Here is a 57,671-nt window from a genome sequence, read left to right as displayed (position 1 = left end):
TCTCCGTGGTGCGCCTGCTCGAATCCAGCTTCGGCCCCTACGTGAACTACGAGTTCACCGCGCAGATGGAAGAAGACCTCGACCGCATCGCACGCGGCGAAGAATCCCGCGTCGAATGGCTGGGCGAGTTCTACTTCGGCGGCGGCTCCAAGCGCGGCCTGAAGCCCATCGTCGACAACCTCGGCGAGATTGACGCCCGCAGCATCAATTCCATCCCGATTGCGGACGGTATTGTGCTGCGCGTGGGCAAGTTCGGCCCCTACCTGGAAGCCGAAGGTACCCTCGACACCGAGACCGGCGAACTGACCGAACCGATTCGCGCGAACGTACCCGCCGACCTGGCACCGGACGAACTGACCGAAGCGAAGGCACGTGAACTGCTCGAACAGGGCAAGTCCGACGGCCGCGTGCTCGGTGTGGACCCGGTCTCCGGCAACCAGATTGTGGCACGCGACGGCCGCTACGGCCCCTACGTCACCGAAGTCATCGAAGAGATGACCGAGGAGCAGATCCAGGCGTACCTGGACGCGCAGCCGACCGAATACTACAAGAACGGCAAGCCCAAGCCGAAGAAGAAGCCGAAGCCCGCTAAGCCGCGCACCGCGTCCCTGTTCAAGTCCATGGACCTGGCGACCGTGACCCTGGAGCAGGCACTGCAGCTGATGAGCCTGCCGCGCGTGCTCGGTACCGACGCTGAGGGCGTGGAGATCACCGTGCAGAACGGCCGCTTTGGCCCGTACCTGAAGAAGGGCACGGACTCCCGCTCGATTGGTAGCGAGGACGAGATCTTCACGATTACGCTGGAGCAGGCGCTGGAGATTTACTCCCAGCCGAAGCAGCGCGGTCGTGCGGCGGCTAAGCCCCCGCTGGCTGAGCTGGGCGTGGACCCGGTCAGTGAGAAGAAGATCGTGGTGAAGGACGGCCGCTTTGGCCCGTACATCACCGACGGTATTACGAACATTACGGTTCCGCGTGCTGAGTCGGTCGAGTCGCTGACCCACGAGCGTGCGGTGCAGCTGCTCGCTGACAAGCGCGCGAAGGGCCCGGTCAAGCGTAAGACCGCCGCGAAGAAGACCACCACGGCTAAGAAGACTACTGCTAAGAAGACGACCGCAAAGTCTACTACCGCGAAGAAGACGACCACTCGTAAGACTGCGGCGAAGAAGACTGCTGAGTAGCTCTTCTACCTGAAGGCGCAGGATGCGTCCCGAAACCCCCGCGTGGGGGAGGGGCGCCTCCTGCGCCTTTCGCATGCCCGAGGAAGGTTTTTATACCCGTGCTGTGCTGATGTTGGGCATCCGCCCGGATTGTTTGCGGAGTGAGCCGCGCCTCTGACAGACTGGAAGAGGCGCCGCACCTGCGGTACCGCACACAGACAATATCCCGCCGCGGGGCGGGGGAGGGGAGCGCATCGTGCGCCTGGGAGTTATGGATGTCGGGTCGAATACGGTCCACCTGCTACTGATTGACGGCAGCCCTGGAGCACGCCCCGAACCGTACGCGTCGCACAAGATTCCGCTGCAGCTCGTGCAGTACCTCGACGCTGAGGGCAATATTTCGCAGAAGGGTGCGGACGCGCTGACCCGCTTCGTGACTAGCGCCCGTGATTTCGCGATCGAGAATGAGGCGGAGGACCTGCTGGCGTTCTCCACGAGCGCTATCCGTGAGGCGGGTAATGGTGCGGCGGTGCTGCATCAGGTGCGTGAGCAGACCGGTGTGAGCCTGAACGGTATTTCGGGTGATCAGGAGGCGGCGATTACGTACTTTGCGGTGCGCCGCTGGCAGGGCTGGGGTGCGGGCCGCATCCTTGATTTTGATATTGGTGGCGGCTCGTTTGAGTTTTCGACGGGTACGAATGCGTTGCCGGATGCGGCGATGAGCGTGCCGTTGGGCGCGGGCCGTTTGACGCGTGAGTTTTTTGATGAGCAGCCGCCAAAGCCGAAGCAGGTGAAGCGTCTGCGTAAGTATGTGCGTGAGCAGATCGCCCCGGTGGCGGAGAATTTGCTGCGTTATGGTGCGCCGGATATGACGGTGGGTACGTCGAAGACGTTCCGTTCGTTGGCGCGTATTTGTGGTGCGGCGCCGTATTCGGCGGGCCCGCATGTGAAGCGTGAGATGCATCTGCAGGATTTGCGTTTGTGGACTCGTCGCATGGAGGCGATGACGGTGTCTGAGCGTGCTGATTTGCCGGGTGTTTCGAAGGCGCGTGCGGAGCAGATGCTGGCGGGTGCTATCGCTGCGGAGGCGGCGATGGAGGCGTTTGGGGTTGAGACGATGCGTGTGTGCCCGTGGGCGCTGCGTGAGGGCCTGATCCTGAAGCGTATTGAGCACCTGGCGGAGGGTACGGGTACTCCGGTCAACCCGAAGACCCTCCTGGGTGAGTAGAACATGATGATGAACCCCGCAGGCTGGTGTGTAATGGGCACCGGCTTGCGGGGTTCAAGTTGTACTTTATTGTTTCGTGATAATCTGAACGCAGACAGTTACACAACGATGTAAAACGCGGCTGTCTAGGAAGTTTATCCACCAACAAAGTTGTCGGAAAGGAAGTGCAGATGGGCGCTGAAGAGGAATCTAGGAAGATTCAGAAAATTATTGATAATATAAATCGTGAATGGGGCGAAGAGCATGAAGAAAAGCGGAAAAAGATATTAGCAGATAACATTCTTGTGAATCCTCTTTTGTTGATTTTGATTGTGTCAATTATCTATCTGTCGCCTTTTTTTGTTTTTATGACGCCAGCTTTGTTTTCGCCGAGTGAGGCTCGGAAAGTACCCTGGGAAATTGTGTCATCCGTATTTAATGCCCCTTACTATTTTTTTGACCTACGCGTTAGTGTCATTGTGTCCATTGCTAGTATCCTTTTAAGTTTGTATGTAAGTGTTGGAAAATATGCTGACGAATCTAGGGAGATATTTGTAGCGGCACGCCGAGCTGCGTATAGAAAATTTGCAAAGTTTGTTGGTTATATTATTTTCTCGGTGTTTGTTGTTAATTTTTGGCATGGTTTACTTGCGGGATATTTTCAAGGTGGGCTATCTGTGTCAATTCCGTTTAGGGCACTAGTAGAATCTCCTGACTGGGGTAGAAATATTGTCCCTGAAAATATGGATTTATCTCGGTATGGCGAGATGCCTCTATGGATACTTATATTTTTTGCTTGGTTTACTATATCATCAGCGTTGATGTTGACGTATAACGAGGAAGATATTTTGGTTCGAAATGTTTCAAAGATTCGTAAGTATAATCGAATTTCAAATTTAGGGGATGAAAGTATCTTATTTTCATACTATTTGGCCAAGAAATCTTTTGAATCTCCTGAAAGTGACCCCTTTAAGAAGGGGCTAAAAAACGTTTTTATTGGGAATTCTCAGAGGAGTTCGTCGCTTCTCTCCTCGCGTTACATTTACTCGGGATTTAAATTCAACCTGAAGATGAGTGATATTTTATGGAATATTTCTATCATTAAACTTGTCTATACTCTACTCTTTCTGGTTGTCTTGACTGATTTTGTTGGCTTAATTTTTTGGGGTGAAGGTTATCCGATTGGAATAAGTTGGATTCCAATTGCCTTTGTCTTAGTTGGTGAGGTGGCGCTTCTTTTTTCGAATATTAATTACTTGTATAAAGAGATATACACTTCTAGGAAGAAAAGTATGTCACTGCGTGAGAAGGCGCATGAATATTTTAGCTACAATGGAGAAAATATTTTTATTGGGTTGATTATGCGAATCCTAATGGCAATCCCGGTAACTTTATTTTCTGTGTATCTAATATGTCAGGTGTTTACCTCAGGCGGTGATTGGTCTTCTAAAAAGACTGAAGCTCTTGTGATTGGATCGCTTGATTTACTGTCTGCGGTTTTGGTCTATTATGTTGTTTGTAAAATCAAGCGTATCCTTAGGTCGCTCATTGAAGATGGAAGTAGAAAATGTGTAAAGAAGGAATTTGCTGAGTTTATTAATGGCTCTAAGGGGGAATTTCTAAAGGAGCCAAATTACTTACTTATTCCGTATTTTTATTACATGATGTTGGATATTGAAAAAGTGTACTCTAATTACAAATCTAAAATGGGTAATAGAGAGTAGTGTTTGCCGATATATTCTTAAATCCTATTTATAAAATTCTGGTTAGTCTATATAAATGTAGAGAACTCATGCAAGATGATGATTCTTTGGTATAAAGCAACTACCTGGGATTGGGTTATTTGATAGATGTGTGTTTCCCTAGATTTTCACTCTAGGGAAACACACATCTATCAATTCGAGATTATATCCGTTGATATCTCTCAAACTATGCTCTACTTCTTAGAGTCGAACACCCGCGTCCACGCCCAGAGGGTCAGCACCGCCGTACCCCCCCCGCAGAATTTGTGCCATGGTTTAGTGTCTTCTGCCATGGTTTTTAACTACGACCAAAGACGCTAACCTATGGCACAACTTTCAGCGCAGCACGGTAAAACAAGAACGGCCCCGGATGCACGCGCATCCGGGGCTGACCCCTCGTTTCTTAGGGGGATTTTATCGCCATTTTGATACAATTTCAGAGGGTGTAATTAGTGCACAGAAGGGTTGGAGTATATTAATATATGGCAGAATTTTTCACAATAAAACGTAGTGGCGCAACAAGAGAAATAATTTTACGAGAGACTATTGGAGGCATCGATGGCTTTTCTAGGCTATAACAAAGACGAAAAGTTAGAATTTAATTACAAGAGGGCCTGCGGGCTGTGGCTAATTGTGGTGGCGGCAGTTATAGTAATAGCCACCATGGCCGGAGGAAAACAAATAATAAACATGCAGGTATTCAGTATCGGCTACGTCGTCAGCTTTTTCTCAATCAACATGAATAAAAAGGTGCTGAATAGACTAGCCGATGGCCCTTCGAGCGAATTTCAAAAGAAAGTATCTTCACGTGCCGTTATTCTATTGTTTGTCTTAATGGTTTTGCTGGGCGGCCCATTCTTCGCAACTGAAAATTGGAGATTGATTTGGCTAGGGGCACTGATGGCAACCGCACTGCATTTCTTCCCTTATTATTTTGTGCATGGAAAGTCAATGATATACCTGGGTCTTATCTGCGCCATTAATGTTTTCGTAGGATATGTTTGTGCTGACGTTCCACTAGAGGTAATTGCATATATTGATGCGGCAATTAAGCTCATGTTCGGAATTTATCTACTATTTCTTTCAAAGCCATCAAAGCAAATATAAGGCGCAGCTTGTCGATATGCTAAAAGCGGCCCCAAACACTTCCGTATCCGGGGCCGCCTGCTAGGAAAGGAACAATCACCGATGATGAACCAACTACTGTTAGCGCAGGTGCTAGCTGAGGGATTCAGTTGGGATTATCTCTGGCATTGGACTCATGACCAGGATCTCGGCAAGGTGCTGATTTCTGCAATTGCACCGATTGCAACGGCAATCATTGCTGCTTTAAGTCTTATACTGAGTGCCCGCAGGGAGACTAAGCAGATGGAACTCTCTAAACAAGGGATGCCACCTGAGTTAACTCGTTATAAGGCCTGGCTCGAAGTATCAGAGAGTTATAAAGAGCTTGTCAAGTTTGGAAATGTAGATGCGCTTTCTGTAGCTTCTGAAGAATATAGGGAGATTGAAGCATCTCGAAAAGCTGCTCTTGAACGAGCTGTGTGGGAGCGAAAAGTTCTTAGCGTCTGTTCGGATACAAATGCCCAGAAAAAGATACTTAATCTTCCTGAGCGGTTTATTGTTGGCGAGTATCTGAGTCTCCCCGGATATTTCCCTAAATTTCAATCAGCGCGCGGTGTGGTAGTGGAGCTCATTCTACAGGGAATATTTTTCCTTCAGCTCTTGTCTAGTGTTTTTGTGCCCGTATATCGCGATGTGAATTCTAGTTATGTATCTGGAAGTTTTAATCTATTGACCATTATTAAAGTTATATTGGCTTTGTTTTTAATTGGTTTATTGGTCTATATCCCCAGCTCGCTTCGAAATTATGTTTGCTCTGAGAATCTTGCTGAGTATTCGTATCTTAAGGTTCTCCAGGGTTATCTGTCCAAGAAGGAGCTTAAAAACCTTTTAACGATGGTAAATACCTATGGTAGAAATGCTGGAAGAGTGAGAGTTTCAATATGGGATAGAGATTATAGTGAATATGTATGCCTCCCTGATTATTGGAATATTAAATATGTCTCATTATTGATAAAGTCGCTGATAGCTGCTTCTCCGTATTGGGTGTTGTGTTTATTTTCTAAATTTATTCATGGAGAATGGGGTTATTACGGGAAATATAAGCCAGAGATATTTGGGGTTGATGCGAAGGATGATTTGAAACAGGGGGCTATATAAGAATTTTTAAAACTGTTTTTAGTATCGAAGAGAAAATAAGGTTATCAAGATAGTTTCCTTATCGGGGGGCTGCGGGAGTGTCTTTAAATCGTGCAAAATTTGTGCCGTAGGTTAGCGTCTTCTGCCATGGTTTTTAACTACGACCAAAGACTCTAACCTATGGCACAAATCCGTAACCCATGACCGAATCCCCCTCCGTGTCAGGTAGATGAGAGCCGGTTATGGGTTATGACTTAGTCCTTTCGTCGATAGGTTAGTGTCTTCACTGCGGGTTAAAGACCCACGGCGAAGGCACTAACCTATCGAAAACCTCGGTCTAAAAAACAGAGCGGCCCCGGATGCACACACGCATCCGGGGCCGCCCCTATTTCTGAAAGCTACTTCTTAGTGCCGAACGCCCTCATCCACGCCCAGCGGGTCAGCACCGCCGTGCCCACCGCAACCGCCATCGGCAGCCACGCACTCGCACCCTGACCCGTAAAACCAATCAACAGAGTCAGCGCAGACAGCGGCGCATTCATCGACACGCCCAAAAACGCCGCCGTACCCGTCAACGCCGCCGCATACAACACCATCGACGCACCACCCGGCACCCCGCCCAAACCCGGGAACGCCCACAGTACCAGCGCCGCAACGCTAAACGCGGCCGCCGCACCCAACGCCAAGCCCGGCGTCAACGTACCGCCATACGAACCGAAACGCAGACTCAACACCACCACGGCAGCCTTTGCAACAGCCAACGCCAACACATACACTGCCGCCGCCGCAGTCAAGTCGTCCGCCGCCGCATCCAACGACACATTAAACGTGTGCTGAGTCAGCAAACGACCATTACCCAGAATCTCCGGAAGCCACAGCGAAACCACCGCGACCAGCGCAAACGCCACCGGAATACGCCACAGAAGAGAACGGTCCTTCGCCTTCAACTTCTCCGCACGCTGCGACAACGCCCTAAAACCCAACGCCAACGGAGTCAACACCATACCCGTCAGCGCAGCCACCGTCAGCATCGTCGCATCCAACGGAAGCTGCGGCACCGGGTACGTCGGCTCATTGACAATCACCAGATTCGCCGTGACCGTCGCCGTCCACACCGTCACCGCACCCACATACAGCGACCGCAGGCTCAGACCAACAGCCATCGCCTCCACAAGATACACCACGCCACCAATCGGCACCTGATACACCGCCGCCAAACCAGACGCCGCACCCGCCGCCACCAGCAGACTACGCTCACGAACACCCAACAGCGGGGCACCATCAGCGCCCACAAAACCAAGACGCTCCAGCAGATTCGAGGTACGGCCAGCCGCCAAAGCACCCAGCTCACGAGGCGCGACTTCCTTACCCACAGGAGAGCCCGCACCCACCGCAACAATCTGAATCACCGAATGGGCGATCTGCCGCCACAGCGACGGGGTACGGTCCTCCTCGGTAGCACCGGCAATCTGCGACTTCACGTCGACCACACGCCGCCCACCGGACTGCAGGTAGTACCAGACCAGCGCCACAAACGGGCCCAGCGCCGCCAAAACCAGGGCACGACGCGCAGGATCGGCGCCGTCAGTCACCATCGGGTGATGCCCCTCAGACTGACCGAAAGTTAGCTCCTGCATAAAGTCCAGAACATAATGCAGAGCAATCGCACCCAAGCCGCTGAACACACCCGTGACCAGCGCGGCAAGGGTCAGCCCCAGCAGGAGGCGAAACGAAAAAGAACGGAAACCCGCAGGATTCTGCGGGCTATTCGGGGAAGAACCAGTATGAGAAGACATAGAAAAAGAGATTTGCGTGTTGCGTGCTGTGTGGTTTGAAGGCTTCATGCCCGGCACAAACTGCCGCGGGTGAAGCTGTTTTCATTCTACGCCCGCAGAATTACGCCCTCCCCGGCATGCCAGAACGTGAGAATCGGAGCCCCGCGCATTGGGTCGCGGAGCCTGAGGTGAAGCCGCCGCCCAGAAAACGCGGAAGAAACACGAGCCAGGTCACATGCCCGTAGCCGCACCCGCTATGCTGGAAGGGTACGCCTCTACGCGCCCGCCGCGCACCGAACAGTAGCCCCCGGAACACACGGGCGGCACGCCTGCCGGCACCCGGCGCAGGCACCCCATTAGGAAGGATCAACGATGACCGCAACTATTGCTTTTCTCGGCACCGGCTCCATGAACGGCTCTATCGCCGCAGGTCTGCTCGCTGCAGGCCACGACCCCGCCCACATCCGCGCTACCGTGCGTAGCGAAGAATCTCGCGCCGCCCTCGCCCAGCGCCTCGGCGACAAGGTAGAAATCATCACCACCGGCGGCGAAGCTGACGGCAACCACAAGGCAACCGCCCACGCAGACGTCGTGCTGCTCGGCGTGAAGCCCTACGGCATCGTTGAGCTTGCCCGCGATATCGCACCTGCCCTCGCGCCGAATGCTGTTGTGGTGTCCGTTGCTGCTGGCGTGACCCTCGAAACCCTCGCCGAGTGCCTTCCCGCAGGTCAGCCCATTGTTCGCTGTATGCCGAACACCCCCTCTTCCGTGGGCAAGGGCGTGCTCGCCATCTCCACCACCGACACCGTGAAGGACGAGCAGAAGAAGCTCGTCGAAGAGGTCTTGGGCACCGTCGGTCTGGTTGTTGAGGTCCGCGAAGATCAGATGGACGCGGTCACCGCCGTCTCCGGTTCCGGCCCGGCATACGCGTTCCTGCTTGCGGAGGCGATGGCAGCCGCAGGTGAGAAGCTCGGCCTGGACGCAGACACCGCCCTCAAGCTTGCCAGCGCAACCGTTGCCGGTGCGGGCTTCCTGCTCGACACCAACCCGGATGCACCCGCCCTGCGCCGCGCCGTGACCAGCCCGAACGGCACCACCGAGCGTGCACTGAACACCTTCGTGGACGGTGGCCTCTTCCAGCTGACCGAGGACGCGATGCGCGCCTGTGCGGCACGTTCGGCGGAAATGAGCCAGCTGTACACCGCTGACGAGGACTAACCAGCGGAGACTAATACCGTCCGGTAGTATCCCCCTGACTAGCTGAAACTATAGAAAAACAGCCTCCTCCCGGCAGAACGGGAAGAGGCTGTTTTTCTATGTCTAATCGCGGGCTTCTCAAGGCAGCGAGGAAAAATGCGCTTAGGGCCGCGCCGCAAAACGCTCAATCAGGTCCACCTGACCGGACACGATCAGAATGTCGCGCGAGTGAATGCGGGTGGTTGCATCCGCGTAGGTGAAGTCCTCACCGGGGGACTTAATACCGACCACGGACACGCCGTACTTGGAGCGGATATCCGACTCGGCGAGGGTAAAGCCGTGGGTTTCCTTCGGCGGGCGCATCTTCGCAATCGCGAAGTCGTCATCAAACTCAATGTAGTCCAGCAGTCGACCCGAGACGAGGTGCGCGGCGCGGCGGCCTGCGTCCGCCTCCGGGTAGACCACGTGGTGCGCGCCAATACGCTCCAGAATCTTGCCGTGTGCGGGGGTAATAGCCTTCGCCCAAATACGCTCCACACCAATGTCCACGAGGTTCGCGGTAATCAGCACGGATGCCTCCACGGAGGTGCCCACACCCACCACGGCGGAGCCGAAATCGTCCGCGCCCAACTGGTGCAGGGTGTCGATATCGGTCGCGTCGGCGGAGACCACGTGCGTCAGCACGCCGGACCACTTCTGCACCAGCTCGGGGTCCTTCTCGATGGCGAGAACCTCTTTATTCTGCAGGCGCAGCTGGGCCGCCACCGCGGAGCCGAAGCGTCCCAGACCAATCACGAGGACGGGGGCGTTATGTGCACTAGCCAATGGTGGGCCTTTCTTCGGGGAACTTGTAGAGGCGGCGGCGTGAACGCAGCGCCAGGCCGGTCGCGGCGGTTGTGGTGCCCACACGGCCAATGAGCATCAGGCCGCTGAGCACGTAGATACCCGCCGGCGGCAGGCTGGAGGAGAGACCATTCGAGAGGCCGCAGGTCGCGAAGGCGGAGATGACCTCGAAAATGACTTCCTTGAGGTCCGCGCCGCTAATAATCAGAATCGACGCGGCGCCGACACCTACCACGGTAGCACCCATAACAATCACGGAGATAGCAATACGCAGGGAGGACTCGGGGATGGTGCGGTTGAACGCGACAACCTTCTGATCGCCTCGCGCCTCAGCAAGGATAGACAGGGCAATCACGGCGATGGTCGTGACCTTCACGCCACCCGCGGTCGAGCCGGAGCCACCGCCAATGAACATGAGCATGTCCGTCAGGAGCGTGGAGACGGGGGTAATGCTGCTCATATCGACCAGATTGAAGCCGCCCGAACGCATCATTACAGAAGCAAAAATGGCGTTCAGAACCTTGTCGCCTGCGGAGTAGTCGCCGATGGTGGCGGGGTTGTTCCACTCGAAGAGACCCCAGAAGAACGCGCCAAAAGCAAAGAAAAACAGGGTTGTCACGGTGGTCAGCTTCGCGGTGAGCGACCAGTGGCGGGGGCGGAAAGGATGATGCTGAATCGCAATGAAAACAGGGAAACCGAGCGAGCCCAAGAACACGGCAATGCAGATGGGCACGAGTAGGAAGAGATCATGGCCGTAGGGCACGATGCCGTCTGAGTGCGGGGTGAAGCCTGCATTGTTGAAAGCTGAAATAGCGTAGAAGATGCTGTGCCAGATGGCTTGGAACGGGTCTTCGCCGAGGGTCAGGAAACGAGGAATCAGCACAAGCGCAATGATTGCCTCGATGGAGAACGAAGCATAGGAGACGCTCTTGATGATGCCACCGACCTCGCCAAGACGGCTGATGTTCAGGTCTTCCTGTGCGATGAGCTTGGTGCGCAGACCCATCTTACGGCCGATAGCCAGCGCCAGCAGGGAGGTAATGGTTAGAGTGCCCAAACCACCGACCTGACAAGCCACAAGAATCATTGCCTGACCGAAGGTGGACCACTGCTCGGCGGTGGAGACGGTAGTCAGGCCGGTCACGGTCACCGCGCTGGTAGAGGTAAAAAATGCGTGGTGGAAAGGCGCGGGCTGCCCATCATTGGAGGAGATGGGCAGTAGCAAGGTGAGCGTAAAGAAGATGATGACCAGCAGAAACGCAGTGATTGCGGTGCGCGAAGGCGAGGCAAGAACGGTCACGTCAATAAAGTCACGGAACCGTTCGAGGGTCTGCAGATTGAACCCCATGGGGGCGCGCTTACGCTGAACCTCGGAGGTTTCGCTCACGTGGTCGCGTAGGGCAAGCAGACGATCGAGGTCAATACCGGGCACACTCGTGAGGATGCTAAGGTTTTCGGCCTCGAGACGGTCGCGTCGACTACGGTGAACCTGCTGCTTTTGGGGTTCGGATGTGGTGCCGCTGAGGGTGTCCCAGCGGCGGTTGAGCTGGCCCTGGGGGTGGTGGTGTCGGCGCCGGGTGCGGCGGATGATGCGTCCCATGCGCCTCCTTCAGCTGGTCTGGGTGTTGGTGTGTTGGGTGGCGGATATGTGCCTGTTTTGACGCCTTCTAGTGTATCGCGCCTAATGTGTGCGGAGGGGGTTGTAGTTGTGGTGGCTTGGGGCTAAATATGTGAGCCTTGAGAAGACGCATAGTTGGTTTTGTGGGTGGAGCCACGAAAACTATATATTCTGAATTAGCTATATAAGTATTGAGGGTCTGGGTGGCTCGCATATGCCTAGGATGAGATACAGGAAATCTCCACGAGATGTGATAGGCACTTCATGCTTTTCTCCCCTTCAGTGCTTCATATTGAGGTAGCATTCAGCGGTCTTTCAGAATTTTTGAAGGTAATTTCCGTATCAGCCTCATTCTAAGCTTGAGGCGTCACTTTATATGTCATAATCGCTATATGCATTCTGATGTTTTTTCTGTCATCGCGGATCCGACTCGCCGCCGAATTGTGCGTATTCTCGCTGAGCAAACCCACACGGTGGGTGCAGTGGTTGAAAAGCTGGGCATGAGCCAGCCGACCATTTCGAAGCACCTGAAAGTCCTTCGCGATGCAGATGTGGTCTCCGTGACCGTGGAGGGGCAGCGTCGCCTCTACTCCCTGAACCCGGATGTATTCGCCACTGTGACCGAGTGGATTAACGAGACCGTTCAGATTGCACGCCAGTCCAATGAGGCGCACGCACCCGTGGCACTGCCCGGTGGCGTGACTGCATCTGCCTCCGACAAGACGGCAGCTGAGAAGCCGGTCGAGAAGACCTCCGAAAAGAGTGCTCCGAAGCCCGAGGCGACCGACTCCGAAACTCTCACCGTTGAGGCACCCACCTCCGAGGAAATCGAGCAGGCCCGCATTCAACGCGCCCGCGCACAGCACCTGACCCCCAGCGCGCGCATTTACTCGCGCCCCGCGGAGCAGGTTGCTGATAGTGCCGCTTCCGAACCTGTTGCTGAGAAGGCAGGAGCTGCTGAGCCCATCTCGCAGGAAGAGACAGTGGATAGCACCCCGATGCGCCCCTTCACTCCCGCATCCTACGGTTACGACGCTGGGGTGACCCCCGCGGCGTCGGCATCCCCCGCTCAGCCCGCTACCCCTGCGGCACCTGCTGAGGTGAAGCCCGCTGAGACCACCAAGACCACTGAGGCTAAGCCTGTCGTAGCGCATAAGCCGGTGGTATTCCCTCAGCCTGCGGCTGTAGTGTCTTATGGCACCGACCCCGCTGCGGTTGTGGGTGGTTCGATTCAGCCTATCGCTGTGATCCCCGAGGCTGTTGCGCTTGAAAAGGCCGCCGACGAAAAGGTTGCTGTTGAGAAGCCTGTTGCACCCGCTGAATCCGTCACGGAAGAAGCAACCGGCAAGGATTTTGCAGCTGAGGAATCTGCATCTGAGGATTCTGCAGCTGAAAAGTCTGTGATTGAGAAGAACGTAGTGGATGAAGCCTCGGCAGAAGAGCCGGTGAAGGCTGATTCTGCTGAGGAAGCAGCTTCGCCCGCAGAAGCTACTGAAAAGGATGAGCTCGCTAAGGGCGAGCCTGCCAATGATGAGCTCACCAAAGATGAGCCTGTCGAGGGTGAGCCTGCTAAGGCTGAAACCTCCGCTGAGGAGCCCGAGTACCAGACCATGCCCTCCTACGATTCGGTGTACCGCCCCAGCACTGAGACGAACAGCGCTGAGGCGAAGGATAACCACCGCGGTGGCCTCTTCGGCTTCCTGCGTGGCCGCCGCCGCTAAAACGGGCGGCTAGGGTCTGCCCTGCCGATCACTTCCGGCATTAACTCTCTGTAAAACACACACTCACTCACTTTTTGACCGAAAGACGCATTCACGTGGCTATTCATCGTAAAATTCTGCGCTGGCTCGAGAACGAACTGTTCGAGGGCAATATTCAGCTGGGCCAGGACCTGCCCAGCGATAGCGAAATTGCGCGCGCTATTGGTGTGAGTCGTTCCCGCACCCGCGAGGCTCTACGCACCCTGGAAGATATGGATCTGGTGCAACTGTACAACGGCCGCGGCAAGGAAATGCTGGTACACCTGAGTGATGAGCCTGCCGCTGCCGCGAGTGCCGCTCTGCGCCTGCACATGTCCAGTTCGCGTTACCCGACTCGTGACTTGGTGCAGACCCGTATTCTGCTGGAAAGCTGGGCGATTGCGCGTATTGACCCGAAGACCGTCTCCTTCGCGGAGATGGACGAGGTCCTGGAGCAGATGGAAGATTTCGACCTGTCGATTCGTGACTTCCTGGAGCTTCTGTTGACGTTCCACCACCAGGTGATGCGTTGCGGTGGTAATGAGTTGCTGGTGGGTCTGCTCGCGTCGGTGCGTCAGCCGAGCTTTGAGTCGATGCTGTCGCTGGTGGGTCGTATGCCGCTGTGGAGTAGCGCTGTGGAGCGTCTGCGTGCTGAGAGCCGCGCTATTGCGGAGGCGCTGAAGGCTGGCGACGCTGCGACTGCGCGTGCCATGGTGATTGGTCAGCTGCGCGGCATGTATTCCGATGCCGGTATTGACCTGGAGCAGGAGGCGACCTCGGCGAACGGTCTGCCGGGCGAGCCGATTGCTTCTGAGTTTGCGCCGGTTGATGTGGATGAGTTTGCCGCTGATGACTTTGATGATTTGATGCAGGATGACCCGTCTTTCGCTGATGCGGAGGCTCTGCCCGCCGCAGATGCACCCGTTGCGGCACCCGCTTCTGTGGAGCCTGCGGCTGAGCCTGTTCAGGCTTCTGCTCCGTCTTCTGTCGTGGAGTACACGGTGCCTGAGGGCGATATTGTCTACATTGAGGAGACTGCTGCTGAGACTCCTGTGGAGCGGGTTGATGAGCCTGCTGAGGTTCTTTCTAGCTCTAACGCTTCTGGCTCTGACAAGGTAGAACGTTCCATTCCCGCTGTTGCTCAGCCCGCACCTGCTGCTCCCGCGCAGCCTACCGCTCATTCGGTGAGCGCGGATGTGCCGCTGAGCTTCGGCACCCCGCGCCGTAGCACCTCGGTATCGCAGGTTACCCCGGTTGCTTCTGCGGCACCGGTTGCTTCTGTAGCGGCTAGCTCCCAGACTCTCGCTTCCCAGCCTCTCAGCTCCCAGACCCCCAGCGGTCAGCTGCCGAGCGTCCCTGCCGCGTACGCGCAGGAAGAGGCTGAGGGCCCCGCGAAGGTTCTGCGTGCCTCCACGGCGGCTCCGCGTCGTCGTAGCGGTCAGATTATTTCTCCGGTGCGTGCGACCATCATTAAGCCGGTGGACCGTAGCAAGGTGCTGACTGCGCCTGCCCGTGCCGCGCATCCTGCGGCTGTTGTGACTGCCGCGGCGCCTGCGGAGTCTGAGTCGGCTGAGAATGTTCTGCGTGCCCCTGCACGCCAGGAGGCGCCCGCTGCTGAGCCGGCTGAGCCTACCCGTCTTGAAGCGGCTGCGACCATCCACGATACCTACGAGAAGCTTCCGCATGATGAGCCGGTGCAGGAGCGCGGCGGCATCTTCTCGAAGATGAAGCGTTTCTTCGGCGTGGATGTGTACGAGCCTGAGCATGACGAAGCGCAGGAGAGCGCCGAGAAGGAGCAGGTTCTGAAGGCTGAAACGAAGCCCCAGCCCGAGTCCCAGCCCGCTATTGATCAGGAGGCACTGGCTCGTGCCGAGGCTGAGCGTGCTGAGCGTCTGAAGGCGTTGCACGCGGCGGCTGAGGAAGAGGTATCCGTAGAAGAGCCGGTTGAAGAACCCGCTGAGGCTTCTGATCCTGCGCAGGAATCGGCTGAGGAATCGGTAGAGGCCGCCTCCTCGGCTGAGGAGAGCACTCCTGATGCTGCTGTAGCTTCTTCCGGTTCGGTGCTGTCTCATGGCCGCGCTAAGGGCTCGAAGAAGTCGAAGAAGAAGCGCCGTTAGGGCTACCGAATCCCCGTTTTCGCTCCGAGATATCCTCGATATCCCCGCGGGAAAAGCGGAAATTCAGGGAAAAACTCCTGAAAAGCCGCTCTCGAATGGTGAAAATGGGGGTAAACCTAGTACTCTAGGTAGGTAGCGCTCTAAAACGCAAGGGTATTTCTGTGCCTAAAATGCGTTTTGGATCGGTTATACCGGTATAAATATCCCCGGGTAGCTACCGAGTCGAATGGCTCGGCCGGGTACGAGTAAAGTGAGGAAATCCTATGGGTTCCGTTATCAAGAAGCGCCGCAAGCGTATGTCCAAGAAGAAGCACCGCAAGCTGCTTCGTAAGACCCGCCACCAGCGCCGCAACAAGAAGTAAATAGACTTCTTTCGCCCCGCCCTCCGCATGGAGAGGCGGGGTTTTTGCGTTCCTGCAGTTTTGGCGGGCTGGGTTTTGTACGCCGGGTTTTGTATTTGTAGAGGGTATGTGCGGGTCACCTGTTTGGGGTGCGGCGCGCTATCTGAGAGACTGGGATTATGACTGAAACTTCCACCATTAAAGTTCACCTCATGCGTCACGGCGAGGTGCACAACCCCGAGCGTATTGTGTACGGCCGTCTGCCCGGCTACCGTCTGTCCGATAAGGGCCAGCAGATGGTGCGTCTGAGCGCCGAGGAGTTCGCGGCTCGTGCTGAGCGAGGCGCCCGTTTCGTGCATCTGGTCTGCTCGCCGCTGCAGCGTACCCGTGAGTCTGCCGCCCCGGTTGAGGAGCTGCTGGGTCTGACCGCGCAGCCGGATGAGCGTGTCATTGAGGCGGATAACTACTTTGAGGGTCTGCACGTGAACGCGCAGGAGCTGCTGAGGAACCCGCGTCACTGGACGAAGCTGTACAACCCGGCGCGCCCCTCCTGGGGTGAGTCGTACCTGGATCAGATTCGCCGTATGGCTGCAGCTGTTCAGGATGCGGCGCGTACCGCCTACGAGCGCGGCGGCGAGGGTGCGGAGGCGATTATTGTGTCGCACCAGCTGCCGATTTGGATTACTCGCCTGGGCGTTGAGGGCCGCATGCTGCAGCATGACCCGCGTGCCCGTGAGTGCAACCTGGCGTCGATTACGACTCTGGCGTTTAGCACCACTGATTTTGAGCATGAGATGCCGCATTTTGTGGGGTATGCGGAACCTGCTGCGCCGCTGTACGGTGGCGTGATTCAGCTGCCCGGTAGCTAAAACATCCGGTAGCTAGTTCCTGAAGCTGTTTTTGGGCATAGTAAGAGGCTGTGAGCCCATCCGTTACGGATGCGCTCACAGCCTCTTGCTGTAAACCTTGAGGGGCGCACGAGCTGCAAACCTAGCTGTCCTGACTAGTTCTGCCCGTTACTCTGATTCGGCGTGCCGTCCTCGGGATCCTGCTTGTTGTTCGACTCTGCTTCGCGGCTGCGGCGTTCGCGTTCTGCTTTTGCTTTGAGCCAGCGCAGGTATTCCTCATCGTCGTCGGGGGAAGATACCGAGGGCGCCGGGGTGCTGCGTCGCTGACCGAAGCCGTGGCGAGGAGCGCCTGCTGCGGGCTGTGCTTTGGGGCGGCCCAAGATAAGCCACATGAGCGGGCCCACCACGGGGAAGAGCAGGGTGACGAGAACCCACAGCCACTTGGGCAGGGTTCGCGCCTCGTGTGCGGGGGTGCGGACGGCGTCCAAGAGGGTGTAAAGGGTCAGCCCCACGATGAGGGCGGCGCCGCCAATAATCAGCATGGCTCGAATCATAAGCACTACTATGACATACCGCCGCGTTATTGCGGAACTGTGAACCGGGTGCCCGCCAACGGCGTAACGGCGCGGCAATCCGGTGCAGATTTGTACGTCGGCTTAGTAGCCGGTGAACACCTGAACCTCGTGGCTAATAATATCCAGCGAGCCCAGCCACACGGCGAGGGCAAGAATCACGGAGTACACGAGCGCCACAATACCCGCCTGCTTGAGCACGGGGATCAGGTCGCGGCCGCCGCGCGTCCACACGGTCACGCAGGAGTGGATGGTCGGGCCGACCAGCAGGAAGATCAGCAGGAACCAGGGATTCTCATCGAGCAGGAGCACGCCCAAGCCCAGCGCCAGCGCCATCTCCACAATGTAGGTGATGCGCGACCAGCGTTCGCCCAGGCGCACCGCCATGGTCAACTTGCCCGCCTCAATGTCGGTGGGAATGTCACGCACGTTATTCGCCATGAGCAGCGCACAGGAAATCAGACCAATGCCGATAGCGCCCACCCAGCCGAGCAGGGTCAGGGTGTGCGCCTGCGTGTAGAGGGTGCCCAGGGTCGCGACCAGACCAAAGTAGACGAAGACGAACACATCGCCCAGGCCCATGTAGCCGTAGGGGTGCTTGCCGCCGGTGTAGCCCCACGCCGCGAAGACGCTGGAGGCGCCAATCGCTAGGAACCACCACTGGTTCGCCAGAGCCACCAGGGCAAGACCGGCAAGCATCGCTAGACCGAAGCAGGCGAAGGCGGCGTACTTGACGGAGCGGGGGCTTGCCACACCGGAACCGACGAGGCGTAGCGGACCCACACGGTCTTCGTCGGTGCCTTTGATGCCGTCGGAGTAGTCGTTGGCGTAGTTCACGCCGACCTGCAGGAAGAACGCGACGAGGAACGCCAAGAACGCGTAGAGCGGCTTGAATTCGTTGACCTCGTAGGCGGCAGCTGAGCCGGCAATAATGGGGGCGACGGCGAGCGGCAGGGTGCGCAGGCGAGCGCCTTCAATCCATTGGGCGGCAGTTGCCACGGGGGTTCCTTCCGGGTCTAAGTGCGTATGATGCGTGGGTGTTGTGATGCGAGGGTCAGGGCGTGCGGGCGGCTGTGTGTGCGGGGTGAAAACCCGCGGATGAGCCTGCTTTAGCCCTGACGATAGTCTCTGTCCAGGATACTGTATATTTCTGCGCGGTCCGGCTTGCCGGTACTGGTGAGCGGGAAATCCGGCAGGATGCTCAGCTGCTTGGGTGCGGCGGGGGCGCCGAGCTTTTCGGCGCAGCGGGCACGCAGCAGGGCGCTGAGTTCTTCGTTCAGGGCGGAGCTCATGCCGTTGCCTGCTGCGGAGGGTGCCAGCGCGGAGGGCACGAGCGTGACTGCGGCGGCAATGGCGGTGCCCCAGCGGGCATCGGGTAGCCCGACCACGCAGGCTTCGCGTACGGCGGGGTGCTCTTCGAGGACGGTCGCCACGGCGCGTGCGGAGATTTTCACACCGCCGCTGATAAGCACGTCGTCGCTACGGCCAAGCACCTGCAGGTGCGGCTCGCTACAGTTCTCGTTGCTATCGGGAGCTGCTACAGGGGTCAGCAGTCCGTAGTCGTCGGTGCGGTACCAGCGGGTGCCGTCGGCGGCGGTGAAGAAGTGCTCGGCGGTGCGGGCGGCATCGCCAATGTAGCCGTTGGCGAGGTGCGCGCCGCTAATCCAAATGCGACCCACCTGCACAGGATCTTCATGCGCCGGCTCTTCATGCGCCGGCTTCCCACCGATATTCGGTACAGCAGGCATACCTTCTTCGGGCATGAGCTCCACCCGCACGCCGGGCAGCACGGAGCCGGAGTAGACGCATCCGCCGGCGGTTTCGGCACTACCGTAGGTGGTTACCGTATTCAGCCCCAGCGCGGAGGCGGCGGCGAGCAGGTCGGCGCTGGCGGGAGCGCCTCCAAGCAAGATTCCGGTGAAGGAGCCGAGCGCCTCGTGAATCTCAGCGCCCAGGCGCGGGTCGGTGTCCGCGCTTTCGAGGAGCTTATGCAGCTGGGTGGGCACCAAGGAGATAAACCGGCGTGCCGAGCTCATCTGCTCAACCGCCTGCAGGAATACCTCCGGGGTAAAGTGCACCGGCTCGGTTACGGAGCGGGCAATGACCGGGGAGGTCCCGGCGAGCACGGAGCGGGCGAGCACCTGCGCACCGGCAATATAGTGCGCGGGAAGAGCCATCAACCACTGCGAGGCGGCATTCGCGTTAGCCTCGAAGAAGTTCTCGGTTGCTGCCGCGCTGGCGGCAAGGGCGCGAGCGGTCAGTGCGGTGCGTTTGGGGGTTCCGGTGGATCCGGAGGTGCCCACCACCAGGGCAATAGGCTCCGTTACCCCTATATTCTCAGCCCCCGCCGCATAGTCACCCAGCAGCTGCTCAAAGGCACTCAGCATGGCGTGAGGGTCGGCGGGCTGATCGGCGCGCACCTGTACCGCCTGCGGGTGCAGGGCAGCCTCCTGCGGGGCGGGGGAGGGCGCGAGCCCGGGTACGGGGGTGTTTATCATGGCTAAATCCTTAGCGGCTGTGTGTAACGGCTGCGTGCTGTTATGCGCCTGAGCGTGTCATATGCGGGGTGGAGGAAAGACGCGGCATCAAATGCGCCGGAGCCGGATTCTTAGCTGAGGGTCTCAGGGGTGAATCCGGCTCCGAGCCTGTTCATTTGAAGCTACTAGAAGTAGTAGGGGTAGTTGGACCAGTCCGGGTCACGCTTCTGCAGGAACGCATCGCGGCCCTCCACGGCCTCGTCGGTCATGTAGGCCATGCGGGTGGCCTCACCGGCGAAGACCTGCTGGCCGAGCATGCCGTCGTCGGGCAGGTTGAAGGCGTACTTGAGCATACGGATTGCCTGCGGGGACTGGCGGGCGATGTGCGCCGCGTATTCCAGACCCTTGTTCTCCAGCTCGGCGTGGGGGACGACGTCGTTGACCGCGCCCATTTCGTACATGCGCTGGGCGTCGTATTCTTTGGCGAGGAAGAAGATTTCGCGGGCGAACTTCTGGCCCACCTGGCGGGCGAGCAGCGCCGAACCGTAGCCTGCGTCGAAGGAGCCGACGGTCGCGTCGGTCTGCTTGAACTTGCCGTATTCTTCGGAGGCGATGGTCAGGTCGGCCACCACGTGCAGGGAGTGACCGCCACCGGCTGCCCAGCCGGAGACAAGGGCAATAACGACCTTGGGCATGGTGCGGATGAGGCGCTGCACCTCCAGGATGTGCAGGCGGCCCGCGCGTGCCGGGTCGATGCTTTCTGCGGTCTCGCCGCTGGCGTAGTGGTAGCCGTCGCGGCCGCGGATGCGCTGGTCACCGCCGGAGCAGAAGGCCCAGCCGCCGTCCTTGGGGGAGGGGCCGTTGCCGGTGAGCAGTACGGTGCCCACGTTAGAGGTCATGCGGGCGTGGTCGAGGGCGCGGTAGAGCTCGTCCACGGTGTGCGGGCGGAATGCGTTGCGCACCTCGGGGCGGTCGAAGGCGATGCGCACGGTAGGCAGATCGCGCAGAATCTCGCCGTTTTCGTCGCGCTCAACCTGGCGGTGGTAGGTGATGTCGGTGAAGTCCTCGAAGCCCTCAACGACGCGCCAGTCGGCGGGGTTGAAGATGTCCGAGACCTTTTCGGGAAGTTGTGCAGTCATAGACCCTATTTTACGGTGCCCGCGGTGCGGCTCGTCGAGGCCGGGGAACAAGGCATGCTCGGCATAATATTCCAATAGCAGAATATGATGCGCGGGGAAGGGTCTCTGTCCTTGCGCTCATACCTGTATCTTGGCAGGTTAAGACCCTATAAACAGACCAAGGCCCGGACCGCGTGTGTGCGGCCCGGGCTTCTCAATATGAAATGGATGTTATTTATCCATTGATAATTTTATCGATTAGAAGCGGCATAGCACTAGAAGGGTTCGGCCCTATCTGGTTAAAAGCCATATTTGGGTCTTTTCTTTTAGCTCTAATCGATGCTTCATGATAATTGCCAATAGGAAAATCTTTATGCAAGCCCTTATTGTTTCGGCCTTTCATAAAAGGGAAATTTTTGCATATATCTTTTACCCGTTTATTTATATCAGAACTTGACATGTAACTATTTGGAAAGTCATCAATATGCCATAGTAGCCATACCTCAAATTTAATATTTGTAACCACTATAGAGACACCCTTTTGGGTGGCGCGAATAAGAGCTTTCTCTAAATTTTGGTGTTGATCAACATCGATAACGCAAAAACGTTCAGAATATTCATTTGTGTTGTTTAGGCATCCTTTAAGGATGCTCATCGGGTCGGTCCCACTGGGTTTATCGACAACAAAGTCAACACTGGTATTCTCTGAACTAATTTCTTGTTTGAGGCGGTCAAAATATTCTTGTTCAGTATTTTCTCCTTCAACGCATATAAGTATTCTTTTTTTAATAGTACGAGATTTGCGGGGGTCTCGCCGAAAGCTACTCCTACCATTCCTGCTGCGCATCAATATCCCCCTTTGTGGTGTAGTCAAAGGGAGAAAAGTCAACAAGTGGCTTGAACAGGCTGGCTGCCGTAAAGGGTACCGCTCCGTATACTCCTGATAAGTAGAGACGTTCAATATCCTTATCCTCCTTATGGGGAAAGTCTCCTAAGGAGAATAGGTCGGTGACCCCTTCTCGGTTTTTCTCGGTAAACCATATATTGTTATAGGTCAGCCCAAGTTTTTCTTGCTGGTTTAGAATTGTAGCGTCATGAGTTGTAAAGATTAACTGGGCACCCTGGGTATTAATGGATTTATCTGTAAACAGACGGATAAGAAGATATACCAAGTATGGGTGCAAGCTAGAATCTAGCTCATCCCCACACACAATTCCCCCAGACCGTATAGCCTTGAGTGCAGCAAAAGATACTACCAGCCAGGCCAAGGTGCCATCACTCTCATCCCTCAAATATAGGGGAGATGGATTAGTGTCACTGGAATGGTGGATAAATTCTAGGCGACGTTGGATTAGTTTTTGTAAACTTCGTTTTTCTGTACTACTAGTCTCATCGCCTTGATTTGAATCTTGAGCAGAAGATAAGTTTCGCATGAGGTCAAATAAGATTTTTGGTGGAATGTTAGAGTCGGAGCTATTTGGGTTATTAGGGTCGTATTCACTTTCATGTCGCCACAATTTAACTTTCTGAATTCCGATATCAGCAATTTGCAAGAGTGATTCAATCTCTTCGAAAGATATTGATTTGTTGTCCAGGTCACGCACGATGCTGTTGATGCGAGATTTTTGATCTTTGGCAAGGAAAACGAAATCTATCCCATTTGAAATCTTTTCTGATATGTTCTGGATTACGTCGTTTCGTTTTAGAGTTAGTGCTCGAGAAAGTATGAGCTCACGGCTAGTTACTTCTACCTTCTGAATTCCAGCCGCAAATGAAGTTTTGTATTCCCCGGAATCCATGCTCTCTCGAGTGAATATTTTTTTCCAACGTTTATTGGGGATATAGTCTAGATATTCAAATACAATACCTTGTTCAGACGTGCTAAAACCATATCGATAGCGCACGTCATCGATAAGAAAATCTAACTCATAAACGCTTTCCGAATCTCTGCTCTTCTGGTCCAATTTAAAAGGGGCGTAGGGAAAACTATCGCGATTTTGCCAGGACGTAGATGAGTACCTGACTGCGGCTATGAAGTACCACAGAGCATCAAGGAGATTAGATTTTCCTGATGCGTTGGCACCAAATATACCTGCTACTGTATGTATGGAATCGTCCCAGGTTTTACCTGAGCTAGGAGTGAGCGTCTTAAAGGATGGGTCTAGAAGCTCTAAGGCAGTCTCGTCCCTGAGGCTCTTGTGGTTCTTTACTCTGAAACTAAGGATTTTCATGGTTTGAATATATCATGCCCTTCTTGATATAAGCGAGGAACAGAAAACTGGTACCTTTCCTGTGGAAAAGGAAATAGCCCGGCACTACAGACTGTAGTACCGGGCTGCCGGGGAGGGTGGCGAGCCTACGTCCTCACTTCCGATAAAGGTTCTGAAGGTTTGCCAAGCTGTTCTCGATGTATCCTCTGAACGCGGAGGTTTATTGCATCAAACCTTTACTTGACCTTTGCGAGCTCAACCGCGCGGTCGAACTCTTCGTCAATGGCGTCGTTCTTCTTGTAGGTCATGAGCGAAACCACGATGGCGACAAGCAGCGCCGAAGCGAAGCCGGGAACCATTTCGTAGAGCACGGACTTCAGCGGGCTCTGACCCCACGCGAATGCCACAACGGCACCGGTAATCATGGAGGCGAGTGCACCCTGGGTGGTCAGCTTACGCCAGTAGAGGGAGAGCAGAACGGTCGGGCCGAATGCCGAACCGAAGCCCGCCCACGCGAATGCGACCAGCTGCAGAATGGAGCTGTCGGGGTTCCATGCCAGGGCACCTGCGACCAGTGCCACGATTGCCACGCCTGCACGGCCGAGCCACAGGGACTTGCCGGCGCTGAGCTTCTTCGAGGAGAAGATGCCGTAGAGGTCCTCCACGAGCGCCGAGGAGCACACAATCAGCTGCGAGGAGAGGGTGGACATAATTGCCGCCAAAACCGCTGCCAGAATCAGACCGGCGATGAAGGGGTGGAAGAGGATCTGCGAGAGGTCCAGGAACACGGATTCTGCGGTTTCGGGGTTGGTGAGGGACGCCTCGGGGTGGCGTGCAAAGTATGCGATGCCCATGAACGCACCGCTCAGTGCACCGAACACGGTCAGGACCATCCAGCTGATACCGATGCGGCGGCCGGACTTAGCGTCTGCGGGGGTGCGCATCGCCATGAATCGCACGATAATGTGCGGCTGGCCGAAGTAGCCCAGACCCCATGCGAGGGACGAAACAATACCGGCGAAAGTGGTGCCCGCGAAGATGCTCAGCGCGTCGGGGCGTACCTGGCTGATGGACTCAACCACGGGGCCCACGCCGCCGAGGTCAATGATGGTGATGACCGGAACGGCGATCAGCGCTGCGAGCATGAGCAGACCCTGAACCATGTCGGTGTAGGATGCGCCCATGAAGCCGCCGAAGAGCGTGTAGAACACGGTGATGCCTGCCAGCAGGAGCATACCGGTGTGGTATTCCTGACCGAAGGAGGACTTGAAGAACAGACCGCCGGACACCATACCGGAGGAGACGTAGAAGGTGAAGAACACCAGAATCACGACACCGGAGACGATGCGCAGCACGCGCTTGGTGTCCTTGAGGCGGTTGCTCAGGAAGACGGGGACGGTCACGGCGTCGCCGGCAACTTCGGTGTAGCTACGCAGTCGCGGTGCCACGAACTTCCAGTTGCACCATGCGCCGATGGTCAGACCGACGGCGAGCCACGCCTGGGAGAGACCGCTGAGGTAGACGGCGCCGGGCAGACCCATGAGGAGCCAACCGGACATGTCGGAGGCGCCTGCTGAGAGAGCGGCGACGGTGGGGGAGAGCTGTCGCCCGCCCAGCACATAGTCGTCAAGACTGTTGTTTTTGCTATTTGCCCATAGGCCAATCGCGATCATGGCAACAAAATAAATCGCCAGAGCGATGACCTGGTATGTACTCGCGGCCATAATGTTCCTTCTCTCCTGGTGATAGTGTGCGCCTGTGTGTATTTATGCGCTACCCCATAACTTTATGAGTGGCATAGGATACAGTCTAGGCTCTGAAGGGCTGAAAATAAAGTCTATTTGACGTTAAAGAGTTTGAGTCTGTGGAATAAATATGTATAAGCTGTGTAAATCCTATGGTCGTACACGTGGGGTGCTGTGGGAGCGTGTGCGAAAAAGTGCCCGAAAAACCCTTGAAATTCAGGGTTTCGGGCACTTTAGTGCAAGAGATGCAGTTTAAAAGCAACGCAAACGTTCAGAGCCGTATGCATCTGAAACGAATTAAACGAAAAATTTAAAAGCCGTTCGGAGTGTTGAACTGTTACACGACAAAGTCACAGAGGCTTAGAGATCCCTCACAACCCACGGCTCAGTAGCCATACGAGCCGGGTCAAAACGCTCCAAAATCGCCGCCGCATTGGGCACCGGAACATCCGCCGAATGGGCAGAACCATCAGCGTTGTACACCGGAATAGACGCGGCAATCCACCCCAAAATCGTGGGGATTTCAACGCCCGCTTCACGCAGCTGCGGCAGAGTCACCGCGCCGTCACGCTTCGCCAGACGTTTACCCTCCTCGTTCAGTGCCAGCGGCACATGCGCGTAACGCGGCTGCGCCAAACCCAAAAGCCGCGCCAAATACGACTGGCGGGGCGCAGAAGGCAACAGGTCATCGCCGCGCACAATCTGCTCAACCCCCACAAACGCATCATCCACCACGGAGGTCAGGTTGTAGGCGTAGGTGCCGTCATTACGCACCAGCACAAAATCATCCACCAGACCGGTGTAGGTACCGTAAAAATCATCCTGCACGGTGTAGCTCGTGCACTCGGCGCGCAGACGCAGAGCCGGCGGACGCTGGGTGCGGCGCTCCTCCCGCTGCGCCTCTGTCAGCTCGCGGCAGGTACCCGGGTACGCACCCGGTGCACCGTGCGGGGCGCTCGACGCCTCCTGAATTTCGCGGCGGGTGCAGTAGCACTCGTACACGAGGCCCGCCTCGCGCAGCTGCGCAACCGCCTGCTCATAGGCGGCAAGGCGCGTGCTCTGATACAGAACGCCCGCTTCCTTGCTCTCGGCGCCTTCGCTACCCTCAATGTGTTCTGCTGAGGCGCCGGGGCTCGCATTCCAATCCAGACCCAGCGCCGCCAAATCTGCAATCTGACGTTCCGCCGCGCCCGGGCGCACGCGATCCAGATCCTCCACGCGCAGGTAGAAGGGCTTGCCGCCGCGGCGCGCCATCGCCCACGCCAGAATGGCGGTACGCAAATTACCCAGGTGCAAGTCCCCCGAGGGGGAGGGGGCGTAGCGTCCGGTGCCGCTGGGGAATGGCTGATCTGTAGGAACCGCAGTAGAGGAGGTAGAGGAAGAAGTCATACTCCTATCCTATAGGGCGCGATTTCTGGTTCCTGCTCAGATCCCCACAGGCTCCTAATCGGCGCTGGACTAGCAGGAGGAACGTGCTACCCGGCTAATCAATCTGTGGAGGTTGTCAAGCATCACGTATCAGCTATCCGTAGAGGCGAAATTGTGCAGAATGATGCACTTTCATCCCTTTAGAGGCGTGCAATAGTGCAAAAATATGTTCTCCAGAAGCCCGAATAGCCCCTCAGTCGCCAAAAATTACAGTAGGGTTGTATCTATGGCTCGTACTATTGAACTCGCAGACGGCGTGTACCGTATTGCGACCGACAACTACCGACTGAACACCGGACTGGTCCTCGGACTGGAACGGGCACTTGTCGTGGATACCGGCGCAGGTCCCCGTCAGGCAACCGAAATCTATGATGAGGTTCGCCGTCTCACGCGCCTTCCTATCACCGTCGTAAACACTCACGGTCACTATGAGCGTTTCTTCGGTAACGATGTTTTCGCGGCAATGGGTGCCGAAGAATTCTGGGCGCATCCTCGCGCCGCGCGTGCAATTCGTAAATACGGTGAGGCGCAGCGTCCCTACGTCGAGACGCTCGAACCGGAAATGGCGCACCACCAGGGTGCAGCCACCAACATTATTGTCCCCAACCGCCTGGTCGCCAACAGCGGTGACGGCATTACCTTTACCCCCATTGACCTGGGTGAGCGTAGCGCAACCCTCATGTACATGGGTCCCGGCCACACCGACGGCGACATTCTGGTCGGCATTGAAGATGTGCTCTTCATGGGCGGTCTGATTGAAGAGGGTACCGACCCCTACTTTGAGGATTCTTTCCCCGACCGTTGGATCGATACCCTCGGTGCGGTGCTCGAATTTGATCGCTACCGCGTGTTCGTGCCCGGTAACGGTGAGCCGGTGGACCGCACCTTTGTGGAGCGTGAGCGTAACACCATGGTGACCGCTATTGAGTCGATTCGTTCCTCCACTCTGAACCGTGAGGATGAAGCAACTACCGCGGCAATGTATAAGCTGCCGTATGCGCCGGGTGCGACTCGCTTCCTGCTGGATCGATTGGCTCAGCTTGAGAACGCACCGGTGGCGGCGTACCTCGATGCGGAGCACCCGGATACCAGTGGTTTCACGGGTCCGATTACTCTGGGTCAGGCCTCGTACTAAACCCCGTATGCAATATGCCTCATGGGGCATAAATACAGGTGAGGGCTGGTTTCTGTGATAGAAACCAGCCCTCACTTTTTATATACTCATAACCTTTTTAATGCTGAACGTACTGGGCGCGCATTGCCTCGCAATCAGCCTTCAGGGAGGTGGGAACCTCACCCATTGCCTCGCACAGCTGAACGAAACGGTGGCGCCAATCCAGATGCTGCAGCGCCTGACGGATCTGCTGTTCACCCTGTGCCGGGGTCCAGCGGGAGGCGGCCTCGGTAACCTGTGCAAGGCCCGCACGAGCATCCGCGTGATTAATGTCGATGGTTGCGCCGTCCCAGAGAATCTCGCGTACGGTGGTCGTGTTCGGAACCTTGCCGACCACGGTCACACCCGAAGCCAGCGCATCGGTCCAACGACCGGTGATGTACTCCTTGGTCGGGTGAGTGTAGGGTGCCGGGCTGACCGAGGTGGAGAACGCCAGCAAGAACTTCGCTCGGTTCAGCGAATCCTGCAGATGCTGAGCCGACTCGCGATCGTTCGCGCCGAAGGGCGGGCGGCCCTCAAAGCTCAGACCCAGCTCGGCGGCAAGGGCGGCGGTCGCCTCGTCATCCTCGTAGGCGGCGGGCTGACGACCCACGCGTAGCAGGTCGGTGCTCTTCGACTCCAGCGCAACCAGACGGTCGTTGAACTTGCTCCACACGTCCGCGCCCCAGGGTAGAACGCCGGGGTTCTTCACGCCCGCGGCAGTCCAGGGCTGAACATCGTCAACGTCCGCAACGAAAATACGGTCGTAGGTGGAGGACTTCGCCACGGCGGGAATACGGTCGTCCCAGAAGCTATCAATCACCCAGCCGTAAATCGCGCCGTAGCGGCGGAACGCGAAGGAACGCTGCGAAATGGCGTACAGCTGACCGGGATCAGAAGCAATCACCAGGCAACGCTTGGAGCCGCCCTTAATGCGGGGCAGACGTGCCAGAAGCTTGGTTTCCTTGCTGAGGGACGCGCCCACATCTACGGTGTGGACGGTGCCGCCGGTGTAGCGGGCGAGAAGCTCCGCCATGGCGTGCACGGGAACCCAGCCGGCTCCGGAGGGGACGGCAACAATAATATCGAGTGAGCTCATGAGAATCCTTGGGAACACAGCCCGCCGTATGCGCCCGGCTTACCGGGGCAAAACCCCGGGGCGCAGGCGGTATGCATCAGCGGCAAGACCGTGAATGTTGATCAATGATAGATATGGTGCCTCACCTGAGCAGGCGCGCAGAAAACGCGAAGGTAGCGGCGAGTGAAACCGCTACGACCGGCTAGCTTTTAGCCACGAAGGGCTACGGCACAGGTAGTTTTTAGTATATCGGTGAACCCCGCGTACGGGGCTTAGCCCACAGCCTTTGTGTGCGGCTTTAGGGTGTGTGAATGCGCACCTCAATGCCCGATTCGGTCCCAAAACCGGCAGCCATGCGCGCCAAATCAGTATTCGGGGCGGCAACCACCGTGAAGAAACGGTCCACAGCGGCGGTGAACTGCTCCTGACGAGCCATATCACCGTGTTCAAGGGTCGTGAAAATACCGCCGCCGGCATCGTCAAAGACCTCAACGCGCAGTTCAGGCAGAAGCTCAGTATTCGGCAGGTTCAGCGAGGACACATCGTGCTGGAAGGTCAGGTCACCGCACAGCAGGGTCACCGGCAGGGCGGCGCCACCAATAACCGGGTGGGAGTTCTCATCCACACCGGCAGGGTAGTAGCCAGACAGAGACACACCGATAGCGGTCGCAATCGTGCCGTCAATACCGGCTAGACCGCGATTAGCAAACACGCGTGCGGGGGCGGGCTCGCCCAGGGCGGGGGCTGCCGCATCCAAATCACGCACCAGGTTTGAAGAACCCAGCACCATGAGGCGGCGCTGAGCCACCGCATCCTGCCAGACGCGGCGGGCGTAGGAGCGGCCGGCGGTGCGGTTGCGGTAATCGGTGTAGTCAACCGAGCTCTCAGCGCTGTCTACTGAACTCTCAGCACCGGGGTGTTCGTAGGCGGCAATGGCGCGCAGGCACTCATCCTGTAGCCCGCGGGCGGGCTCAACCCACTGATCCAGCCAGCTCAGCTCGTCCACCAGCTCATCGGTGGCAGTAGCGGAGGCGCACGCAAACTCGGCGAGCTCGCGCGGGGTCGGCAGCTCCACGAAGGAGCGAGCGCCCGGCTCGTACCAGCTGGCGCGGCGCGGGGCGTAGAACGCGCACTGAATATCTTCGCGTTCCAGCAGTGCGGTAATCGGGCGCGAAAGCGTCGGGTGGCCAAAGAGCACCACACGCTCAATCTGCGCGGCGGGGGCGAACGAACCATCAGCGAGCAGCTGCGGGTAGTGAGGAATGGAGGTTGCGCCGTGGCGCGCCTCGGAGGAAGGCTCCGCAAACAGCGGCAGATTCAGCACGCGCGCAAACTCCGCCGCAAACTCGCCGGCACCGTCAGCGGCAACCACTACGGTGCGGTGCGCCGGAGTGAACTCCGCCAGGTCCGCCTGCGCCTCCAAAGATTCCAGAAGCCAACGCTGCTCGGCGCTGGAGAGTCCTGAACCTTCAGCGCGGGCGGCGCGGGCGCGACCCTCAGCCTGCGGGTCGTAATCCTCCAGCAGGCTCTGCGCCCACTGCGGCAGCATCTGCGCAAAACGGCCAGAGGGGGTCAGCGGCGTATCGAAACAAATGTTCAGGTGCACCGGGCCAATCGGCTCCGCCGACTGCTTGCGCCAATGCTCGGCGCTACGACCGGTCAGCGCATTCAGACAGGCGGCAAAAGCCTGAGTCTGCTCGCCCTCCACCTGCTCGGGGTAGGAGGTCAGATCGGCTTCAGCACGCACAAAAGGATGGAAGAAACTCGCCTGGCGGGTCGTCTGATTCACGCCGCTACCGCGCAGACGCTCCGGGCGGTCCGCGCTCAGCACCGCCAGGGGCACACCGGCGTGGTACGCCTCCATGACGGCGGGCACGTACTCGCCCAGTGCCGTACCGGAGGTGCACACCAGACCCACGGGCTGACCGGACGCCTTGGCAATACCCAGGGCGGTAAAGGCTGCACTTCGCTCGTCCACGCGCACGTGCGCAATGAGGGCGCCGGCTTCAGCGGCGGCGGCAATAGCGTACGCAAGAGGTGCGCTGCGGGATCCCGGAGACACGACAACATGCCGCATACCGGCACGAATCAGCGAATCGAGCACGGATACTGCGGTGAGCATGGCGGGGGTTGAGCGGTTTTCAGTCACCGTACCATTCTAATGCCGTAAGGTTTTTCATTCAGTTATGGTTACCCTTCACGGGCGCAACCTTGATAACTGCAGTCTTCACAGTCCGCAGGCGCGTTCCAGCACCCGGTAGCAGGCGGTGACGCGCTCCACCCACCACTGGCGGGTCTGCTCATCGGTGGCAAGACGCTCCAGGCGCTGCGGGCTGGGGGTGATGGTGCGCAGGTCCATGAACCCGTCGCGGGCGATGAGCGGCTCATCGGTGACATCCTCAGCCATGAGGGAGACCGTGCCCAGACCGCACCCGTACCTCAAGGTCGGTAGGGAGGCCGCCAGAGAGGCACCGGTGGCAATGCCCACCGAAGACTCCAGCGCAGAAGACACTACCGCCGGAAGCTGCGCCTGCTCCACCAGCGCGAGCGCACGGCGTACACCGCCCAGCGGCGCCGCCTTAATAACCATCAGGTCCGCGGCGTTTGCGCGAGCCACCTTCAGTGGGTCTTCCGCTTTGCGGATTGACTCGTCTGCGGCAATGCGGGCGGGCAGCCCCTCCTTAGCAATGGCAAAGCGGAGCGCAGCCATATCCTCAATGGATGCCACGGGCTGTTCGGCGTAGATAATGCCGTACTCGCAGAGCTTGCGCAGCGCATCAAGGGCACCGGCGAGGGTGTAGCCCATGTTCGCGTCCACCTTCAGGCGTGCATTCGGGAGTACATCTCGTGCAGCCGCCACGCGGGCAATATCATCGGCAAGGCTCTGGCCCTTCTCAGCCACCTTGATTTTGAGTTCCTGAATCTCACCCTCGTACTTGGCGAGCACCTCCGGCACACGCTCCGCCGGTACCGCGGGCAGGGTCGCGTTCAGCGGGATGCGCGTACGCACCGGCTCCGGGGCAGGCAACCATGCCGCCTCTAGCGCGCAGGCAAGCCACGCGGCAGACTCCTGCGCACCGTACTCGAGGAAGGGCGCGAACTCGCCCCAGCCATACGGGCCACGAATCAGCGCGCTCTGGCGGCTATTGACCCCGCGGAAGGTGACCGTCATCGGAATTTCGACCGTAAACAGGTTCTCCAGAACCTCCTGCAGGGGCGGTAGGGGAGTGTTCGTGAGGTGAAAACCGTAGCCGAGAGGCGGCACGCTCATACTGGTGTTCAAGGTATCTGCCCTTCTTTGATGCGATATGAGCTCACCATAACATTCTGGGGGCGGGTGGGTGCGCTCGCACCCTGTTACGCATTCTCTGGAAACTCTCAGGTTGTGGTCGAAAAAACTTTAGTTTTTCATAGCTTAACCTGGGATAGTAGGTAGTTATTCGCCCGAGAACTCGGACGGTGCCTCGCATAAAACGGCAGCTTGGGGGCTACCGTTTTGAGGGGCTGGCATCGGCGGGCTCGGGTATGGCTAACAGACATGAGGGCAAGAAGGTACGAAGGGGTATGAAGAAGAAAACACCGGCAAATACATCGGGTTCGGGAAACTCCGGTTGGGAGAGCTCCGAAAACCTCGATGCTACCAGTGTGCTTCACCCCGCTGATGTGCATGCGGCCGCTGCTGACAATGCGCCCACTACGGTGTTTTCCTCTGATGAGACTGCGGTGCTCTCTGATTATCAGGACCCGACTCAGGCGCTTTCTGATTATCAGGACCCGACTGCGGTGCTCTCTGATTATCAGGATGCTACCCAGGTGCTCGCCTCCCACGAAACGGCTACCCATGCCGCTGCGCACAGTGATGACCGTACGAAAGTTTTGACGGATTACGGTTCCTCGCCGGCTCACGAAGCTGCGCCTGCAGGTTCCATGAATACCGGTTCCGCGAACGCTGAATCTGCGAATACCGAAGTTATTTCTTCGCACCCCGACACCTCAGAGGTTATTGGCGCGACTCGTCCTTTGCCGCGCGCCTACCGTGCCCCTATTAAGATTCCTGAGACGATTCCCTCGCCGCAGGAACGCGCCTCTCAGGGGAACTACAGCGCGGATGAGCCCATGCAGGCTACGCGCCGTTTGGACCCGCCGAAGCCTCCGGTGAGCGGTTTCCCGCTGAACAATCAGATGGGTGCTTCCCCAATGGGTGCGCCTCAGATAGGTGCTCAACAGCCTCTTCCCACGCGTGCGATGCCTCCGCAGGCACCTGTGCAGCCGGTGGCTTATCCTCCCGAGGCGTATCCTGCCGCCGCCTACCCGAACGGTGCGTATGTTCAGACCGGTCAGGTTCCCGTGGATGCTTCGGGCCGCCCGGTGAATCGTCCCGGCGAAGAGCAGGGGCATCATCTTCCGAGTACCGGTATTTTGATGCGTCACGTGATGGCGTTGCTGTTCTTGGGTCTGTCTCTCTACGGTGCGTTTGTGTTCTTCATTTACACGGCGACCGGCCAGCAGGTTGATGAGCAGGCGTACACCGAGTATGCGCATCAGTTCAAGAGTTACCGCGGTCCGACCCTGACTGCGCTGGATTCTTTGCCCACGATTGTTGGTGTGATTGCGGTGCTGGGTCTGATTGCGGTGCTGATTTGGAAGCACCGGTTCCTGCCCTCGCTGATTGGAGTGCTAGTTGGGGCTGCGGCGGTGACGAGTACGTATCTGCTTAAGCACTATCTGATCGTGAAGCCCGACCTGGGTGTTCAGGAGGCGCTGAGCAACTCGGCCCCCAGCGGCCATACGACCTTTGCGGCGGCGGCTGGCGCGGCGCTCTTCCTGGCGGCGCCTCGTTTTTTGCGGCCCACGGTGGCTCTCTGCGCGGCGTTGGCGACCTGCCTGACGGGTGCCTCCACGATTATTAACGGTTGGCACCGCCCGGCGGATGTGGTGACCGCTATTCTGGTCACCGCCATCTGGACGGTTGTGGGTATGGGCGTGTTGCGTTATGTACGTCCGGCAGATTTTGCGGTGCCGGCGCGTGGTGGTTTGGTGCTGGTGCCGTTGATGACGATTGCGACGCTGTTCCTGTCGTTCTGCGCGGTGATCCTGTATCTGATTGCGATTTTTGCGCCGATTCCCGGTGGTGCGTTTACCGCGGCGACCTGCATGATTATTGCGGTGAGCTTTGGTACGACGGCGTTGATGGTGAACCTGTTGCGTCCGCGTAATAGTAATCGCTCCGCCTATTCGAAGGTGTGGAGTTATCAGTAGACGTTGTTCCCCTCCCTGCTCGGGGTGTTTCAGCTCGGTGTGAGTTGAGGTATTGTCCGGGTGCGGGGAGGGGAATACAATATAAGTAATTTAGTATTTTAAATACCAATAATAGGGAGGGGGTTGCGCACCCCCTTTCACTCACCCCTGAAGAGAAAGGTGCGTACCATGGCAGGTACCCACGAAGGCCGCGTCCTCGTATTCCCCCAGCTCACCGAAGCGCTGACCCCCTTTGAAGATAAGCCCCAGGCCCGCAAGATCGTTGATGCCGACGGCGGCAACCTGACCCTCATGGAACTGGCTGCAGGCCAGTCCTGGCACGAGCACCACAGCGTCCACCCCGTCTTCGTGCAGGTGCTCAAGGGCGAGGTGATTTTCCACGTGAAGGACCGCGATATTACCCTGGTGCCCGGCAAGCCGATTCACGTGACCGCCAAGCTGCTGCACTCCCTGCGTGCCGTGAAGGACTCTACCCTGCTGGTGACCATGCTGACCGGCGAATCGCACCCCGAACCCAAGGTCAATATTGACGTCGAAGAGGTCTAAACCCCGACCCCAAAATCCCTAACCCCAAAACATTAGCTCGCCGCCGCATCTGCACCGGATGCGGCGGCGAGCTTTTTCTCTGTCCTCTTGCCCTCACATATGCCGGCGGAGATTACCCTCACGCTACGCCCTGAGCTTTCTGCACGCTCGTACACCCTGCGCGGGCGTACCCTGAAAAGTACACTCCCGCTATCATCACAGGGAGCAACCCGAAAGGATACGCAATGCCCAAGTCACTGCAACGCCCCGTCGTTCTTCTCACCGGCGCCAGCTCCGGTATCGGCTACGACGTGGCGCCGCTGCTGGTGCGCTACGGCTACACCGTCTACGGTGCCGCCCGCCGCGTTGAGAAGATTGAAGAGCTCGCCTCCGAGGGCGTGAAAGCGCTCAGCCTGGACGTTACCGATGAAGCATCCATGGAAGCCGCCGTGCAGCAGATTATTGACGCAGAAGGCCGCATTGACGTGCTCATCAACAATGCAGGCTACGGCTCCTACGGCGCCATTGAAGATGTGCCTATCGACGAGGCACGCCGCCAGTTCGAGGTGAACCTCTTCGGTCTGGCGCGTCTCACCCAGCTTGTGCTACCGCATATGCGCGCACAGGGTAGCGGGCGCATCCTGAACATCTCCTCGATGGCGGGGCGCATTACCATGCCCCTCGGGTCCTGGTACCACGCCACCAAGTACGCCCTCGAGGCGTTCAGCGATGCTCTGCGCATGGAAGTTGCAGAGTTCGGTATTGACGTGATCATTATCGAGCCCGGCGGCATCAAGACCCCCTGGGGGCTTATCGCGGCAGACCACCTGGAAGAATCCTCCCGAAACGGCGTCTACGCGGCTCAGGCACAGCGCGTTGCGGCAAATATGCGTAAGCTCTACTCGCCCTCCTCCAACCTCTCGGAGCCGAAGGTTATCTCTAAAACTATTCTGCGAGCCCTGGAGGCGCGCCGCCCCAAGACCCGCTACCTCGTGGGTTTCGGCGCTAAGCCCTCCGTGTTCCTGCATACCGTGCTGCCCGATCGTCTCTTCGACAAGGTGGCGCGCCGCATCTTCTAGGGCCGGAACAGCCGCGAACTAGAGCATTAAAAAGCGGGCGGTGCTGCGCGAAACAGAATGTTTCGTACAGCACCGCCCGCTACGTTTTTCAAGAGCTAGTACTAGTCTACTACGGCGTGGGTCGGATCGAGCACGCGCGCCAAGAAAGCCTGAGTACGTTCGTGCTGGGGGCTGCCAATCACCTGATCGGCGGGACCCTCCTCCACGACCACGCCATCGGCCATGAAGACGACCTTATCGGCGACCTCGCGGGCAAACGCCATCTCGTGAGTCACCACGATCATGGTCATACCCTCATCGGCAAGGTTGCGCATAATGCTCAGAACCTCACCGACCATCTCCGGGTCGAGGGCACTGGTCGGCTCGTCGAAGAGCATCAGGTCCGGGTGCATGGACAGTGCACGTGCAATAGCCACACGCTGCTGCTGACCACCGGACAGCTGAGCCGGGAAGCGGTCTTCCTTGCCCTCCAGACCAACCTTGGCGAGCTGCTCGCGGGCAACCGCCTCCGCCTCAGCCTTGGAACGGCCCAGAACCTTAATCTGAGCGATCGTGCAGTTATCCAGAATGTTCAGGTGACCGAACAGGTTGAACTGCTGGAACACCATACCCATGTGGGTACGCACGCGGTTAATGTCTACGTCCGGGTCGGTGACCTCGGTATCGCCCACCATGATGGTGCCGTCGTTCGGCTCCTCCAGCAGGTTCACGCAACGCAGCAGGGTGGACTTACCGGAACCCGAAGGACCGATGAGGCACACGACCTCGCCCGGCTCGACCTGCATGTCGATGCCCTTGAGAACCTGAACCTTGCCGTAAGACTTGTGCAGGTTAGAAATGCGCACCGAGGAGGCGGCCATGGATGAAGTTGAAGCAGTCATAGTATCTTCCGTAATCCGTATCTGTCGTTGCGCTTACTTGCGGCCCGCAAGCTGGGTGCGGCGCTCAAAGTATGCGGAGAGCTGGCCCAGCGGAACAGTGATAATCAGGTAGCACAGACCCGCAACCACCAGGGGAGTCAGGCCCGCGTTAGCGGCGGTCAGGCCCTCACGACCGAACTTCGCCAGCTCGTACTGAGAAACCGTCACGCCCAGCAGGTACACGAGGGAGGAGTCCTTGGTCAGCAGGATAACCTCGTTGGTCAGCGGGGGCAGAACCACGCGGAACGCCTGAGGAATAATGATCGAAATCATCGCACGAGTGTGGGACATGCCCAGGGAGCGTGCCGCCTCCATCTGGCCCTTCGGGATCGCCTGCAGGCCCGCACGCAGAACCTCACTAATGTAAGCAGCCGAAACCATACCCAGGGACAGGGTCACCGGAATCAGGTTATCCACGAAGCGGATCTTGAACGCCAGGGGAATACCGTAACCGAACGCGAAGAAGACCAGCAGCGCCGGGATGCCGCGGAAAAGCTCCACGTACAGGGTCGCAATCCAACGGTAGGGAGCGATAGAGGAAATACGCATGAGCGCCAGCAGCAGACCGCCGGAGAGGCCCACGATGAAGCCCAAGGTGGTGTACAGCAGGGTGTTCTTCAACGCCACGGTGATGACGTCAGGGAACTGCTGAGCCGCAACGTCCAGGTTGAATACCTGCTGGCTGAGGGTCTTCCAGTCAGCCAGAAGAATGGCTGCCAGGGCGATAACTGCCAGAAGGGCGTACTGTGCGTAGCGGAAGAGCTTCTGCTTCTGACGGGGTGAGAGTTTAGAGGACATGCGTTTTCTTATCCGTGTGCTGTTCGGTCAAGAGCGTTTTATACGCTCACAAGGATAGAGGCCGGAGAATCCCCCAACCCAAAAGTAATAAGGGTACTCCTGAATTGGGGGAGGGGCTAGTCGGCTAGGTGTTTAGGAAGCGGAGGAAGAGGCGCTCGCGGAGGTCGAGGAGGTGGTGCCCACCCACTTGGCCTTCATCTTGTCGAGTTCGCCGTTTTCCTTGAGCTTGGCGATGGTAGCGTTTGCCTTGGTCAGCAGTGCCTTGTTGTTGGAGGAAACTGCTGCGGCAATCTGCTCGGTGTTCTCGGAATCCTGGTAGGCGATCTTGAAGGAGTCCGGGTCGTTGGTCAGTGCCTCGGATACCACGGAGAGGTTCGCTGCGACTGCCTTGACCTGACCGGTCTTCAGGGCGGAGAACATGAGGGAGGTGTCTTCGTACTGGATGACCTCTGCACCGTTTTCCTTGGCGTAGGTTTCACCGCTGGTTGCCTGCTGCGCACCAACGCTGACACCCTTCAGGTCTGCGGCGGAGGTGATGGAGGAACCCTTGGGGACCAGGATTGCCAGGTTGTCGTCGAAGTAGACGGTGGTGAATTCCATCTTGCTCTTACGTTCGTCGGTCACGCCGATACCCGCAAGGGCGATATCGCACTGACCGGTGGCCAGGCCGGTTCCGGAGTCCAGGCCCTCGAAGCTGATGGAGGTCAGCTGAGCCTTCACGCCCAGATCAGAGGCGATAGCGTTGGCGATGTCTGCATCCAGGCCGACGATGGTGCCGTTTTCTTCGTATTCGAAGGGCTTGTAGGGGGTGTTGGTGCAGACGCTGAGGGTGCCGGACTTGACGAGGCTGACCTCGCCGTTGGCGTCGGAGTTCTCGTTGGCGGTGGAGACGCAGCCGGTCAGCGCTAGGGGCAGTACTGCCAGTAGTGCGAGGGGCTTAAGGGATGCCTTCTTGAGGACTGCGGTGTTCATTGGGATGCTCCTGTGTGGGGTGTGCTCTATGAAATCTATGGTCTATTGTGCGCGCCTATGTTAAAAAATGCAAGTATATACATAAATATTCATAAATTTTTGCTGAATATGAATAATTTACACCCCCAAAAACTGAATAAAACCCCGAATTAGCGACTCGAAAACCACTTCAGAACGCACCTTAACGCACCGTGCGACACTACTACGGTTTACCCAACTATCGAATCTAGTAACCTCCATGCCACAATTGAGAGCGTGAACGCAGAGAAGAACACCCGCGCAACCCGCGCAACCCTAGACAAGAAAACCAGCGACATCGCCGCCATGTTCGATACCGTAGCCGAACGCTACGACCTCATGAACGGCATCCTCTCCCTCGGCCAGCACATCTACTGGCGCAAGCAGGCAGTCGCAGCCGTCGACGCGCACCCCGGCCAGAAAGTGCTGGACGTAGCCGCAGGTACCGGCGTCTCCTCCGAACCCTTCGCCGACGCCGGTGTGGACGTCATCGCAGCAGACCTCTCCGAAGGCATGCTGGATGTGGGCCGCCGCCGTCGCCCCGACATGACCTTCGTGCAGGCAGACGTCACAGCCCTACCCTTCGACGACGAAACCTTCGACGCAGTGACCATGTCCTACGGCCTGCGCAACGTCGCAAACTACCCCAAAGCGCTGAGCGAAATCTACCGCGTGCTCAAGCCCGGCGGACGCATCGTCATCCTCGAGTTCTCCACCCCGACCTTCGCCCCCTTCGGCGCGGTCTACAAGAACTACATCATGAAGGCGATTCCGCCGATTGCCCGCGCAATCTCCTCCAACCCCGAATCCTACGAATACCTCGCCGAGTCCATCATCGCCTGGCCCAACCAGCAGGAACTGGCGCAGAAGTTCAAGGAGGCGGGCTTCACCTCCGTGCAGTACCGCAACCTCACCGGCGGCATCGTCGCCATTCACCGCGGTTTCAAGCCTGAAGCACACAACGCATAGACACCGCGTTCACACACCACCGAAGACACCAACACCAAGAAGATAGAAGACACCGTGAGCAACGCAGAGCAGCCCATTGCCGCAACCGACCTGCTGGGAGACCTCGACCTGAAGCTTCCTGCAGGCTTCGAACTCATCGCCGCAGACCCCAAGCTGGGTCCGCAGATTCTTTCCTCCCTCGCGCGTATTGAGGAGCGCCTGGCAGAAGCCATCGCACAGACCGATCACCTGGCGGATGTTGCATCCCGCCACCTGCTCTCCGCGGGCGGCAAGCGTGTGCGTCCCCTGCTGGCGCTGCTCTCGGCAGCTGTCGACGGCGAAATCAACGACGAGGTTATCGAGGCCGCCGTGGTCGTTGAGCTGACTCACCTGGCAACCCTCTACCACGACGATGTTATGGACGACGCCCCCAAGCGCCGTGGTGTGGACAGCGCCCAGATGATTTGGGGCAACTCCGTCGCCATTCTCACCGGTGACCTGATCTTCTCCCGCGCATCCCTGCTGGTCTCCGAGCTGGGTACCCGCCCCATGAAGATTCAGTCCCAGACCTTTGAGCGTCTGGTGCTCGGTCAGCTCTTTGAGACCACCGGCCCCCGCGAGGGCCAGGACCTGCTCGACCACTACATCGCGGTCATTGAGGGTAAGACCGGTTCCCTGATTGCCGCTGCCGGTGAGTACGGCTCCCTGCTTTCGGGCGCTTCCGAAGACGTCATCTCCATGGTCAAGGCGTACGGCGAGCTGGTCGGCGTGGCATTCCAGCTGGCTGACGACGTGATTGACATTGTGAGCGACGGCAAGACCAGCGGTAAGACCCGCGGCACCGACCTGCGCGAGGGCGTGCCGACCCTGCCGACCATCCTGCTGGACCGCGCGGTAGCCGCCGGCGACGAATCTGCTATTGCTGTTCGCGCCCTGCTGGATGCAGACCTCAGCTCCGACGAGGCTCTGGAGACCGCTGTGGAGGCGCTCGCCGCCCACCCGGTCACCCAGGAAGCATGGCAGATTGCTTACGACTGGGCGGACCGCGCGATTGCCGCGATTGCTCCGTTGCCCGAGTCCACCGCGAAGGCTGCGCTGGAGTCCTTCGCTCACGCTGTGGTTCACCGCGAGGGCTAAAATGCCTCACCACGTAACGTGTGCGCTGGCGTAAGCGCTGATGCGTCTCATACTTCAAAACCCCCGCTGAATCCAGTCAGATTCAGCGGGGGTTTTCTGCATTATGGCTAGTCAGTACCGGTTTTCAGGGCAGGTATGAGCGGGTGCCCTGTCCCGCATAGTTCCGTATGCTGGGGTCTCCTTGACCGCTATATGCCTTTAAGGTAATCCTTATAGGCATGCCTGAGGCGCACATCCACCCTTCAGACGTTTGACGGCTTCCACGCCCACCCCGTGTTGGAGAGCCGTTTACTATTTCTGGACGCGAGCAGAGCCCACCACTCCGACGGGTTATTCTCGCACCAACCATCCGCGTCCCCACACATTCGAGGTTTACAACTATGGGAGCATCTACCCCTAAGGCGCCCACGAAGCGCGAAGGCTTCTCTAGCCGTCGCGTCTTTATCTTTGCCGCCATCGGTTCTGCTGTTGGTCTGGGCAATATTTGGCGTTTCCCCTACATCGCATTTGATAACGGCGGCGGCGCCTTCATGATTCCCTATATTGTCGCCCTGCTGACCGCCGGTCTGACCTTCCTGTTCTTTGACTACGCAATCGGTCACCGTGCGCGTGCGTCGTCCCCGCTGGCTTTCCGCCGTCTGAACCGTAAGACCGAGTTCATTGGCTGGTGGCACATGGGTATCAACTTTGTCATCGCTATCTACTACGCCGCTATTGTGGCGTGGGCTCTGCGTTACATGGTTTTCTCCTTCACCAATGAGTGGGGCGATAACCCGAAGGCGTTCTTCCAGGGCGAGTTCTTGAAGGTCGCAAAGGATCCCGGCGTCTCCCTGGACTTCAACATGAACATCCTGATTCCCATGGTTCTGGTGTGGGGCGTTCTGCTCGCTGTGATGGCTCTGGGTGTTCAGAAGGGCGTGGGCGCAGCCAACATTATCTTCATCCCGCTGCTGCTGGTCATGTTCGTTGGTTTGGTGATTTACTCGCTGACCCTGCCCGGCGCTGTGGACGGTCTGAACGCTCTGTTCACCCCCAGCTGGGACTCCCTGGCTAACCCGGACGTGTGGGTTGCTGCGTACGGCCAGATTTTCTTCTCGCTGTCCATTGGCTTCGGCATTATGGTCACCTACTCTTCCTACCTGAAGCCTAAGACTGACTTGACCGGTTCCGGTGCTGTGGTTGGTTTCGCGAACTCCGGTTTCGAGCTTCTTGCTGGTATTGGTGTGTTCGCTGCTCTGGGCTTCATGGCTCAGGCTGCTGGCACCCAGGTGAGCGAGGTTGCGACCAGCGGTATTGGTCTGGCGTTCATCGCGTTCCCGACCATTATTTCTCAGGCGCCCGGCGGCGTGCTGATTGGTATCCTCTTCTTCGGTTCCCTGCTTTTTGCTGGTTTCACCTCCCTCATTTCGATTCTTGAGGTGATTATCGCCGGTATTCAGGACAAGTTCGCGACTTCCCGTCTGGCGTCCACCATACTGGTGATTGTTCCGATGGCTCTGATTTCGCTGCTGCTGATGCCGACCACTACCGGCCTGTACGTGCTGGATATTCTCGATAACTTCGTGAACCTCTTCGGTATTCTGGCTGCCGGCCTGTGCGCCATTATCGTGGTTGCATACGTGGTGCGTGCTCTGCCCGCTCTGGCTGAGCACCTGAACCGCTACTCTTCCATCAAGGTCGGCAAGATCTGGATGGGTCTGCTGGCTGTCGTGACTCCGCTGGTTCTGGGTTACTCTCTGATTCAGAGCGTTATCAAGCTGATTGCGACCCCGTATGAGGGTTACCCTGCGGATCTGCTGGCGATTTTCGGTTGGGGTATGAGCGCACTGCTTCTGGTTGGTGCGATCGTTGTTTCTCTTCTGCCCTGGTCGAAGAAGTCTCGTGCGGCTGAAGAGCCGCCGGCACCTCCGGTGATTTCCGGTCAGGTGGAGCACGGCCACGTTGATTCGACTATTACCCGTTAGGAGCCCTCATGTCTATCTCCGCAATTGTGATGCTCATTGTGGCAATCCTGATCATTTGGGGTGGCCTGGGTTTGGCTCTGCTGAACCTGCACCGTCATCCGGATCTGGATGCTCTCGATGCTGCTGCTGAAGCTCAGGGGTCTGAGCTTTAGCGTGTGAACGCGACATAAAGTGATGCCCCGCAGGCTAACGTCTGCGGGGCATCACTTTGTTGTATGCGGGAGTGTATTTTGTGCGGGACAGTGTTTTAGCCGGGTTGGGGAGAGCTACTTGCTCTGTACGTCTTCAGCTTTTACGAGCGGGATCATGCCGGTTTCCGGGTCGGACAGCGCGGAGGCGCGGTAGGAGCGGGAGGCACGCACCGCATCCACGGTGAAAATGATGAGCGCAATCCAGATGAGGCTCAGACCCAGCACCTTATCGGCGCTCATCTGCTCGTGCAGAACGGTCAGCGCCAGAACAAATTGGATGGTCGGGCCCAGGTACTGCACCATGCCAATGACTGACAGCGGTAGCGCCTTGGTTGCCGCCGCAAAGAGCATGAGGGGCACAACGGTGACCACGCCGGTGGATGCGAGAAGCCAGAAGTGCCCGGCACCTTCGCTGAAGAGGGTCATTTGTCCCTGAGCATTGAGCACAAAGAGGGCGGCAATGCCGAAGGGCGCCAGAATCAGAGTTTCGAGAGAGAGTGAAACGATGGGGCTCACGTCGTGGGCTACGCGTGCCTTGAGCAGGCCGTAGATGCCGAAGGAGAACGCCAGGCCCAGACCCGTCCAGGGCACCTGACCATAGATGAGGCTCATCATCAGCACCGCGATACATGAAATTGCGACGGATACCCACTGCGCGGCGCGCAGGCGCTCCTGCAGGAAAATCACGCCCAGCACCACGGAGACCAGCGGGTTAATGAAATATCCCAGGGACGCATCAATCGTGTGACCGCTGGTTGTTGCCATCACGTAGATAAGCCAGTTCGCGCAGATGAGGAACGATGCCGCCGTTAGCACCAGCATGATGCGGCGATTCTTGAGAGCGCGGCGGAAGTCCGCGGTTGCCCGCACAATCGGTAGTAGCAGGGCGCAGAAAATGAGGGAGAAGACCACTCGCGCCACCACAATCTCAATCGGTCCTGCTGGCGCCATCAGCACAAAATACAGGGGGAGCAGACCCCAAATGATGTAGGTGCCGATGATGGTGATAAACCCGTTGCGGGTGGTGTGCTTCTGCGTTTCTGACATGGTTTCGTCTGACCTGATTCTTCGGTTACGTTCTTCTAAGCTATTCATCGGGATGCGCCAGCTGGGTACCCACACAGGTTTCGATGCGCGCACACTACTGTACCCGATACGGGGTGCAGCATACGCTAGGGACGCCTCAGGCGCGGTACCACGAGGATACCGCGCCTGAGGAATGCTGCGTATTCGGTTTAGAGGCCGAAGAAGCGGGAGAAGAAGCCCTTCTTCTTGGGCTGCTCTGCCTCGCGGCGTGCAGTTTCTTCCTGCTCGCGGCGGGCTGCCTCTTCGTGCTCTGCCTGCAGGTCGGGAGCTGCGCCAGCGTTGCGGATGGGCTCCACGTGCTGCTCTTCGTATTCTGCTGCATCCTGCTCAGCCTCTGCGGACTGCTCAGCTGCAGTCTCAACGGCGACCGGCTCCTCAGCGTACTCTGCGGAAGCCTCAACGGTCTCGTACTCGGGCTGCTCGGCGCCGATGGACTCGTCGGTGTAGACGCGAGCCTGCTCGGTCTCCTCTGCCTCGTACTCGCCGGGCAGGGTCTCCACGGTGACCAGGCCGGGCTCTGCGTACTCTGCCGGCTCCTGATCGAAGGGAGCTTCGTCGGCGGGGTAGAGGTTTTCGGTGCTCTCAACGCCGGGTACCTCGGTGTCTGCGACCGGTGCGTGCTCGGCGATCTCGACGGCGCGCTCTGCTTCAGCCTCGGCACGTGCGGCGGCGCGTTCTGCTGCCTCCTGCTCGCGCTGTGCGTTCTGAGCGGCTGCCTCTGCGGCTGCCACGCGCTCAATCTCGGTGCGCAGTGCGGCGAGGGATTCGCGACGCTGTGCGGCAGCGGCTGCGCACTGCTCCAGAACCTCGGGGCCAACCTGAGGCTCAGCCTGCTCGATGCCGCTGATGCGACCCTCGTCGAACCACAGGCGCAGGGCACCGTCGGTTGCGGTCAGCACGGCGGTTGCCTCGGTGTCCCAGGCGATGTGGAAGCCGCGCTGCTGAGCGTAGGAGTCCACCGCCAGAACCTGGTTGTGGATCTCTTCGCTCTGCAGGGTCTTAGCGATGACGCGGCCAATACCCTTGTAGGTCGGTGCCTCGAGGGTCAGCTCAGCGCCCTCCAGCAGGGTCCATGCGCGCACGCCAGCGCCCGCGGGCAGCGGGTAGTGTGCGTACAGGCCGCTGATGGTCTTGGTTGCCAGGGTCAGGCGGCGTGCCAGGGACTCGGAGAGGGGCAGCTCGTCGGTGGTCAGTTCGGCCAGGCCGTCACGCTCACCGGTTTCGCGCGCCTGAATAGCGGCGGAAACAACGGAGTCGGGGAAGTAGCCCAGCTGCTGCCAAGACCAAATCCAAGTACCGCGGTTCTCGGATTCGGTGCCCAGCAGGTGCGGCTTGAGCGAAAGCGGGGGAGTGGTCTCAAAATCCAGAGACTGGGAGGTGAAGTCCACGTTCCACTCGGAGGTACCCACGAGCTCAGCGAGTCGAGCCTGGTACTCGGTGGAGATAAAGATCGATGCGTCGATAAGGTCCTGCAGAGAATTCGTCATGCTTCAAGATTATCAACCTTTTAGCGTTCACTATGCCGTGTATCCCCGGTTTTGGGGTGCGCTTTAGGCGTATTGGACGTTAAGAGGGTCGAATGGGCCGCCTAGAGGGGTTCAGGGGAGAGGTAGAGCATATATCTTTCGGCGTAAACTATCTGCGTGGAGTGCCCGTGTTCGTTAGAATCGAAGAGACGGCTTCTTCCGGCACCCTGTAAGCCGACACTACGACCGAACACGGATGCCTCCAGCCGCGCCGTATTCACACTCAAGGATGTATAAACTATGACTGAACCCCGCCTTGCCGAGACGAGTAGCCGCGCCGCGCGCATCCAGGACGCGCTGAACAACATTGGAAGCTGGCTGCTGGATGTCGTTAGTGTTGACCCCGGCTGGAGCGAAATGGTGCTGGACGTCAAGCCTCTAGCAGGTCAGATTTTTGTGCGCGTGCGTGAATTCCGCGACGGTGAAGAGTTCATTGGTACCATCGGCCCGCTCAAGGACGGCTCACCCATTATTGCTGAGGTCCGCAAGCTGCAGCGTGCCGCCTACGACGGTAACCGCGGCACCTGGTTCACCGCCTCCATCGTGGTGGCGGCAACCGGCTGGCCGAACCCGCAGTTCAGCGTGGGCGCCTCCTATAACCGTGATGATGAGCCCGCCAGCTGGAAGAACGAGGGTACCCTGACCGCAACCGACGTACGTGAGCACCTGGCTGAGTTCCCGCGTGATGCGTCGCGTATCCCGCAGTGGGCTCGTGAGCGTATGGAGGGCCGTGCCCGCCACTCTGCTGCCGCGGCGCTGTCTTCGAGCGAGCACGAGATCCCGAACCCCTACCTGGTCGCTGCCCTGGAGACTTTCCGCAACGATGTGCAGGAGCGAACCCTCATTAACGTGGTTCGTACCATGCTCGGCGGCGACGTTCTGCTGGATGCGACCGGCTCCCTGCTGATTCCGTCCGAGACCGACCCGATGGGCCCCGAATCGGTGCTGACCCACCAGGTCATCCGCATGCCCGAGACCGGTATGCAGGCGCTGTGCGTGTTCTCCTCCTCCGAGCACATCGGCAAGAGCTACGTGCGTCAGGAATCCGAGGGCGACGAGCTGATTCTGCGCGAGCCGGCGATGAAGGTTTTCATTGACTTCCTCAACAACGAGGCGCTGGACTTGATTGTGGTTGACCCCGGCACCGACCACGAGTGCTACATTGAGCGCGCTCAGGTGCAGTGGATTGTCACTTCTCCCCGCAATGACGGTGCGAAGTTGGCGCTGACCCAGGACAACATGCAGATGCTGCTCGGCTCGCTGGTCTCCCCGGTATCCGTGCTGCTGGTGGGTGTTGACCCGGCTGACCCGTCGGGTACCTCCTTCGTCTTTGACCCGGATGAGAACGGTAACCCGCAGAGCCTGCTGGTGTTCACCTCGCCCATTGAGATTGCGGCACTGGACCCGCATATTGAGGTGCGTTCGGCGAACGCCCTGGACATTCTGCGCTACGCCCTGGAGATTGGCGCACCGAGTGTGAAGGTGAACGCGATTAACCCCTCCACGGTGCTGACCGCGGCGCAGATCCGCGAACTGCTGGAGATTGTGGGCTCGCAGCCCCGTATGGGTGCCTAAGCTCCTGCATTAAATAACTTAAACCGTTGAGGCGGCGACACGAGTAGTGTCGCCGCCTCAACGGTTTAAGAGCTCTCATGACCGAGCCAACGTATTCCTCAGGCTATGCCGCCAGGATGCGCGCTGCCGCCTCCTGCTGGGTTCGGGCGAGAGCCGCCTCCTGTTCGGTCTGGCAGTCTACGCACACGCCCTGGTAGAGTACGTCTGCGCTGAAGAGCGCCATGCCGTGAAAATCGCTGGGGGTCAGGCAGGGTGCGGAGCCAACCGCGCAGTCCACGTCTTCGACCTTGCCGCAGCGTACGCAGAAGGCGTGGTGGTGGTTGTCGCCCGTTCGGGTTTCGTAGAGGGCGGGGGTTCCCGGCGGCTCGAACTTACGTAGCAGGTCGATATCGGTCAGGTCGGCAAGAATAACGTAGACCGACTGAACCGTGATGGCGGGGATGCGCTCGCGGACTGCCTGCACGATGGTGTCGGCGGTGGAGTGCGGGTGTTCCTGCACTGCGTGGAGTACGGCGAGGCGCTGCTTGGTGACGCGGCGGCCCTTGGTGCGCAGACCGGTGGTCCATGCTTCTTCGAGCTGTTCGGGGCTCATGGCTGAGAGCAGGGGTAGGCCGGTGGTGTGGGCGCAACCGGTGTTGTGATGGTCTGGGCTCTGGGTCTTCTTCGTATCGGAGGTTGTCTTTGCGTCGGTCATAGGTTTAAGTCTACACATTATTATGAGAAATTCATCATTATTTTATGAAAAGCTCATAATAAGCAGGCAGGGCGTCCCTTTCATCCACTCTGTGGCGCCCCTCCTCACCCCGGCCTCGGGTGTGAAGAGATGCCGTACAATCAAAGAACCTAGAGTAACCCGTACCGGCGATCACCATCAAGGAGGATAGGGTCATGGTGTACGACTTCACAAACCCCATCTACATTCTGCTGATGATTCTGCTCTTCGGTGTGCCCATCGTGACCCCGGTGATTTACGGCCAGTACCGTAGCACTACCACGGGTTTTGATCTGGAGGGTCAGCTGATGCTCGGCCTGCTCTTCATCCTTTTCCTGGGTGCTTACAGCACGATTCTGCTGCTCGGTATTTTTCCGACTGCTACGGCACAGGTGCTGGAGCAGGTGCCCCTGGTGAATATTCCGGGCGCTATTCCCTAATCCCTTTTGAGCTTTCGGCGCATGGGTGACGCTCTGGGTGAATCCGAGCGCCATAAGGTGCGCCCGCGGGTGCTTGCACGTATTCTATAGAGTCAAGTACACGCTGTACGCACTGACCTAATTGTTCAGGAGGATACCCATGCACAGCCATAACAACGGACTGAAAACTGCCCTGTTGATGGGCTCCATGGTGGGCATGATGCTGCTCATCGGTGGCCTGCTTTCGGTGAGCTTCCGGACCTCCATTTTTATCTGGATTATGGGCCTGGTGAGTTTGGGTTCGGTGGCGTACACCTACTGGAACTCCGATAAGCTCGCCCTGCGCTCCATGAATGCGTACCCGGTCAGCCGTGAAGAGGTTCCGGTGCTTTACGACATTGTGGAGGAGCTGTCCTCCCGCGCGGGCCAGCCCATGCCCGCCCTCTATGTGGCACCGACCATGACTCCGAACGCGTTCGCGACCGGTCGTAACCCGCAGAATGCGGCGGTGTGCTGCACCGAGGGCATCCTGCAGTTGCTAGATGAGCGCGAGATGCGCGGCGTGCTCGGCCACGAGCTGATGCACGTGTACAACCGCGATATCCTCACCTCTTCGGTGGCGGCGGGTATCGCCTCCATTATCGGTACTGTGGCTCAGTTCCTCTCGTTTGGCGCGATGTTCGGCGGATCCAACCGCGATGGTGAACGCGCCAACCCCCTCGCCATGTTCGTGGTTGCCATGCTGGCTCCCATTGCTACGCAGGTCATTCAGATGGCCATTAGCCGCACCCGCGAATTTGATGCCGACGAAGATGGTGCACGTCTGACCGGTGATCCGCTGGCTCTGGCTTCGGCGCTGAACAAGCTGGAGAGCGGTGTGTCCATGTATCCGATGGACCCGAACAACCGCAACACGGAGGCGGCGAGCGCCATGATGATTGCGAACCCCTTCGGTTCGCTGAAGAACATGCTCTCTACTCACCCGCCGATGGACCAGCGTATTGCGCGTCTGCAGCAGCAGGCTCGTGAGATGGGGCAGTACTAAGTCTTTTCTTCGCTGAATCATCCGGGCGCGAGTGTGTCACTGTATGCATGTGACGCTGTACGAATATGACCCGGCGTGACGATTATGACCCGCGATGACGGGTTGGCAGACAAAAATCCTCGGGGTGGCTACTGTGGAAGTAGCCACCCCGAGGATTTTTGTGTAGAAGATTTTACGTTTCGGCTTCTAACCGCCTCCCTCACCCATTGCTGGGCGGGGAGCCTCGCCTGAGTTTAGCGGTAGTTGACGAACTGCAGGTCAATCTCAAGGTCAGCGGACTTGAGCATTGCAATGACTTCCTGCAGGTCATCGCGGGACTTGGAGGAGACGCGCAGCTCATCACCCTGGATGTTTGCCTTCACGCCCTTGGGACCCTCTTCGCGAATCATCTTGGAGATCTTCTTCGCCTGGTCCTGCGCGATGCCTTCCTTGATGGAGCACTCGATACGGGTTTCCTTGCCGGATGCGTAGGGCTTGCCGGAGTCCAGGGACTTCAGGGAGATGCCGCGCTTGACCAGCTTGGACTGGAAAACGTCGAGCACTGCCAGGGCGCGCTCTTCGGCGTTTGCCTTGATGAGGATCTTATCGCCGGAGTAGTCGATTTCTGCACCTACGCCGCGGAAGTCGTAACGCTGGGAGATTTCCTTCTGCGCCTGGTGCAGTGCGTTGGAAACTTCCTGCTTGTCCACCTTGGACACAATGTCGAATGACGATTCGCTAGCCATGGGCTTTCCTTTCGTGAATGAGGTGCTACTGGCACCGGTTAGTACTAGCCTACCGGGTTGGGGCTCTTGTTCACAGCTAACTATCAGAATAACGGGCCTGTTTTACAGGTGTTACTAACCTTAAAAGAGGACAATAGAAACATGACCACTCCTAACCTGTCCACGACGGACCTGCGCACGAGCGAGGAAGCTCGCGACCTGCAAACCCTGCTCTTCATTGACTTGCATACCTCTCTGGGCGCTGAGCCCGAAGGTATTCCTGAGGCTGAGCGCCTCAACGAGTCTGACCACCACGATATTCATCTTGACCTGCATGCGGAAGAGTCTAAGCATTCTCCTTTTGAAGGCATTGGTATTACTCTGACTGAGCCTTCGCTGGTGGCACGTTTCCGTGGCGTTCGCCGTGACCTGGAGCGTGAGATTGCCGGTGACATGTGCACTGTGGAGCAGGCGCGCCGCTATCTGGAGCACCTGGAGATTGTGCTTCTGCTTGAGCAGGATGGCGATACTCCGTCCCGCTCCTTCTAAAGCTGCTGTAGGCATTGGCTTTATTCACGGCTTTATTCATGAGGGCTTTATTCAATTAGGATGAGGGCGCGGGCGCTGCGATAGATATGCGCGGTAGATATGGATGCGCGGTGAGCGTGCACCGACGCTCTGATGTGACGAAAAGACGATAAATATAACCAGATATATAACCTTCGTCACAAAACCCTGTGTGAAGTGTACAAGTCCCTAAAACTGCTGTAGAGTAGTCTCTGTTCGCTTGAGCGAGCAACTAGCACCTAGCTAGGCGGCAGGTTACCCGAGCGGCCAAAGGGGGCTGACTGTAAATCAGCTGGCACTGCCTACGGGGGTTCGAATCCCTCACCTGCCACAAATAGCCCGGTTACGAAAGTAACCGGGCTTTTGTGTATCTAAAACCAGTTTCAGGGTGGCTCCCGCAGCGGCCTTCCGTGGGTGCGCCCGTTTTTCCCGATGTCCGCGAGGGGCTTTCTTGCGGGAGGGGAGGGAGAGCTCACACGGGGGCTTTCGCCTGCCGGGTCGTGCGCCTCCATCACCTGGTGCGGAACCTTTCGCGGGAGCCTCCGCGACACGCCCGCGGGCCGGCTGAAACTGCCGCGGAAAGAGCCAACTATGACGGCAATTTGTCATATCTTTCACAATGTTTGAATCCCAGGGCGAACAATTAGCGATTGGGGTCTTGAGGGTGTAGCTTTATCTCATGGCTACTATTGAAATTACTCAGCAGAACCTGACTGCTACCGTCGAGAGCAATGACATCGTCTTCCTGGACTTCTGGGCAGATTGGTGCGGTCCCTGCAAGCAGTTCTCCCCCGTCTACGAGGCGGCTTCGGAGAAGCACAGCGACATTGTTTTCGGCAAGGTTGACACCGAGGACCAGGGCCAGCTCGCTCAGGCAGCAGGCATCACCTCCATCCCCACCATCATGGGCTTCCGTGGCGGTATCCTGGTTTACCAGCAGGCCGGCGCACTGCGCGAAGACCAGCTGGAGACCGTGATTGGTTCGATCCGCGAGCTCGACATGGACAAGGTCCGTGCAGAAATCGCAGCAGCAGAGGGCTCTGCAGAGAAGAAGTAAGCTCACCACCACAAAAGAGCTTGAACGGGGCGCACCCGCCGGCACAACCGGCTGGGGCGCCCCGTCCCCTTTTAACCTCGTTAGGGTGCATGCGTGTTAGCGGTCGCGGTGATCTTCAATGGTCATGCGCGCCCCGAACCTCTGCTTTGAGAAGCCAGAAGCATGCATGAGCCGCACCAGACGTTGCCGATGCGGGCTGTAGGGTACCAGCAGGGCGAGCATACCCGCATCATCGGTGCGTTGACCGGTGAATAGCTCACCGACCGCGTGCGCCAGATGGTAGTCGCCCACGCTGATGGCATCTGGATGCCCGCACACACGCTGCAGAACCTCGGAAATACTCCACGGGCCCACGCCGCGCACAGTGTGCAGGCTCCGCGCCAGAAGCGCCACGTCGCCTTCTGCCGCAATGTTTTTCAGAGACTCGGCGGAACGAGCGTAAGCGTACACGGCATCGTAGCGGCTTTTATCAACGCCCGCCCGATGCCAATCCCAGGTGGGAATCGTCGCCAGGGTCCGGGCGCTTGGGTAGACGCGCATGCCTTCGGGCTGATGCCCCAACCCGGTCGATGGGGCGGGGGAGCCGTACTTTCGCAGAACCCAGCCTAAGGTTCTGAACGCTTCGGTCTGGGTGATGCGCTGCTCCACAATGGCGTTGAGCATCTGCCGGTCCAACTGCCCCGAGGCGCTGAGGCGGAGCCCCGGATTCTGCCGCCACGCCTGCTGAATACGCGGCGGAAGAGCCTCAAAAGACGACAGCGCGCCAAACTGTTCGGCGGGGTCGTGCAACCCCAGCCAGTACGTCATTTCCTGCGCCAGCGCCTGAAGATCGGCTCGCGCCTGCATCTGCTGATCTGCGGCACTATAAGAAACCCAGATGCGAATACGCACCGGGCGCATCAGCAAGCGATGCAGGGAGGGGAGAGCCTCGGCGCGGGCGGTCACCTGCTCGGCTGGCTGCGCCAAACGTTCGGCGTACAGCACCGCCGGGAACTCGTGAAACGGCGTGCGAGCCGTCACCCAGATTCGCTCGGCACCATCCGCGCGGCTCAGCGCACGATACGAAAGATCCTGAGCACCGCGGCGCAACGAACCCAAAGTCTGCGCCAACTGCACCGGAACATGCGGCTCAATCACAACCTCGCACGCCTCGGGAGCCAGAGCGCCGGGAAGGGGCGAAGCGGCGGGGGAGAGAGTACGAACCTGAACGCGCGGCTGGCTAAGAATGGTAGGCTCCTGAAGAACATCCGCAAGCGCTGGCGCATAGGGCACACCAGCTGCCGCCAAAGGATGCCGGATGCGCCGTGCACCCGCTGCCGCGCGGCTACCGGAGGTCGCACCGCCGGGGTTTGAGGAAGGAAACGTACTCACCCCACCAGTCTATGCGCCCAAACCGGGCAGCAACATCCGCGGCAGATAATTGCGGACCAAGATACAAAAAGTGCAGGAAGGGCAGGCACGCCACTAATGCGATACCCTAAAGGGTAGAGCGAGAACGAACGCAAACTCCGCCACCGGCACGACACAGGCTATGCGTTCCGCCCGTTCACAAGGGCGCCCACGCCCGGACACGCACCCCGGACATACACCCCGAGAGAAGGACGCCTATGGCAGCGGAAGCACAAGAAGCATCCTCGAATACTGACGCACCTGAACAGAAGAACAGCGCCGCCACCAGTGCGGGCCGTACTCAGCGCGCCAAGAAACAGCCGCGTCAGTCCCTCACCGAGCGCGTCAAGAGCATCCGCCCCCTCGAACTACTACCCGGTCTGCTGCTTGCCGCCGCCGTCATGGCGTTGTACACCTACTACTCGCTGCAGCAGATGAAGCACTGGATTACGCCCTCCTGGGACCTGGCGATTTTCACCCAGATGGCACAGGCCTACTCGCATTTCTCCGTGCCCATCGTGCCGATTAAGGGGCCCGACTTTAACCTCTGGGGTGACCACTTCCACCCGATTCTGGTGCTTCTGGGACCCATCTACGCGCTGTTCCCCTCGCCGACCACGCTACTGGTCGTGCAGAACGCCCTGGTCGCCTTCGCAAGCTTCGCCATTGTGCGCTTCACTCAGCGTGCCTTCGCGCTCGCCCAGAAAACTGAAGATGCGCAGAAGAACGAACCTGCGCAGAATGCTCAGTCCGCAAAACTTCAGAGCGTCATCCCGACCCTCACCGGTCTGCTGCTCGGCGCCGGATTCGCCCTCAGCTTCGGCGTTCAGCAGGCTATCGCCGCCCAATTCCACGAAGTAGCCTTCGCCGTGCCGCTGCTTGCCATGAGCCTCGGTTACCTGGTGCTTGCCTCACGAGTGAGTGGCACCGAACGTGCCCGCTACCTCGCCTACGCTTGCTGGTGGTCCCTGCCCATTGCCTTCGTCAAAGAAGATATGGGTATTACTGTCGCAGCCATCGGCCTCATCATCTTTATCCGCACCGGCTGGTTGAGCACCGCTGTTGACATTCTGATGCCGCGCCTTTCCGCTGGTACTCCCGCCCCCATGCGTGCCCGCATGCAGCAGCTCTACTCCTCGTGGGCACGCACCCCCGCCGTCGCAGAATCCACCATGGTCATGATGTGGGGTGTGTTCTGGTCTGTCGTCGCCGTCTACGTGATTCTGCCCTACTTCAATAGCGGTGGAAACTTTGATTACGCCGACAAGGTGAACTTCTCCGCAGCCTTGGGCGACCCCTTCGGCTCAGCGTTGCAGATGCTCAGTAACAACACCAAGCTGGCAACCCTCGGACTGCTGCTCATTACCGGAGCTGTCCTCTGGGTGATTTCTCCGCTCGCGGCAATTGCCCTGCCGACCCTCGCCTGGCGTCTGCTCTCCACCATGGAATCCTACTGGGCAAGCACCTGGCACTACTCGCTCGTGCTCATGCCCGTCGTCTTCCTCGCCCTGCTCGACGCCGTCATGTGGATACGCTACGGAGTGGTTCCCGCTGCGATTCCGGCGCGTTTGGGCGCGCGCGCAGCCGATAGCGCCTCCGCGCAGGAACCTCAGACCAATACCGAGCCCGGCCGCCTCACCGCCACGGCACGCCGCATACCCGTATGGGCTCTACCCGCCGCGGCGCTCTTCCTTGCCGCCTCCCCGATTTTCGTGCCCGGCTCCCAGCAGCCCCTCGCGTCCCTGGGTAATGCGCAGTTCACCGCCTCCGCGCTGACTACGACTGACCAGATGAAGCAGGACGCCGTCCAGAAGGTACCTGAAGGGGTATCGGTCGCATCTGACCTGTCGATTCTGACCCAGCTGATTCCCGGTCGTACCGTCTACTGGATTGGTCACACCGGTGAGCCCGCCCCCGACTACGTGGTTATCGACCGCAGGAGCAACTCCTGGGGCGGCAACCCGCCGACCAACGCCGCACAGTACGCGGCCGACCGCTACGGCCATTCCTACGCTAAGTACGCGACCGTTGGCACGATTGATATTGTGCGCCGCGTAGACTAGCCTCTCGGTTCAGCGGCTCAATGAGCGCCCACCCCGCAAACGCTGGGGTGGGCGCTCGCATTTAAGAGATGAGGTTTTAAGCACCTTTTTATGACTCAAGTGGGGACCCTGCTGTACACTGGATAGAACTGGATAGAACACGGGAACCCCCGATGAAGGTCTTGTGCGCACCCGGCACCCAAGGTGGTGCTGGAATTGTAGGTGCGCCGTACTCACCATCACCGATTGATACGCCCCATAAATTTGCGGTTCACACCGTACACGCGGGCTTCTCTTAACGATCTCTGGTCCAGCGTCTTTACTGCGTCTGCTGTAACAGACACACCACCGCCGTAGAGCGGGAAGGCGAACCACCAGGAATACGTGACATTGCATGTGAGCATTACCCACCCTGTACACCCCTGATTCGCAGGGACTACTGTGCGCCAAGCACAGAGTACGAATAGGCGTGCGGATAATGTGCCGAGAAATTCAAGACCACCCCCAGCAAAAGCCGCTACCCGTAGCATCCGCAGAACACCTCTGCAGAATGCGCCGGTAACGGAGGACCCCTGGACGTTCTACTCCCCAGGGGATGATGTGTGGCTGGGCCGTGAAGGGGACACCCGGTAAGCGCCGAAAAGCGTGCGCTTCCACCCCTACCGTATAGAGGAAAAATTGACTGAGAATACTGCTACCCCGGCCGAACTGAACGCCGAGGCAGAGACCGTTGTGACCACCGAGAACATCACCGAGAACACCGTTGAGAGCCCTGCTGTAGAAGCAGAAGAAACCACCGCCGAAGAAACTGCCGAAAAGGCTGAAGAAGAAGGCGTACGCTTCACCGACCTGGGCCTGGACCCCCGCGTCCTGGCAGCCCTGGAAGAGGTCGGCTACGAGAAGCCGTCCCCCATTCAGGAACAGACCATCCCCCTGCTGCTTGACGGCCACGACGTGGTTGGTCTGGCACAGACCGGTACCGGTAAGACCGCAGCATTCGCGCTGCCGGCACTGTCCCGCATGGCTGAACTCGCCGACATCAACGGCGTCTCCCGCGACACCCAGGTCCTGGTCCTGGCACCCACCCGCGAGCTGGCTCTGCAGGTTGCAGAAGCCTTCTCCTCCTACGCGACCCACATGGAGGACTTCACCGTCCTGCCCATCTACGGTGGCTCCCCCTACGGCCCGCAGCTGGCTGGTCTGCGCCGCGGTGCGCAGGTCGTCGTCGGTACCCCCGGCCGCGTGATTGACCACCTGGAAAAGGGCTCCCTGGACCTGTCCAACCTGCAGTACCTGGTACTGGACGAGGCAGACGAAATGCTGCGCATGGGCTTCGCCGAAGACGTGGAAAAGATCCTCGAGGGCACCCCCGACAGCAAGCAGGTTGCGCTCTTCTCCGCAACCATGCCCAACTCGATCCGCAAGATCGCTCAGCAGTACCTGAACGACCCCGTCGAGGTTCGCGTCAAGGCAAAGACCACCACCAGCGCAAACATCACCCAGCGCTACATGCAGGTCATGCACTCCCACAAGCTGGACGCAATGACCCGCGTGCTCGAGGTTGAGAACTACGACGGCATTATCGTCTTCGTTCGCACCAAGAAGGAGACCGAGGAGGTCGCCGACAAGCTGAAGGCACGCGGCTTTGCGGCAGCAGCGATTAACGGTGACATCCCCCAGCAGCTGCGTGAGCGCACCGTTGACGCCCTGCGTGACGGCCGCATCGACATCCTCGTGGCAACCGACGTGGCGGCACGCGGCCTGGACGTGGAGCGCATCTCCCTGGTCGTCAACTACGACATCCCCCACGACACCGAGTCCTACGTGCACCGTATCGGCCGTACCGGCCGTGCAGGTCGCGAAGGTGCCGCAATCCTCTTCGTCACCCCGCGTGAGAAGTACATGCTGCGTCAGATCGAGAAGGCAACCCGCCAGAAGGTCGAGCCGATGCACATGCCCACCGCAGAGGCAGTGAACGAGACCCGTAAGCAGCGCTTCGCACAGCAGATTACCGAGACCATCGAGTCTGAGGACCTGAGCTTCTTCCGCGAGATTATCGAGGACTACGAGAACGAGCACGACACCACCGCTGAGGACATCGCAGCCGCACTGGCTGTTGTCGCCCAGCAGGGTCGCCCGTTCTTCCTGGATGAGGAAGAGGACATCGCGCGCAACTCCCGCCCCTTCTCCGACGACGATTCGGACCGCGGCGGCCGCAAGGCAAAGCGCGCGCGCAACGACGAGGGCATGGTCAACTACAAGCTGAACGTTGGCCGTTCCTCCCGTGTGACCGCAGGCGCTATCGTGGGCGCGCTGGCTAACGAGGGTGGAATTAAGGGCTCCCAGATTGGCTCCATCGACATTCGCCAGCACTTCACCATTGTTGGCCTGCCTGAGGACCTGCCCCGCGACTTCTTCGACCGTCTGCGTGACACCAAGATCGCTGGCGAGTTCATCAACATCCGCAAGGACAACGGTCCCAAGGGCGGCGGCGGTGGCCGCGGCTTCGGTGGCGGTCGTCGTGAGGGTGGTTTCCGTGACTTCGATCGCCGCGAGGGTGGTCGTCGTGAAGGTGGCCGCCGCGAGGGTGGCTACCGCGGTAACCGTGAGGGTGGCCGTGACTTCGGTGGCGACCGCGACTTCAAGCGTGGCGGCCGCGATTTCGGTGGCAAGCGCAATGACCGTGACTTCGGCGGTCGCGACTTTGGTGGTCGCGATAACCGCCGTGAGGGCGGCTACCGTGGCAACCGTGAGGGTGGCCGTGACTTTGGCGGTCGCGACTTCGGCGGCCGTGATAACCGCCGCGAGGGCGGCTACCGCGGTAACCGTGACGGCGGCCGTGACTTCGGCGGCCGCGGCAAGCGCTACTAAGATTCCGGCTAAGCCTGAATTCGCGGTATGAGGGGCTTGCTGAGGCTATCGGCAAGCAGTCTTGTCATCCGCAGATGAGTCAAAGACCGGCAGGGGAACGATGAGCTCTCCTGCCGGTCTTTGTGTGTCTGCGTCAGCTGGAGTGATGGTGTCTGGTCGATGCTGGGTGCTCATGGGGCACCGTGGAGAACAAGTAAGCATCAAATGTGGCGTATGCCATAGCTTTTCCGCTTGCGAGCATTCCTGAAGACCTGTATAGTTTTACCTGTTGCCCCGATAGCTCAGTGGTAGAGCGCCATC

The 57,671-nt window shown here is 58.5% G+C and carries 47 protein-coding genes and 1 tRNA gene (1 of these 48 cut by a window edge); 26 read left to right on the top strand and 22 right to left on the bottom strand.

The genetic code is table 11. The features are described from left to right. The 5 genes from topA to HMPREF2682_RS05010 all read left to right on the top strand — a co-directional run. A protein-coding gene (gene topA, locus HMPREF2682_RS05030; RefSeq protein ID WP_070831938.1) for a type I DNA topoisomerase crosses the window boundary here: on the top strand, positions 1–1,178 show its 3' portion. It extends 1,639 nt beyond the left edge of the window; the window shows 1,178 of its 2,817 coding nt (coding positions 1,640–2,817); its start codon lies beyond the left edge, outside the window; the stop codon is at positions 1,176–1,178. Positions 1,179–1,413: 235 nt separating this feature from the next. After that, positions 1,414–2,385, top strand: coding sequence for a Ppx/GppA family phosphatase (locus HMPREF2682_RS05025; protein WP_070831935.1), 972 nt, complete (start codon positions 1,414–1,416; stop codon positions 2,383–2,385). A gap of 170 nt (positions 2,386–2,555) precedes the next feature. Continuing rightward, on the top strand, positions 2,556–4,088 hold the full coding sequence (locus HMPREF2682_RS05020) for a hypothetical protein (protein WP_070831932.1): 1,533 nt from the start codon (positions 2,556–2,558) through the stop codon (positions 4,086–4,088). Between the two features lie 576 nt (positions 4,089–4,664). Continuing rightward, on the top strand, positions 4,665–5,213 hold the full coding sequence (locus tag HMPREF2682_RS05015; protein ID WP_070831929.1) for a DUF6609 family protein: 549 nt from the start codon (positions 4,665–4,667) through the stop codon (positions 5,211–5,213). A gap of 81 nt (positions 5,214–5,294) precedes the next feature. Further along, positions 5,295–6,329, top strand: coding sequence for a hypothetical protein (locus HMPREF2682_RS05010; RefSeq protein WP_070831926.1), 1,035 nt, complete (start codon positions 5,295–5,297; stop codon positions 6,327–6,329). 377 nt (positions 6,330–6,706) lie between these two features. Here HMPREF2682_RS05010 and HMPREF2682_RS05005 read toward each other — a convergent pair whose 3' ends face one another. Then, entirely contained in the window at positions 6,707–8,104 is a 1,398-nt protein-coding gene (locus HMPREF2682_RS05005) for a chloride channel protein (RefSeq protein WP_070831923.1), read from the bottom strand. A 351-nt stretch (positions 8,105–8,455) separates the two neighbouring features. Between HMPREF2682_RS05005 and proC the strand changes: the two genes are divergently transcribed. Beyond that, the gene (gene proC, locus HMPREF2682_RS05000; protein ID WP_049327496.1) at positions 8,456–9,301 is read left to right on the top strand and encodes a pyrroline-5-carboxylate reductase; all 846 of its coding nucleotides are present in this window, start codon (positions 8,456–8,458) and stop codon (positions 9,299–9,301) included. A 141-nt stretch (positions 9,302–9,442) separates the two neighbouring features. Here proC and HMPREF2682_RS04995 read toward each other — a convergent pair whose 3' ends face one another. Both HMPREF2682_RS04995 and HMPREF2682_RS04990 read right to left on the bottom strand, forming a co-directional pair. Further along, on the bottom strand, positions 9,443–10,105 hold the full coding sequence (locus HMPREF2682_RS04995) for a potassium channel family protein (protein ID WP_005504725.1): 663 nt from the start codon (positions 10,103–10,105) through the stop codon (positions 9,443–9,445). Then, entirely contained in the window at positions 10,098–11,723 is a 1,626-nt protein-coding gene (locus HMPREF2682_RS04990; protein WP_070831920.1) for a TrkH family potassium uptake protein, read from the bottom strand. Before HMPREF2682_RS04990 ends, HMPREF2682_RS04995 begins: the two co-directional genes overlap by 8 nt. Positions 11,724–12,133: 410 nt before the next feature. Here HMPREF2682_RS04990 and HMPREF2682_RS04985 point away from each other — a divergent pair, with 410 nt between their 5' ends. From HMPREF2682_RS04985 to HMPREF2682_RS04975, 4 genes are all read left to right on the top strand, one after another. Next, positions 12,134–13,462 (top strand): ArsR/SmtB family transcription factor, encoded by a 1,329-nt coding sequence (locus tag HMPREF2682_RS04985; protein WP_070831916.1) that lies wholly within the window; start codon positions 12,134–12,136, stop codon positions 13,460–13,462. 95 nt (positions 13,463–13,557) lie between these two features. Further along, a complete protein-coding gene (locus HMPREF2682_RS04980) occupies positions 13,558–15,597 on the top strand; it encodes a FadR/GntR family transcriptional regulator (protein ID WP_070831913.1) in 2,040 nt (679 codons plus the stop codon). A 263-nt stretch (positions 15,598–15,860) separates the two neighbouring features. Then, positions 15,861–15,959 carry a 30S ribosomal protein bS22 gene (locus HMPREF2682_RS09270; RefSeq protein ID WP_005504750.1) on the top strand — a complete coding sequence of 33 codons (99 nt, stop codon included), beginning with the start codon at positions 15,861–15,863 and terminating at the stop codon, positions 15,957–15,959. Positions 15,960–16,117: 158 nt separating this feature from the next. Then, a complete protein-coding gene (locus tag HMPREF2682_RS04975; protein ID WP_070831911.1) occupies positions 16,118–16,807 on the top strand; it encodes a histidine phosphatase family protein in 690 nt (229 codons plus the stop codon). A 134-nt stretch (positions 16,808–16,941) separates the two neighbouring features. Here HMPREF2682_RS04975 and HMPREF2682_RS04970 read toward each other — a convergent pair whose 3' ends face one another. The 8 genes from HMPREF2682_RS04970 to gluQRS form a co-directional block, all read right to left on the bottom strand. Continuing rightward, on the bottom strand, positions 16,942–17,340 hold the full coding sequence (locus tag HMPREF2682_RS04970) for a PLD nuclease N-terminal domain-containing protein (protein ID WP_070688623.1): 399 nt from the start codon (positions 17,338–17,340) through the stop codon (positions 16,942–16,944). Positions 17,341–17,442: 102 nt separating this feature from the next. Continuing rightward, on the bottom strand, positions 17,443–18,357 hold the full coding sequence (locus HMPREF2682_RS04965; RefSeq protein WP_005508295.1) for a 1,4-dihydroxy-2-naphthoate polyprenyltransferase: 915 nt from the start codon (positions 18,355–18,357) through the stop codon (positions 17,443–17,445). Between the two features lie 110 nt (positions 18,358–18,467). Further along, entirely contained in the window at positions 18,468–19,856 is a 1,389-nt protein-coding gene (locus tag HMPREF2682_RS04960; protein ID WP_070831908.1) for an AMP-binding protein, read from the bottom strand. A gap of 164 nt (positions 19,857–20,020) precedes the next feature. Beyond that, positions 20,021–20,974: a 1,4-dihydroxy-2-naphthoyl-CoA synthase gene (locus HMPREF2682_RS04955; RefSeq protein WP_070680066.1), complete on the bottom strand. Its 954-nt coding sequence runs from the start codon at positions 20,972–20,974 to the stop codon at positions 20,021–20,023. A gap of 214 nt (positions 20,975–21,188) precedes the next feature. After that, entirely contained in the window at positions 21,189–21,800 is a 612-nt protein-coding gene (locus tag HMPREF2682_RS09265; protein WP_083321761.1) for an RloB family protein, read from the bottom strand. Further along, positions 21,781–23,184 carry an AAA family ATPase gene (locus HMPREF2682_RS04950; RefSeq protein WP_070831906.1) on the bottom strand — a complete coding sequence of 468 codons (1,404 nt, stop codon included), beginning with the start codon at positions 23,182–23,184 and terminating at the stop codon, positions 21,781–21,783. Before HMPREF2682_RS04950 ends, HMPREF2682_RS09265 begins: the two co-directional genes overlap by 20 nt. Positions 23,185–23,399: 215 nt before the next feature. Then, a complete protein-coding gene (putP, locus tag HMPREF2682_RS04945; RefSeq protein ID WP_070831903.1) occupies positions 23,400–24,887 on the bottom strand; it encodes a sodium/proline symporter PutP in 1,488 nt (495 codons plus the stop codon). Between the two features lie 381 nt (positions 24,888–25,268). Then, positions 25,269–26,297 carry a tRNA glutamyl-Q(34) synthetase GluQRS gene (gene gluQRS, locus HMPREF2682_RS04940; protein ID WP_070831900.1) on the bottom strand — a complete coding sequence of 343 codons (1,029 nt, stop codon included), beginning with the start codon at positions 26,295–26,297 and terminating at the stop codon, positions 25,269–25,271. 265 nt (positions 26,298–26,562) lie between these two features. On the opposite strand from gluQRS, the gene HMPREF2682_RS04935 reads away from it, so the two are divergent. Beyond that, positions 26,563–27,471: an MBL fold metallo-hydrolase gene (locus HMPREF2682_RS04935; RefSeq protein WP_070831898.1), complete on the top strand. Its 909-nt coding sequence runs from the start codon at positions 26,563–26,565 to the stop codon at positions 27,469–27,471. Between the two features lie 97 nt (positions 27,472–27,568). On the opposite strand, the gene HMPREF2682_RS04930 is transcribed toward HMPREF2682_RS04935, so the two are convergent. From HMPREF2682_RS04930 to HMPREF2682_RS04920, 3 genes are all read right to left on the bottom strand, one after another. After that, positions 27,569–28,588 carry a glycosyltransferase gene (locus HMPREF2682_RS04930; RefSeq protein ID WP_070831894.1) on the bottom strand — a complete coding sequence of 340 codons (1,020 nt, stop codon included), beginning with the start codon at positions 28,586–28,588 and terminating at the stop codon, positions 27,569–27,571. Between the two features lie 277 nt (positions 28,589–28,865). Then, positions 28,866–30,716: a 2-succinyl-5-enolpyruvyl-6-hydroxy-3-cyclohexene-1-carboxylic-acid synthase gene (gene menD / locus HMPREF2682_RS04925; RefSeq protein ID WP_070831891.1), complete on the bottom strand. Its 1,851-nt coding sequence runs from the start codon at positions 30,714–30,716 to the stop codon at positions 28,866–28,868. 78 nt (positions 30,717–30,794) lie between these two features. After that, positions 30,795–31,838, bottom strand: coding sequence for an o-succinylbenzoate synthase (locus HMPREF2682_RS04920; protein WP_070831888.1), 1,044 nt, complete (start codon positions 31,836–31,838; stop codon positions 30,795–30,797). 293 nt (positions 31,839–32,131) lie between these two features. On the opposite strand from HMPREF2682_RS04920, the gene HMPREF2682_RS04915 reads away from it, so the two are divergent. From HMPREF2682_RS04915 to HMPREF2682_RS04905, 3 genes are all read left to right on the top strand, one after another. Continuing rightward, entirely contained in the window at positions 32,132–33,826 is a 1,695-nt protein-coding gene (locus HMPREF2682_RS04915; protein WP_070831885.1) for a phosphatase PAP2 family protein, read from the top strand. Positions 33,827–33,994: 168 nt separating this feature from the next. Continuing rightward, positions 33,995–34,372 carry a cupin domain-containing protein gene (locus HMPREF2682_RS04910; RefSeq protein ID WP_005504776.1) on the top strand — a complete coding sequence of 126 codons (378 nt, stop codon included), beginning with the start codon at positions 33,995–33,997 and terminating at the stop codon, positions 34,370–34,372. A 224-nt stretch (positions 34,373–34,596) separates the two neighbouring features. Continuing rightward, positions 34,597–35,430, top strand: coding sequence for an oxidoreductase (locus HMPREF2682_RS04905; RefSeq protein ID WP_070831881.1), 834 nt, complete (start codon positions 34,597–34,599; stop codon positions 35,428–35,430). A gap of 101 nt (positions 35,431–35,531) precedes the next feature. On the opposite strand, the gene HMPREF2682_RS04900 is transcribed toward HMPREF2682_RS04905, so the two are convergent. The 3 genes from HMPREF2682_RS04900 to HMPREF2682_RS04890 all read right to left on the bottom strand — a co-directional run bounded on the left by HMPREF2682_RS04900 (position 35,532) and on the right by HMPREF2682_RS04890 (position 38,120). Then, positions 35,532–36,311 carry an amino acid ABC transporter ATP-binding protein gene (locus HMPREF2682_RS04900; RefSeq protein ID WP_070831878.1) on the bottom strand — a complete coding sequence of 260 codons (780 nt, stop codon included), beginning with the start codon at positions 36,309–36,311 and terminating at the stop codon, positions 35,532–35,534. A gap of 33 nt (positions 36,312–36,344) precedes the next feature. Then, positions 36,345–37,148 carry an amino acid ABC transporter permease gene (locus HMPREF2682_RS04895; protein ID WP_005504788.1) on the bottom strand — a complete coding sequence of 268 codons (804 nt, stop codon included), beginning with the start codon at positions 37,146–37,148 and terminating at the stop codon, positions 36,345–36,347. 132 nt (positions 37,149–37,280) lie between these two features. Continuing rightward, positions 37,281–38,120 (bottom strand): ABC transporter substrate-binding protein, encoded by an 840-nt coding sequence (locus HMPREF2682_RS04890; protein WP_070831875.1) that lies wholly within the window; start codon positions 38,118–38,120, stop codon positions 37,281–37,283. Positions 38,121–38,375: 255 nt separating this feature from the next. Between HMPREF2682_RS04890 and HMPREF2682_RS04885 the strand changes: the two genes are divergently transcribed. The 4 genes from HMPREF2682_RS04885 to HMPREF2682_RS09260 all read left to right on the top strand — a co-directional run bounded on the left by HMPREF2682_RS04885 (position 38,376) and on the right by HMPREF2682_RS09260 (position 42,339). Then, complete coding sequence (locus tag HMPREF2682_RS04885) at positions 38,376–39,107, top strand: demethylmenaquinone methyltransferase (protein WP_049349165.1); 732 nt, start codon at positions 38,376–38,378, stop codon at positions 39,105–39,107. 54 nt (positions 39,108–39,161) lie between these two features. Further along, entirely contained in the window at positions 39,162–40,223 is a 1,062-nt protein-coding gene (locus HMPREF2682_RS04880; protein WP_049356287.1) for a polyprenyl synthetase family protein, read from the top strand. A gap of 380 nt (positions 40,224–40,603) precedes the next feature. Further along, a complete protein-coding gene (locus HMPREF2682_RS04875; RefSeq protein WP_049353378.1) occupies positions 40,604–42,187 on the top strand; it encodes a sodium-dependent transporter in 1,584 nt (527 codons plus the stop codon). An 8-nt stretch (positions 42,188–42,195) separates the two neighbouring features. Continuing rightward, a complete protein-coding gene (locus HMPREF2682_RS09260) occupies positions 42,196–42,339 on the top strand; it encodes a methionine/alanine import family NSS transporter small subunit (RefSeq protein ID WP_005508316.1) in 144 nt (47 codons plus the stop codon). Positions 42,340–42,453: 114 nt separating this feature from the next. On the opposite strand, the gene rarD is transcribed toward HMPREF2682_RS09260, so the two are convergent. Together rarD and HMPREF2682_RS04865 are read right to left on the bottom strand one after the other, a co-directional pair. After that, the gene (gene rarD, locus HMPREF2682_RS04870; protein ID WP_070831872.1) at positions 42,454–43,425 is read right to left on the bottom strand and encodes an EamA family transporter RarD; all 972 of its coding nucleotides are present in this window, start codon (positions 43,423–43,425) and stop codon (positions 42,454–42,456) included. 188 nt (positions 43,426–43,613) lie between these two features. After that, positions 43,614–44,951, bottom strand: coding sequence for a DUF6882 domain-containing protein (locus HMPREF2682_RS04865; protein WP_070643053.1), 1,338 nt, complete (start codon positions 44,949–44,951; stop codon positions 43,614–43,616). Between the two features lie 279 nt (positions 44,952–45,230). Here HMPREF2682_RS04865 and HMPREF2682_RS04860 point away from each other — a divergent pair, with 279 nt between their 5' ends. Further along, positions 45,231–46,565, top strand: a complete 1,335-nt coding sequence (locus tag HMPREF2682_RS04860) for an SseB family protein (RefSeq protein ID WP_070831870.1) — start codon at positions 45,231–45,233, stop codon at positions 46,563–46,565. 103 nt (positions 46,566–46,668) lie between these two features. Here HMPREF2682_RS04860 and HMPREF2682_RS04855 read toward each other — a convergent pair whose 3' ends face one another. Continuing rightward, positions 46,669–47,259, bottom strand: coding sequence for a Fur family transcriptional regulator (locus tag HMPREF2682_RS04855; protein WP_070831867.1), 591 nt, complete (start codon positions 47,257–47,259; stop codon positions 46,669–46,671). Between the two features lie 194 nt (positions 47,260–47,453). Here HMPREF2682_RS04855 and HMPREF2682_RS04850 point away from each other — a divergent pair, with 194 nt between their 5' ends. Next, entirely contained in the window at positions 47,454–47,717 is a 264-nt protein-coding gene (locus HMPREF2682_RS04850) for a hypothetical protein (RefSeq protein ID WP_049338049.1), read from the top strand. Between the two features lie 139 nt (positions 47,718–47,856). After that, positions 47,857–48,741 (top strand): zinc metalloprotease HtpX, encoded by an 885-nt coding sequence (gene htpX / locus HMPREF2682_RS04845; RefSeq protein ID WP_070831864.1) that lies wholly within the window; start codon positions 47,857–47,859, stop codon positions 48,739–48,741. A gap of 233 nt (positions 48,742–48,974) precedes the next feature. Here the strand turns inward: htpX and HMPREF2682_RS04840 are convergent, their stop codons facing one another. Beyond that, positions 48,975–49,466 carry a YajQ family cyclic di-GMP-binding protein gene (locus HMPREF2682_RS04840; RefSeq protein WP_005504808.1) on the bottom strand — a complete coding sequence of 164 codons (492 nt, stop codon included), beginning with the start codon at positions 49,464–49,466 and terminating at the stop codon, positions 48,975–48,977. Positions 49,467–49,607: 141 nt separating this feature from the next. Between HMPREF2682_RS04840 and HMPREF2682_RS04835 the strand changes: the two genes are divergently transcribed. The 3 genes from HMPREF2682_RS04835 (at position 49,608) to HMPREF2682_RS04825 (ending at position 51,069) form a co-directional block, all read left to right on the top strand. After that, a complete protein-coding gene (locus tag HMPREF2682_RS04835) occupies positions 49,608–49,994 on the top strand; it encodes a hypothetical protein (RefSeq protein WP_005504812.1) in 387 nt (128 codons plus the stop codon). Between the two features lie 267 nt (positions 49,995–50,261). Further along, positions 50,262–50,343: transfer RNA gene (locus tag HMPREF2682_RS04830), tRNA-Tyr, on the top strand. 348 nt (positions 50,344–50,691) lie between these two features. Further along, complete coding sequence (locus HMPREF2682_RS04825) at positions 50,692–51,069, top strand: thioredoxin family protein (protein ID WP_005504813.1); 378 nt, start codon at positions 50,692–50,694, stop codon at positions 51,067–51,069. Positions 51,070–51,165: 96 nt separating this feature from the next. On the opposite strand, the gene HMPREF2682_RS04820 is transcribed toward HMPREF2682_RS04825, so the two are convergent. Next, entirely contained in the window at positions 51,166–52,440 is a 1,275-nt protein-coding gene (locus HMPREF2682_RS04820; RefSeq protein ID WP_044145737.1) for a DNA-3-methyladenine glycosylase family protein, read from the bottom strand. A 236-nt stretch (positions 52,441–52,676) separates the two neighbouring features. On the opposite strand from HMPREF2682_RS04820, the gene HMPREF2682_RS04815 reads away from it, so the two are divergent. Next, on the top strand, positions 52,677–54,521 hold the full coding sequence (locus HMPREF2682_RS04815) for a DUF2079 domain-containing protein (RefSeq protein ID WP_070831861.1): 1,845 nt from the start codon (positions 52,677–52,679) through the stop codon (positions 54,519–54,521). Between the two features lie 657 nt (positions 54,522–55,178). After that, a complete protein-coding gene (locus HMPREF2682_RS04810; RefSeq protein ID WP_070831858.1) occupies positions 55,179–57,371 on the top strand; it encodes a DEAD/DEAH box helicase in 2,193 nt (730 codons plus the stop codon). Positions 57,372–57,671: the final 300 nt, after the last annotated feature.

This window comes from Rothia sp. HMSC061D12 (genome assembly GCF_001836735.1).
GTDB lineage: Bacteria > Actinomycetota > Actinomycetes > Actinomycetales > Micrococcaceae > Rothia.
This window is presented reverse-complemented; position numbering and strand designations above follow the sequence as displayed.

Excerpts from the sequence above, each read along its gene's own strand:
- HMPREF2682_RS04985 (WP_070831916.1), top strand. The coding sequence starts at position 12,134 with ATGCATTCTGATGTTTTTTCTGTCATCGCGGATCCGACTCGCCGCCGA.
- HMPREF2682_RS04905 (WP_070831881.1), top strand. The coding sequence starts at position 34,597 with ATGCCCAAGTCACTGCAACGCCCCGTCGTTCTTCTCACCGGCGCCAGC.
- HMPREF2682_RS04865 (WP_070643053.1), bottom strand. The coding sequence starts at position 44,951 with ATGACGAATTCTCTGCAGGACCTTATCGACGCATCGATCTTTATCTCC.
- HMPREF2682_RS05020 (WP_070831932.1), top strand. The coding sequence starts at position 2,556 with ATGGGCGCTGAAGAGGAATCTAGGAAGATTCAGAAAATTATTGATAAT.
- HMPREF2682_RS04990 (WP_070831920.1), bottom strand. The coding sequence starts at position 11,723 with ATGGGACGCATCATCCGCCGCACCCGGCGCCGACACCACCACCCCCAG.
- HMPREF2682_RS05015 (WP_070831929.1), top strand. The coding sequence starts at position 4,665 with ATGGCTTTTCTAGGCTATAACAAAGACGAAAAGTTAGAATTTAATTAC.
- HMPREF2682_RS09265 (WP_083321761.1), bottom strand. The coding sequence starts at position 21,800 with ATGCGCAGCAGGAATGGTAGGAGTAGCTTTCGGCGAGACCCCCGCAAA.
- HMPREF2682_RS04890 (WP_070831875.1), bottom strand. The coding sequence starts at position 38,120 with ATGAACACCGCAGTCCTCAAGAAGGCATCCCTTAAGCCCCTCGCACTA.
- HMPREF2682_RS04970 (WP_070688623.1), bottom strand. The coding sequence starts at position 17,340 with ATGATTCGAGCCATGCTGATTATTGGCGGCGCCGCCCTCATCGTGGGG.
- HMPREF2682_RS05010 (WP_070831926.1), top strand. The coding sequence starts at position 5,295 with ATGATGAACCAACTACTGTTAGCGCAGGTGCTAGCTGAGGGATTCAGT.
- proC (WP_049327496.1), top strand. The coding sequence starts at position 8,456 with ATGACCGCAACTATTGCTTTTCTCGGCACCGGCTCCATGAACGGCTCT.
- HMPREF2682_RS04825 (WP_005504813.1), top strand. The coding sequence starts at position 50,692 with ATGGCTACTATTGAAATTACTCAGCAGAACCTGACTGCTACCGTCGAG.
- HMPREF2682_RS04960 (WP_070831908.1), bottom strand. The coding sequence starts at position 19,856 with ATGATAAACACCCCCGTACCCGGGCTCGCGCCCTCCCCCGCCCCGCAG.
- putP (WP_070831903.1), bottom strand. The coding sequence starts at position 24,887 with ATGGCCGCGAGTACATACCAGGTCATCGCTCTGGCGATTTATTTTGTT.
- HMPREF2682_RS04935 (WP_070831898.1), top strand. The coding sequence starts at position 26,563 with ATGGCTCGTACTATTGAACTCGCAGACGGCGTGTACCGTATTGCGACC.
- HMPREF2682_RS04975 (WP_070831911.1), top strand. The coding sequence starts at position 16,118 with ATGACTGAAACTTCCACCATTAAAGTTCACCTCATGCGTCACGGCGAG.
- HMPREF2682_RS04950 (WP_070831906.1), bottom strand. The coding sequence starts at position 23,184 with ATGAAAATCCTTAGTTTCAGAGTAAAGAACCACAAGAGCCTCAGGGAC.
- HMPREF2682_RS04895 (WP_005504788.1), bottom strand. The coding sequence starts at position 37,148 with ATGTCCTCTAAACTCTCACCCCGTCAGAAGCAGAAGCTCTTCCGCTAC.
- htpX (WP_070831864.1), top strand. The coding sequence starts at position 47,857 with ATGCACAGCCATAACAACGGACTGAAAACTGCCCTGTTGATGGGCTCC.
- HMPREF2682_RS04860 (WP_070831870.1), top strand. The coding sequence starts at position 45,231 with ATGACTGAACCCCGCCTTGCCGAGACGAGTAGCCGCGCCGCGCGCATC.
- HMPREF2682_RS04915 (WP_070831885.1), top strand. The coding sequence starts at position 32,132 with ATGAAGAAGAAAACACCGGCAAATACATCGGGTTCGGGAAACTCCGGT.
- HMPREF2682_RS04920 (WP_070831888.1), bottom strand. The coding sequence starts at position 31,838 with ATGAGCGTGCCGCCTCTCGGCTACGGTTTTCACCTCACGAACACTCCC.
- HMPREF2682_RS04955 (WP_070680066.1), bottom strand. The coding sequence starts at position 20,974 with ATGACTGCACAACTTCCCGAAAAGGTCTCGGACATCTTCAACCCCGCC.
- gluQRS (WP_070831900.1), bottom strand. The coding sequence starts at position 26,297 with ATGACTTCTTCCTCTACCTCCTCTACTGCGGTTCCTACAGATCAGCCA.
- HMPREF2682_RS09260 (WP_005508316.1), top strand. The coding sequence starts at position 42,196 with ATGTCTATCTCCGCAATTGTGATGCTCATTGTGGCAATCCTGATCATT.
- HMPREF2682_RS05005 (WP_070831923.1), bottom strand. The coding sequence starts at position 8,104 with ATGTCTTCTCATACTGGTTCTTCCCCGAATAGCCCGCAGAATCCTGCG.
- HMPREF2682_RS04930 (WP_070831894.1), bottom strand. The coding sequence starts at position 28,588 with ATGAGCTCACTCGATATTATTGTTGCCGTCCCCTCCGGAGCCGGCTGG.
- HMPREF2682_RS09270 (WP_005504750.1), top strand. The coding sequence starts at position 15,861 with ATGGGTTCCGTTATCAAGAAGCGCCGCAAGCGTATGTCCAAGAAGAAG.
- HMPREF2682_RS04900 (WP_070831878.1), bottom strand. The coding sequence starts at position 36,311 with ATGACTGCTTCAACTTCATCCATGGCCGCCTCCTCGGTGCGCATTTCT.
- HMPREF2682_RS04840 (WP_005504808.1), bottom strand. The coding sequence starts at position 49,466 with ATGGCTAGCGAATCGTCATTCGACATTGTGTCCAAGGTGGACAAGCAG.
- HMPREF2682_RS04850 (WP_049338049.1), top strand. The coding sequence starts at position 47,454 with ATGGTGTACGACTTCACAAACCCCATCTACATTCTGCTGATGATTCTG.
- HMPREF2682_RS04835 (WP_005504812.1), top strand. The coding sequence starts at position 49,608 with ATGACCACTCCTAACCTGTCCACGACGGACCTGCGCACGAGCGAGGAA.
- HMPREF2682_RS04815 (WP_070831861.1), top strand. The coding sequence starts at position 52,677 with ATGGCAGCGGAAGCACAAGAAGCATCCTCGAATACTGACGCACCTGAA.
- HMPREF2682_RS04910 (WP_005504776.1), top strand. The coding sequence starts at position 33,995 with ATGGCAGGTACCCACGAAGGCCGCGTCCTCGTATTCCCCCAGCTCACC.
- rarD (WP_070831872.1), bottom strand. The coding sequence starts at position 43,425 with ATGTCAGAAACGCAGAAGCACACCACCCGCAACGGGTTTATCACCATC.
- HMPREF2682_RS04875 (WP_049353378.1), top strand. The coding sequence starts at position 40,604 with ATGGGAGCATCTACCCCTAAGGCGCCCACGAAGCGCGAAGGCTTCTCT.
- HMPREF2682_RS04855 (WP_070831867.1), bottom strand. The coding sequence starts at position 47,259 with ATGACCGACGCAAAGACAACCTCCGATACGAAGAAGACCCAGAGCCCA.